We start from the raw sequence: 47,471 nt of genomic DNA, 5'->3' as shown, positions 1-47,471 counted from the left end.
AGCTCGTCTACAGACTTCACTTGTACGCCCGCTTTACGTTCTGCAGGAGCTTCAACTTTAACAGTTTTAAGCTTAGTTGCAGGTGAAACGCCATAATCAGCAGGTGACTTAGTATCAAGCGGTTTTTTACGCGCTTTCATGATGTTTGGAAGAGCAGCATAACGTGGCTCATTCAAACGCAAGTCAGTGGTGATAATTGCAGGAAGTGCAAGTTCAACAGTTTGTAAACCACCGTCGATTTCACGAGTCACTTGTACTTTGTCGCCTTCAACTTTAACTTCTGAAGCGAAAGTACCTTGGCCAGCACCTAAAAGCGCGCCAAGCATCTGACCAACTTGGTTAGAGTCATCATCAATTGCTTGTTTACCAAGAAGGATCAATTGAGGTTGTTCAGCGTCTACAACACCTTTTAGGATTTTTGCAACTTCAAGTGCACCTAACTGGCTGTCGTCAGCTTCAACAAGGATACCTCGGTCTGCACCAAGCGCCATAGAAGAACGGATTTGTTCTTGAGCTTCTTTAGGACCAATAGAAACAACAACGATTTCTGAAACAGTTCCTTTCTCTTTTAAACGAACCGCTTCTTCCACTGCGATTTCACAGAATGGGTTAATTGACATTTTAACGTTCGTTAAGTCAACACCACTGTTGTCCGGCTTAACGCGAACTTTAACGTTGGCATCAACCACACGTTTTACAGCAACAAGAGCCTTCATGTAATCCTCGGCTGTTTTAGCAAATGTAAATGTTGAGAAAAGTTATATTAACTCTTCACTTTAAATTTTTTAGGTGCCCTATCTTGCAATGTGTACGGCATTTCGGTCAAGTCACAATTATCGAAAGACCTGTAAAAAAGCGTAATTTCCTTGAACTTATCGTTCACATTTTTTAAAGAATGCTTCAGTTATCCAAAAAAACGCATTATTCAGTTATTTTTTAAGCATTGATTTTTATTATTTTTTTACTTGATTTAGCTCATCAAAAGATCTGATTTAATATCAATTTTCGATCAATCTTTCTGAAATAGAGCTTTCCCTCTACACATTCGGCAACATATCTAAACTTGTCATTTAAGATAGAAGCATAATGAATTTAGTGCTGATTTCACTTTTCTGAAGCTAATTGGCGTGTTTTCCCCCTGTTCTTATTCTTAATATCTGTCAATATTCAGCACAGATAAAAAAACCTCCGCTTTCGCGAAGGTTTTAGTTAAGGCATTTAGCCCAATTTACATTTGCTGTTTTAATTGGCAATTAACCATGTCGCAGCAAGAGCCAACAAACCACCTGATGTACCATCAATCCACTTTTGTTTGCGTTCATCAATTTCAGTTTTTTGTGTAATACGTGCAAAGACCACACTCAAACTACAATACACCACAAAAATCAGCCCAATAAAAATGAAGGACAAAATCAAACCTTGGCTCACAGTATTCGCTGATTTATCGATAAATTGCGGCAAAATTGCAAAATAAATCAACATACCTTTCGGGTTCAGTAAAGCCGTAAAAAAGCCTTTTTTAATCGGGTTGGACGCTGACTTTTTCTCAATACTTAATTTTTTACTGCTAAATACTGAACGCAGTAAATGCGTTGCCAAATATAAAAGATAAGCAATCCCCAACCAGCGGATTGTTTCAAACAGTAGTGGAAATGACACGATAATCGCAGCAATACCCAATGCCACCAAAATCGAATGTACCAAGTAACCTGAACACACACCTACTGTAGCCATCATGCCTGCTTTTGCATCCTTACCCATCACTTGTGACAGGATAAAAAGCATATCGGGTCCTGGTGTGAAAATAAGGGGAATTACCGTTAAGGCAAACAAAGCAAATACAGACATTTCAATTTTCCCTTTCTATGTCCTGAAAGTGAAATTAGTATGTTTGAATCGCTTTAAAATAGGATATCAAATATTCTATAATAGATATTATTTTTAGAATTATATTCTATTTTATGAAGATATCTTCTAAGTCAATTCTAGTTAAACTAGATCGTATTGATAAAAATATCATTCGCGCACTTCAAAATAATGGCCGCATGCAAAATAATGACTTAGCCAAGGAAATCGGACTCTCGCCTTCTTCTTGTTTACGTCGGGTCAAATTACTCGAAGAAGCAGGTGTGATTCAGAATTACACCACCGTGGTCGATCCACAAAAGATTGGCTTTCAATTGATTTTATTCTCTCGTATTTGGTTGACTGGGCAAGATGCTGAAACCATCGATACTTTTATCGAAGCGATGAAAGAACTTCCTCAAGTCATGGAGTGCTACATTATTTTGGGTGAGTGCGATGCAATGCTCAAAGTAGTGGTGCCTGACCTAGAAAGTTACCGCAAATTTCAGTCTACTCACTTAACCAAGAAAAATGGCATCACCAGTGTAAAGACTGATTTACCAAGCCAAATCATCAAACAAAGCTTCCAGTTACCGCTAGAAGATTTATAAACAGAAATTGGTCTGCCAAGGAACAACTCAAGCATTAGAAACGACGAGGCTGAAACTACAAGCTTGGCAATGTAGTGACGGATTACCTTCACAGCCTCGAATGCAAATACCTAGCAATGCGGTATTTACTTATATTTTAAGCAAAGAAAAATAATAATTTGGGGCACATTTGCAGCAATTAAATGGGAAATATCTAGGAGGTCTTTGAGCTCAATTGCTCAACTAGGAAAACCATTGATTGGATTGACAGGCTCTCGCTATCAAAATTAAACGAATTGAATTACTAAGCAGCAAAACGGATTGGCATTTAGAAATTTTTGTTTAAGCAACTAAGCTATGCAAAGAAGATTAACACTCTAACGCTCTGCTCACAAGCATCTCAACATGTCATGGAGCGAGTGATATAAGGGCTAAACATCCAAAACCAATGAAGATAGCCCTTGAGTTGTTTATTTTACCAATGGTTTAGGCTGGCTGATTTTCCAAAAAGTCACGATGGATGTGGCTTAGGTCAATAAGTTCATACTTTGCCAAATCAAAAATACGCCAAATGGTGAGGGCATCTTCTTTACTGTCAAATTTAGCAGTTGCTTTATTGGTAAGCTGCCATTGTTTATCCGAAATCCAAATAAAGTATTGGCCCGTCGCCGCATTAAACGCCTGAACTTTACCATCGGCATTAATCCCTTGTAGCTGCGCACCTTCAGGCAATACAGCTTCTACTTCAGGCAAACTGATTTCAACAAAGTGTTTGATCTGGCGTAAGCCGTATCCTGCAAAAATTTCTTTTTGCTGACCATTTAACTGGTCATATTTTTCTTGAATATCTGAAATCATGGTATGGCCTATATATTTTTAACGGTACAGCAATTTAGTAAATGGCGAATTTCACTTCAGCACTTACGTCAATTCAATAATGGACAATTTTTATACCCGATAATTTGAATTTTTATAATGCGACAATAGTTCAAAATGTCGGTCAATTTTACCAATATTTTTTCACATCCTTATTTAATTTTCATGAAGTAGACCACTTTAGGATACAAAATGTGAAATCTAGCCTGTGAATTTAAGCAAAATTTAGACCACTGAGTACCAAAGTCGTTTTTGCAATTGTTACGAATTTTTATGCTGTGCCCTTGGATGGGCCTGATCATAAACTTGTGCCAATCGATCAAAATCCACATGGGTATAAATTTGTGTAGTGGTTAAATTACTATGCCCCAACATTTCTTGTACAGCACGCAAGTCACCGCTATTGGACAACATATGGCTAGCGAAGCAATGTCGTAATAAATGCGGATGTAAATCGACATTTACACCTGCACGTCGAGCTTGAAATTTAACTCGATTTTCTATTTGTCTTACCCCCAGTGGATTACCTTTTTGAGTGATAAAAACTTGGGCTTCTGGGACAAAATCACCATGCCATGCAGGATATAATTGCAACCAATGCATCACAGCCTCTTTGGCTTTAGAACCAAAAGGTACAATGCGCGTTTTATTCCCTTTACCCGTAATACGTAACAGTTGGCGATTAAAATCAATATCTCGAATGGTTAAGCCCTGCACTTCTGCCAAACGTAAACCACTTGAATAGAGCAACTCCAAAATCGCTTTATCACGTATCCAAAGTTGCCGTTGAGTTTCACTTTCCGGCTCGGGCTGTTCCATGATTTGTTTAATGGTTTCAATATCGACCAATCCTGGTAAAGGACGTGATTGGCGTTTGAGCTGAAAATCATCTGCAGGATTAAAATTGAGATAACCCCCTTGTTCTGCCCATTTCATAAATTGGCGTATTGAAGATAACATGCGCTGCAAACTACTTGGATTGAGCTGAAACTGTTCCACTTTATGAGCAACAAATTCACGCAGATCTGACTTTTCGACATCATGCAGTGGCAAGTTGCGTATTGTACAAAATTGGAGAAAATCACTGACATCACGCTCATACGCTTGCAATGTATGTTTAGACTGATTTTGAATTTCACGTTCCTTCAACCACATAGTCAGTAGTTGACTCTGATCCATCGTCATCTGTCTTCTCCCATTTCAACATGTGCTTAAGCGTTGCAGTACGTTCACTAAAGCGATTTTACATATCTGTTTTATGAAAAGAGTCTAGCAAAGAACCCCTTAGGCTTACCATCAACACGTTGGTAAAAAGCTTGCGTTTCATTAAGCAAATACCCTTCTACACCATCCACACTGTGTGGATTGACATGGATTAAATCCACTGGGCATTGCTCTTTTAAACTGTCCTGTGTGATACGACCAATTTTACTGTGTAAATCTTGAATTTGTTGTTCAGATAATCCTGCTTCTAAATCTAGTCCGATGAGTAAAGTTGGTGAATCATCTCGAGCCTTATTCAGCATTTGCGCCAAATAAGCAGCTTTTACCACGCGCTCTGTGCCGAAAAAAATACTTAATTGATCAATCATAAACTGCGGATATTCCGCCGGCTGACCAATTAAAACTTCCGTATCTTCCCTAACTTCATAGTTTTCTGAGGGCTGAATATACTGCCCGTTCAGCAAATGTTGAATTTCTTCTGGTACAAAGTCCTTCGTCGCATCAGGTGATTGTGGATTCAATACAAGCCTTGCCCCAATGGTCATTTCAAATAATGCCTTGGTTGGTAGCTGGATATACGACTCCTCTTCAGATATTGCCAACCGCATTTTTTCCAGGGACGTAAAAAATGGGATGACGCAATCATAAGTCTCATCTTCCCATGATTTCAATTAAACACTGTCACCTTCATCCAAAATCAAATCTTCGGCAATGCGTGAATCCGCTCCTGTTGTTCCCACACAATACACATTGGCTGCTAATAACTGAGCTAAAAATTCGGGTCGATACGCGGGTTCATGTAAGGCTTTATGAAAAAGTTGTTCTAAGATTTCTTCTTTTATTTCTTCGTTTATTTGTTCCATGTTGATTCCAATCCCATTGAATTATAATTTTTTATTCACTTTTTATTTTATGAAAAAAGCCCTGAATGAATCAGGGCTTGGAGTTTAACCTTGGAAGTAACTTAAATCTAAGCGTCCTTCGTAAACTGTTGCGGTTGGTCCGGTCATCCAGACTACACCACCTTCTTGCCACTCAATTTGCAGCTTACCACCTGCCAACTCTATTTCGACCGAATTGGCTAATAAACCACGACGCATACCTGATACTGCCGCTGCACAAGCACCTGTACCACAGGCCATCGTTTCACCGACACCACGTTCAAATACACGTAAGCGTGCATGTTTCTCATCCACGATTTGCATAAAGCCAGCATTTACTCGCTGTGGAAAACGCTCATGCGATTCGACTTGTGGACCAATTTTAGCGACGTCTGCAGTAATAACGTTAGGAACGATCGTCACTGCATGCGGATTACCCATACTCACCACATCAATGGTGAGTTGTTCATTATTCGCTAATGCAATGTCGTATAAGTTTTCAGGCTCTTCCGCAATAAATGGAATTTCATGCGGCAAAAAGCGTGGATAACCCATATTAACGCGCACCCAACCATTCGCACCTAATTCAGGCTCTACGATACCTGACTTGGTTTGTACTTTGATTTTGGTTTTGCTGGTCAACTTACGTTCATGCACAAAGCGCGCAAAACAACGTACACCATTACCACATTGTTCAACTTCCGAACCATCCGCATTAAAAATACGATATTTAAAATCAACATTGGGTAAATCAGGCGGTTCTACAATCAAAAGCTGATCAAAACCAATACCAAAATGACGGTCGGCCAAACGCTGAATCGTCACTGTATCTAAATAAGCCCGTTGGCTAATTAGATCGACCACCATAAAGTCATTGCCAAGGCCATGCATTTTGGTAAATTCTAATAACATCTCGAATTTCTCCTTAAGGCAATAAACGCTCACGTTCCCACAATGATTCGATGGTTTCACGCTCACGAATCAAATGAGACTGATCACCATCAACCATTACTTCAGCAGCACGTCCGCGGCTGTTGTAGTTTGAACTCATGACAAAACCATAAGCACCCGCCCCCAATACTGCAAGCACGTCATTTTCTTGAATCGCCAACTGACGTTGCTTTCCTAGGAAATCGCCGGTTTCGCAAATCGCGCCAACCACATCCCAGTCTTTCTTTTCTGTATCTGTACGAGGCGTTACTTCCTGAATATCCATCCATGCTTCATATAAAGCGGGACGGATTAAGTCATTCATTGCAGCATCAATAATCGCAAAATTACGATGATTGGTCGGTTTGAGCAAATCAACTTTAGTTAACAACACCCCTGCATTTGCAGAAATACTACGCCCCGGCTCCATATATACCTTAAGGCCTAATTTTTCTAATGCCGGACGCATTGCCTGAGCATATTCTTCAACGGTTGGCGGAACTTCGTCTTTGTACGTTACGCCTAAACCACCACCAATATCGATGTGTTTTAGATGAATACCCATCTCTTTCAGTTGATTGATCATCACAATGACACGATCAAGTGCATCAACAAAAGGCTGAGTTTCAGTCAACTGTGAGCCGATATGACAATCAATCCCGATAATCTCAAGATTTGGCAATGATGCCGCATAAGCATAAGTTTCAAAAACACTGTCTGAAGGAATGCCGAATTTATTTTCTTTTAAACCCGTAGAGATATAAGGATGGGTTTTAGCATCCACATCTGGATTTACACGCAATGAAATCGGTGCTTTCTTACCCATTGCCGCAGCAACTTTTTGGATTCGATCTAGCTCTGCATGAGATTCAACGTTAAAACATGCAATACCCACGTCCAATGCTTTTTGGATATCGGCTTCAGTTTTACCCAAACCTGAGAATACAATTTTAGAAGCTTCACCACCGGCTTTTAACACACGTGCGAGTTCACCACCCGTCACGATATCAAAACCAGCGCCCTGCTTGGCAAGTACGTTTAACACCGCAAGATTAGAGTTTGACTTTACCGCAAAACAAATTTGATGGTCGATAAAGCTAAATGCACGGTCCATATCTGAATAATGCTTTTCAAAAGTAGCTTTTGAATAAACATAAAGCGGTGTGCCATATTGCTGTGCAAGCTGTTGTAAAGAACATTGCTCTGCATGCAATACCCCATTCGTACGGGTGAAACTCATGAAAGTATCCTTTCTATAAAAGCATTAAGGTGTAGGGTTAGAATTTGAAGATTCCGATTCAGTTGCAACAGGAGCCGCTTGTTTTTCCTGCTTTTGCTGTGCAGGCGTATCTGGATAAATCAGATATTTTGCGCGCTTATCTGCATTTGCATCTGAAGGTAAATGCAATGCACCAGACTGACCACAAGCGGTCAGCAGCACAGCACTTGCTAATACAATAATTTTATAATTCATAAAACGATACATAAACGTACCTAATGAAAAGATTTTTCCGAGTATAACGTGATCAACCCGCGGATAAAAGAAAAGCCCTGTAATTCCAAGTGAGCTTTTTGCCATTCTGCACTAAATTTAAGCAAAATTTGATGGTGCTGTTTTCAAACCACATTTGTGTATTTTTCTATACCGATCAGGCTATTGATTTCACTGAAATAGCTTATCAATTTGAATGCTGTTTTATACTTCTATTAGCACTAATGAATACTGTGTATTAGTGTAAATTAATTCCATATTCAAATAAAAAAGCTGCCCCCTCAGGAGCAGCTTTTTATGTTTTTACATCATTTCAAAAATGTAAATTAATGGTGCTTTTTCTTATAAAAACCGAAATAACCAATAATCAAAATGATGAACCAAATTGGGCTAACCATGAGCGCTTTCATGGTATCTGCTTCTAATGACAAAACATAAATCATGCCGATGAAGAAGATAATCACAAGCCAGCAAGTATATAAGCCACCTGGTAATTTAAAGGTTGATTTCGCATGCAACTCAGGACGAGTTTTATAGTAAACGATATAACTCCAGATAATCATGAGCCATACGCAGATAAATAAAATCGTCGACAGTGTAGTTGCTAAAGTGAAGGCTTCAACCGTGTTCGGTACGAAATACTGTAATGCCGCACCCAACAGTAAACAAACTGCCGAGAAATACAACGCATTTGCAGGAACTGCACGTGAGTTTAGACGACCAAAAGCTTTTGGACCTTGCTCTTCACGAGATAAACCAAACAACATACGTGAAGTCGAGAACACACCACTATTCATCGATGACATAACTGATGACAACACCACCAAGTTCATAATAATCGCAGCAGCAGCAATACCGGCTTGGCTAAACAAGTTCACGAATGGTGAAATGCTTGGGTCAATGGCATTCCATGGCGTAACAGACATCACAATCACAAGTGCAAGCACATAGAAAATAATGATACGAATCGGAATCGAGTTCACAGCTTTAGGCAAGTTGTGTTCTGGATCTTTGGTTTCTGCTGCCGTAGTACCAACGAGTTCTACGCCGACAAAGGCAAAAATAGCAATCTGGAAACCTGCCAAGAAGCCGGTAACACCTGTTGGGAATAAACCACCATGTGACCATAAATGTGTGAATGATGCGATTTCACCTGTCGATGAGGTAAAACCGGTAAAGATCATCCAAAGACCAACACCAATAAGCACCACGATTGCAATAATCTTAATCAGTGCAAACCAGAACTCTAATTCACCAAAAAGTTTAACCGTAACAAGGTTTAAACCCATTATAAATACAATGGCGGCAACACTGATCATCACTCCTTCTTCGGGCGAGAACGGGTTACCTCCATTAAAGAATTGCAGGTAATAAATGATGGCCGATAAATCAGCAATCCCTATAGTGATCCAGCACAGCCAATAGGTCCAACCCACAAAATAGCCTGCCCACGGGCCGATTAAGTCGGTTGCAAAATCGATAAAAGATTTATATTCAAGATTTGATAGTAATAACTCGCCTAATGCACGCATGACGAGGAAAACCATAAAACCAATAATCATATAGATAATAAGGATGGACGGACCAGCTAAACTGATGGTCTTTCCTGACCCCATAAATAAACCTGTACCAATCGCACCACCAATCGCAATCAATTGCAGGTGTCGGTTGGACAAGCTTCGTTTCAAATCGCCGCTATCAGCGTGCGATCCATGAATTTCATTTGACATTATTTAATTCAACTTCGCGTTCCAATTGCGACAAATTAACGTAAAAATTTCAGAAAATACAAAATTATTTTTCATCATCTATATTTTCGGATTAAGTGACAAAGTTAATTTATTTTTCTTATATATAAAAATCTTAGCGCCAGTTCACATTTTAAAGCGACCAATAAAACAACAATTTACTTGTAATAACTTAAATTTTATGCAAAAAATATTTTACCAACGATAAAAAAATTATGCCAAATATCATGGAAGTTTCTAACAATGGCATATCAATTGCTACAGATATCAAAAATGTAGCATTCACTCACTCAGGGCCGATAAGAAGAAGATACTATGCAAGAAATTCAAAATATCATGGAAACACTCAGTGGATGGGTCTGGGGCCCGTACATGTTGGTCCTCATTGTCGGAACAGGTGTATTCCTCACCTTCCGACTACTTTTCTGGCAATTTCGCATGTTGCCTTTCGCATTCAAACAAGTCTTTGGCAAGCATCCTAAAGCAGATCAACATGATGGCGATATTTCTCATTTCGCCTCACTTATGACCGCACTTTCTGCCACCATTGGTACAGGTAATATTGCCGGTGTAGCCACCGCTTGTGTGCTCGGTGGTCCGGGCGCAGTGTTTTGGATGTGGATAACCGCGCTCTTTGGTATGGCAACCAAATATGCTGAAGGTGTACTCGCTGTAAAGTTTCGTCATAAAAATGAAAATGGCGAAATGAACGGTGGTCCGATGTATTACATCGAACGTGGACTTGGGCCTAAGTGGAAATGGTTGGCAGTGGTATTTGCCCTATTTGGTACTTTGGCATCCTTTGGTATTGGTAGCTCAGTACAGTCCAATACTGTCGCGCTTGCTGTGCAAAACAGCTTAGGGATCAGCACACTCACCACTGCAATCGTCATCACCATATTCTCTGCCCTCGTTATTTTAGGCGGCATCAAATCCATTTCTAAAGCCTCTTCATTTATTGTTCCAATTATGGCGGTAGGTTATGTATTGGGTGGCTTAATCATTATTTTCACCAACCTTGAATTGGTGATCCCTGCACTAAAAATGATCTTTAGCTATGCATTTACGGGCGAAGCTGCTGCGGGTGGTGCGATTGGTGCTGCGATTCGTTATGGTGTGGCACGTGGTGTATTCTCTAATGAAGCAGGTATGGGCTCAGCACCTATTGCCGCTGCGGCTGCAAAAACTGACCATCCAGCACGTCAAGGTCTTGTCTCTATGACAGGTACGTTCTTAGACACCATCATTGTTTGCTCAATTACAGGTATCGTACTTGTGATGGGTTTCATCATGGCAGGACAAAGCTTTGGTGATCAAACGGGTGCCGTACTGACGATTAGTGTTTTTGACAAACTACTTCCCGGCTTCGGTGGTTGGGTCGTGACTTTCGGTATTATTTTCTTCGCTTATTCAACCATTCTGGGTTGGAGCTATTATGGTGAAAAATGCTGTACATACCTCTTAGGTGAAAAGTCAGTACTGATTTATCGCTTAATTTACATCGCATCAGTCTTTGTTGGCTGTGTCGTAACACTTGATCTCGTTTGGTTATTTGCCGATACCTTTAACGGTTTGATGGCTGCACCAAACTGTATTGCACTGTTATTGCTCTCAGGCATCATTGTAAAAGAATCGAAAGATTTTATTGAACGTCGTAAATCAGGTGAATTGTACTAATCCCCTGCTAAACAAAAAGCCACGTGAATTCACGTGGCTTTTTTATTCGGACTGAAAATCAATATTTACTTATTGAATCGTGCCAATTTGACCATCATCAAATTTGTCGTTTTTCGTCTTGCTTTCATTGGCCGCTTCATCTTTTGGATCTAATTCAGCATCTTCAATAAAGCCTTCACCAAATTGGTCACCAAACTCATTTTCAGCATATTCAGAATCTACAGCACTGGCTTCCATCAGATCAGCTTCGATTTCTAGGGCAATTTCCAAAGATAAAGAAAAGAACAATACCCCCTGAATTTTCATGTTCCCTTGTTCATCTTCAAGGTATTCACTGAGGGTTTTATATGCAGGGCTGCTTTCATCGAAAGGCACGTCGAGGTATAAATCACCTGTATAGCTATCGATTAAAGACTCACCTTCTAGCCCCATACAAGGGAAATAGTCGATATTTTGCAGATCAAACCAGTGCATAACATCATTACGCACCGTATTTTTTTCAGGATGTTGATGATCATATTCTTCAAAATGCACAAATAACACATCACGATTTTTTTCACGTGCGATGGCATCGATATGTCGTAATAGTTCAGTCATGTGGTGACTCATTTCAAAAAATATAATGCGCTATTATAAAGTGCTTACTATGTAAAAGTGCAGCTATTGAAAATAAAACGACATCAATTGACCTTCATCAGTCATTTCATGCGATAAAAACTTGGTTTTTCGATGTATTCACCGCTATGCTGTGACTCAATTTAAGTTTGTGCACAGTAAATATTATGGCGAAAGCAAAAAGTGTCTATCGATGTGAACAATGTGGTGCTGATCATCCCAAATGGGCCGGTCAATGTACCGAATGTGGTGAATGGAATTCATTAGTCGAAGTCAGTATTGCACCCGCTGTTACACACCGTGCGCAGCCTAAAATGGGCGGTGGCTATGCAGGTCAAGCAGCTGCTGTGACTACCTTAAATCAAGTTTCCGTTTCGCATGAAACTCGAATGGCAACAGGTATTGGTGAATTTGACCGTGTGCTCGGTGGTGGACTGGTCACAGGTTCAGTTGTGCTGATTGGTGGTGACCCCGGCATTGGTAAATCCACTATTTTGCTACAAACCGCAACCTATATGGCGGCGAGTAAAAGTTCTGCCTTATACGTCACTGGTGAGGAATCTTTGTCTCAAGTGGCTCTACGTGCCCAGCGCTTAGATTTGCCGACCGATCAACTCAAAGTCATGGCCGAAACCTGTGTCGAGCGTATTTGTGAAGTTTTGGCACATGAACGCCCTGCCGTTGCCATTTTAGATTCGATTCAAACCCTATACACCGAGACACTCCAGTCTGCGCCGGGCGGTGTTTCCCAAATTCGCGAATCGGCTGCACTCCTGACTCGCTTTGCCAAAAATAGTGGCACTGCGCTGTTTATTGTCGGTCACGTAACGAAAGAAGGTTCTTTGGCAGGCCCTCGCGTGCTTGAGCACATGGTCGATTGTGTTTTGTATTTTGAAGGTCAGTCTGACTCGCGCTTCCGTATGATTCGTGCGGTGAAAAACCGTTTTGGTGCGGTCAACGAGCTTGGTGTATTTGGCATGACTGATAAAGGACTGCGCGAGGTATCAAACCCTTCCGCCATTTTCCTGAGTCGTTATGATGAAGCCATTCCGGGCTCTATCGTCATGATTAGCCGTGAAGGTACACGTCCACTTTTGGTTGAAGTTCAGGCTTTGGTAGATGATGCGCACGGACAACCTCGACGCGTGGCCTTAGGTTTAGAACAAAACCGTTTAAACATGCTTTTAGCCGTTATGCACCGTCATGGTGGCGTACAAACTGCAGGACAAGATGTTTATGTCAATGTCGTCGGTGGTTTAAAAATCACTGAAACCGGTTCTGACCTTGCGGTACTTTTAGCCTGCGCCTCTAGCTTAAGAGCTAAAGCCCTGCCACAGCATTTGGCAGTATTTGGTGAAGTCGGCCTTTCAGGCGAAATCCGCCCTGTACCCAATGGACAAGAACGACTCAAAGAAGCCATTAAGCATGGTTTTAAAACCATTATTTTACCGCGTGGGAATGCACCGCAAAAACCGATTTCAGGTGTAGAAATTATTTCTGTCGCACGTTTACATGAGGCGTTGAGTCAGGCAATTACACTTACCGATGAGTCTTAGTCACGTTGAATCGTTTATTTTGAATGAATTTTCAATTTTTTACCGATGTTCTATTGAAATTCAGTACAAATGGCGGCATAACTAGATGGCTATTTTAAATTTATATAGATATAGGAAAATTTGATGGAAGTTCGACAGCGTGGTTTGATGACTGCTCTTTTAACAGCAGCCCTTTTGGTAACGCCGATTGCAGAAGCGAAACGTGCCGGTGGTGGTAAAAGCCATGGTATGAGCCGTCAAGCTGCTCCAACTCAGTCTTATCAGCAACCTCGTCAATCTGCTCCTGTTCAACAGCCTGCAACTGCTGGCGCTCCAGCAAAATCTGGCTCGAATGTGGGCGGAATGGTTGCTGCAGGTGTGGCTGGTGCTGCAATTGGTGCAGTCGCTGCAAATGCGATGGCCGATGACAATAACGGTCAAGCAGCTTCTGAAGCGCAAGCTCAACAGCAGGAAGAGAAAGGTGGTATACCAGGCTGGATCTGGATTTTACTTGCCGCAGCTGTTGCCTTCTTCATTTTCCGTAAGATGGGCGCAAAAAAAAAACTAGCCGCTAACAACCCATATGCGCCAAACAGCGGTGCAAACAATGCACCGTTTGGCCAGCAAAATGCCGCACCTCGTGCAGGTAATGACAATACGAATATTTTTGGTAATTCTGTAGGCGGTAATTCAGCAGCTTCAAATGCTCCATTTGGTGCAGCTGCTGCAACGAATGCGCCTTTTGGTGCTGCCTATACCAACAGCGGCAATCAATTGCCTGATGGTACAGAACCAGCAACATTTTTACGTGTTGCACGTCAGCGTTTTAACCACATTCAATCGATGAATACGGCAAGCAACATTTCTGAAATTCAGCGTTACTTAACGCCTGATCTTTACCAGTCTATGTATAACGACATTATGGCGAATAAAGATGAAGACGTTGCTGAGTTTTCTAACTTAAATGCTATGGTGGTCGATTCTGCTAACGAAAATGGTCAATACGTTGTAAGTGTGCGTTTTACAGGTACGGTAAGTGAAGACTTAAATAGCCTGCCACAGCCATTTGCTGAAGTATGGCATTTTGTTAAACCTGCGGGTTCTGATCAAGACTGGTTGGTTGCAGGCATTCAACAAGAGCAATAATGTAGACAATTAAGCATTCTTGCATTCTAAAATAGCGACTTCGGTCGCTATTTTTTCGCCTTTAATTCCCCTCTTTTTAAATCAATTTCCACTCAGCATGCTGAAAAATCAATAATTTTGTGAATACATTATTCTAATTATTAATAATAATTGTTATCATTTAGATTAACTTTAATACAATTTCCAAGCGCTTAAGTATTTTATGAATAGCTCACCACCTGAGGCACTTGTGACACCCCTCACATCTGCGCTGCCTAAAACGCGTAAAGATACTCCTTCTCTATTGACCTATCGCTTGATGATTTTCTATCGCTTTGCCCTCGCTTTAGTGGGCGGATATGTTGTCGCGATGCTATCTGCCATCGTAATCGCAGATGTATTTAGCGAAGACCGTGGAAGTGCAGCCATGAGTGCAACTTTAATTGCATTTATCCTGTGGAGCTGTGCATTTATTTGGGTCTTTATGGTGAATAAAACCCTCAAAGCAACTTTAGGCATTGTGATCCCTGCGGTGTGTTTGTATGCCATTTACATGATGATGGGAAGCTAAAATGCGTGTTGATGCAAAAGTAGAGGGACCTCGCCAGTCCATGTCTTGGCTGCATACATGGGCTAGCCTAATCTTAGGTTGGTTGCTGTATGCTATTTTCCTGACCGGAACCCTGAGCTTCTTTAAAAATGAAATCAATGTTTGGATGACACCTGAGCTGCATCAATCTGTTCCAGCCAGTTCACAAGTCCAACAAACTGAAGTCGCACTGAATTATTTACAGCAAAATCATCCAAATGCAGGTGCTTGGAATATTTTGCTGCCGAATACGCGTCAAAATGCCACATTAATTACCGTTCGTGAACAAGGTGAAGACCCTCGCGCACGCCGTGGTGGTAAACAAATCTACATTGATAGTGCTACAGGTGAAGTGCTTGAGCCGCGCGATACGCGTGGTGGTAATTTTCTCTATCGTTTCCATTTCGAACTATATGGCATGCCACGTATGTGGACACGATGGTTTGTCGGGATAGCCACACTGTTAATGTTAGTTGCCATCATTAGTGGTGTGATTACTCATAAAAAAATCTTTAAAGATTTCTTTACCTTCCGTTCAGGTAAAGGACAACGTTCTTGGCTCGATGCACATAATGCAACCGCAGTATTTGCGCTTCCCTTCCACATCATGATCACCTTTAGTGGCCTGTTGCTGCTGTTATTTACGATCATGCCTTGGGGGATTGAACGTATTTATGAAAACCGGGGACAATTTTTACAAGAACAAAATCGTGCCTTGGTTCAAGAAAATAAACCTGAAGGACGTGAATCTGCTCAAGGACGCGAAGAACGTGGCGAACGCCCACAGCAAGCCCGTGCCAATTCTGCACAAAACCAAGGCGAAAATCGTGCTGAGGGCCGTGGTGAAGGTCGAGGAGATCGTCGCTCTAAACGTCAAGAACAACCTATCGTTGCTGCGCCGTTGACCAACTTAGCGCCGATCGTGACTGCGGTTCAGACTGAATGGAAAACTAATCCGATTAGTACCGTTAGCATCATTGCACCGAATACAGACCAAGCTAAAATTGAACTACGTGCCTTACATGGTGAAAGTGTCGCGTATCGAAATGTCTATGCAAGCAAACAATTTGATGGCGTAACAGGCAAAGACTTAACTGACGAAAGTGCCAAGTTAAAGCACCCTTCTGTACCGATGGGTATTTACAATGTAGTCACTACGCTACATGAAGCACGCGGTGTAGATTTAGCACTACGTTGGCTGCTGTTTATTTCAGGGATTGTAGGCACCCTGATGGTCGCTACAGGTCTCATTCTGTGGTGTGTAAAACGTGCGCCACAACAGCAAAAACAAGGCTTTAAAGCATTTGGCTACCGCACGGTTGAAGTGACCAATATTGCAGCGATTATTGGTTTACCCATTGCCTGCGCAGCATTTTTCTATGCCAACCGTTTTATTCCCGCACAGCTTGAAAACCGTTCGGAATTAGAAATTCGTAGTTTCTTTATTGTTTGGCTACTGACGCTCGTTTATGCGATTTTCCGTACGCACCATCAAGCGTGGCTAGAACTTTTAGCTTTTGCCACAGCAATTTTTGCCTTACTGCCGATTGTAAACTTCATGACTGGTGGTCAACCGCTTTGGAATACCATGGCAAATGGCCAATGGATGATTGCATCCCTTGATCTTGCAATGTGGCTTTTGGCTATCTTGTTTGCCTACTCATTTTACAAAGTGAAAAAGCATCAAGGACTGCCTGTTAAAAAAGCGCGTGCCACAAAGGAGGCTGAAGCATGATGTTCTTTCTCCTGATTTGGGCACTGAGTAGCTTAGGTTTTTTTGCCTTGGCATGCAGCATGTCTAAACATCAAAAGCAGTTCTACAGCAAAGAGTTAAGTGTGGGCCAAACACGCTTAGCCACGTTAGTCGGCTGGGCGCTATTGATTATCGCCTTGATAATTTGCCTCTCTCTTGGAACGCCGAGCAATAACATCAGTTATTGGTTTGGCGCGCTGACTATTGCGGCTTTATTTGTCGGGCTATGTATTAGTTATATCGCTGAATATTTTTGGAAAATTATTGGTGCATTAGTTGTCATCTTTGTATTGTCAGCAGTGTTTCTTAAAATTTAATTCTTTAGACGACATTCTCTAAACATTGAAAGCCAATCTTCGGATTGGCTTTTTTCATGCCAACCGATTAGGCTATGCCTATTCTGCTCTTTTGGATTACACATGTCTGAACTTTCAATCTCTCCTGCTTTATATAACCGCGCTATGGCAGGCAATAAAGATGCTCAATTTGAACTGGCTGAAATTTATATGCAAAGTGAAAATGATGAGCATGTTGAACTTGCTGAAGAATGGGCACTCAAAGCAGCTCAGTTAGGTCATGTAGAAGCAATGTATTGGCTGGGTGAAGGCTATGCAGTCTATGCCAAAGACATGCTCGAAGAAGATCCTGAAGAATCTAAAACCTATTTTGAGCATGCGCACCGCTGGTTAGAACAAGCGTCAAAACATGACCATCCTGCTGCAATTTTAGAATTGGCCAATTTTTACCGTCGCGGCGATGTGGTGGAAAAAGATGTCGCTAAATCCATTGAACTGGTTGAACAATCTGCAAAATTAGGTGAAGTTCAGGCCATGCGTGACTTAGCCTTTATTTATGCCAATGGCTTAGGCATCGACGCTGATGAAGAAAAAGCAGATTTTTGGAATGAAAAAGCCGATGTGGCTGAGCAGTAATCCAATTTTTTTCTAAAAAATAAAGCCCATCTCATGATGGGCTTTTTGCTTTTAACAAAATGGCTCAGCTCGCCACATAGTCATTTACATCTACAGTAATCACTTGTCGGCAAATGCCTTCTGCTCCACGCTGCTGTTCAAATACATCTGATGGCATGGCATCAAAGCTGTCAAAGAAACTGATTTCAGTTTCGTCAATGTCATACACCAAGGAATGATTCCCCACGCCCTCTAGGGTGTCGTAATACACAATCACAAACTGATTTTGTTCAAAAGCCTGCTGAATTTGTGCATAGCCAATTGCGGGTAATACAGGCAGTTCCAATTGGTCTGCTTCCGTATAGCTGCGTTTTTCACTGTCTTGCAGCTCAGGATCATGCTCTGTGTAAAACTTTACTTGAAAACCAAATTTTTTCAGTCCAACGGCTAAACCAATGGTTGTTGTGCCATGGTCAGCTTCATAAGCGCAAACTTCGATGAGCTGCTGAATATCTGCATCTATACCTAAGTGCTGCAGCAACATCCACACCGCATAAATGCCACCATTGGCTTCTAAATTTGCCAACTCATCAGGTATTTCCATCGACATATATCAAAACTCAAAATTGCTTATGGACGATGATAAACAAATCAAAGTGGTTTTGCCTGCAAGTTTTAATCCAGACCTGATTTCACATGTACAAAAATAATGTCCAAATCTTGTTTAGGTACAAAATTCTTTTCAACCATTTGAAACTGCGTAGCGCTGATTTTCTTCACTTTTCCTGCCCAGCAAAAAGAAACCAGCTCTCCTGCATCACGCTCGATAGTCAGTTTAAAATCTTGAATAGGTTTTGCCCAATTGGCACCTGTTTTTAAGATATAACCCAAAGCTTGAAATGGTGCATGCTGTGATTTGGCCTTTCTGAGTCCTGCCTTAAAGTTTTTATCCATACAAAATTGTTGATTATACTCATCTGGATATAACGCCACAGAGCCACCCACCAGCGGTGCATATTGATGCTGTACACGTGTGAGCGCATTGGCTTTAAACGTTTGCTTCCAGCTATAAATCACCTGAGATGACCATGAAATGGTTTCATTCGGATCTTTGGGCAATACTTTTTGCAGCGCTGCATTTTTACAGTTTCTGAGTTTTTCCTCGAAAGTTTCATATTCATCATCTTGCCTGCTCCACGGATTCAGCATGTCTTTTTCCGTAAACCCGCATTGCTTAAAACTCTCCGTCATATCAATCGGGGCTGTTTTTTCATCTTTTTGAATAAAAGTGCGCACATGCATTTCTGGCTGAATCGTTTTTCCATTCACCTGAACTTTAAAATTTTTGAGCAGCTTTTCTGTATTGGCAAAATCAGATTCAAAGAAGTTTTCAACTTTTGGCAGCGGAAATAAGACCGTTTCAGTCACATCTTTATTGCTTAAATTTTTGAACTGGTAATCGACCTTGATGATTTTTTTACTAATAAACAGGTCTTCACTGAACATTTGAATATCTTTATTTTTCAGGTATTGCACACCGCCTGTTGCCACATAGCCTGTTGAATCGTTGGCATATGTTAGTGCTGAAAAACACAAGCATATGAATGCAGTTAATTTTTTCATTATTAGCTTCCAATTTTTTATATTTAAAATTGCACTAGAATATCATCGACCATTTTTCAGGAATATACTCAGAAATTAGCCCTATCCCGATAATTATAAGGGCAATGATGCCAATCAAAATAATAAAACTCACTGTTTTTATGACTACTCTAAGGGTTAAATTTAAGCCTCTCGTATAATTTTCAATAAAGCCTGAAAATTTAAATAAGGATAAAACCCCAATCAAAATTAAAGGCAGAAAAAAAATATCTTGTGGTGAAAAGTCGCCTCGCCTTGCTGAGACAGCTTGTGAAGATACGAGTAAAACTAGGAAAATATTAAATTTTAATATATTCATGATATGTACGTTATTATCTTTTTATTATCAGATTATTCATCTACATATTAACCAATTTTTGATTGGAACTCACTCTATTTCCAAGTACAATACTGCCCTAGTCGAGGGATGCTGCGACTTTCTTATAGGCACTAAATATAAGATCGCTAGGCTCGACGATTCGGTTGGACACTCGCTCCAATCAACAACGGCATCCGCGAACTGAATGATCAATTGTTTTTATTAAGGAGATCGTGATGAACGCGGTTAATGCTTCATTTACAGATTACAAAGTTGCCGACATTTCACTAGCTGACTACGGCCGTAAAGAAATCAAACTCGCAGAAGCAGAAATGCCAGCCCTAATGGGTCTTCGCAAACGCTATGCAGCGGCTAAACCGCTTGCTGGTGCGAAAATCCTTGGCTGTATCCACATGACCATTCAAACTGCAGTTTTAATTGAAACTCTAGTTGAATTGGGCGCAGAAGTTCGTTGGACTTCTTGCAACATCTTCTCTACTCAAGACCACGCTGCTGCTGCAATCGCTGCTGCAGGTATTCCTGTATTTGCTTGGAAAGGCGAAACTGAAGAAGAATACATGTGGTGTCTTGAACAGCAAATCAATGTGAACGGTACACCTTGGGATGCCAACATGATTCTGGATGATGGCGGTGACTTAACTGCGCTTGTTCACGAAAAATATCCTGAAGTGATTGCTAAAATCCACGGTATTACAGAAGAAACCACTACAGGTGTTCAACGTCTTTACGAAATGCACCGCGACGGTACTTTAAAAGTTCCAGCAATTAACGTAAATGACTCTGTAACCAAGTCTAAAAATGACAATAAATACGGCTGCCGTCACTCACTAAACGATGCCATCAAACGTGGTACAGATATGCTTTTATCTGGTCGTCGTGCGCTTGTAATCGGTTATGGTGACGTAGGTAAAGGTTCTGCTCAATCACTTCGTCAAGAAGGCATGATTGTACGTGTCACTGAAGTTGACCCTATCTGTGCAATGCAAGCATGCATGGACGGTTTCGAAGTTGTTGCTCCGTATAAAAATGGCATTCAAACGGGTAAGAAAGAAGACATCAACCTTGATCTTCTTCAAAATACTGACTTGATCGTAACAACAACTGGTAACTACCACGTATGTGACGCTGCAATGCTTGATTCATTAAAAGCTGGCGCTGTAGTTTGTAACATCGGTCACTTCGATACTGAAATCGATACAAACTACCTACGCGGTTACAAGTGGGTTGAAGTTAAGCCACAAGTTCACCAAGTGTATCGTTCAGAAAATGAAAATGATTACCTTATTCTTCTTTCAGAAGGCCGCTTAGTGAACCTTGGTAATGCAACAGGTCACCCTTCACGTATTATGGATGGTTCTTTTGCTAACCAAGTGTTGGGTCAAATGCACTTGTTCGCTGAAAAATTTGCTGATCTTCCGGAAGATCAAAAACAAGCGGCGATCCGCGTAGAACTTATTCCTAAGAAATTAGACGAAGAAGTTGCTGCTGCAATGGTTGCAGGTTTCGGTGGCGTATTAACGACTTTGACTCAAGAGCAAGCGGATTACCTCGGTGTTCAAGTTGAAGGCCCGTTCAAAGCTGAGGCTTATAAATACTAAGTTTTATAAATACCTCTCCCTAACCCTCTCCTAAAAGGAGAGGGAACTATTCATTGTGAAAGCAAATTTGATGTTAACTCCAAATCACTATTACTTTCATAATGGAAGTCCCTTCTCCCTCTGGGAGAAGGTTAGGATGAGGGGATTTTTTTAAATAAAAGTATTTGTAAAAAAGGATTTGAACATGTCAAAACAGATTCCTATTTCCTTTGAGTTCTTCCCGACCAAAACTGATGCGGGCGCGGAAAAACTTAAAGTTGTACACCAAGAACTTCAATTATTAAATCCTGAATTTTTCTCAGTAACATACGGTGCAGGCGGTTCTACCCGTGAACGCACTTTGTCTACATTGAATGATTTCAACGGTAAAGGCACACCGGTTGCCCCTCACCTGTCTTGTATTGGTGACAGCAAAGAACGTATTGCTGAATTGCTGGATTTGTATAAATCGCAAGGCATTGACCGTATTGTTGCGCTGCGCGGCGACTTGCCGTCTGGTCAAGTGGGCTTAGGCGAATTGCCTTATGCAACGGACTTGGTACGTTTCATTCGTGAGCACACTGGTGATCATTTCAAAATTGAAGTTGCAGCATACCCAGAAATGCACCCGCAAGCAGACAGCTTTGATCTCGACATCAAACGTTTCTGCGACAAAGCCAATGCAGGCGCAAACGCAGCTTTGACACAGTTCTTCTTTAACCCAGATGCATACTTCTACTTTGTAGAGCGCATTCAAAAAGAAGGCGTGAACATTCCTGTCGCTCCAGGCATCATGCCTATTACCAATGCAAGTAATTTAATTCGCTTTGCTGATGGTACAGGTGCAGAAATTCCACGTTGGATTCGCAAACAGCTTGCGACTTATGGCGACGATACAGCGTCAATCAAAGCCTTTGGTCATGAAGTGATTGTAAAACTTTGCGAACGCCTGATTGCTGGTGGTGCGCCAAGCCTGCACTTCTACACCATGAACACCACTGACCCTACACGTCAACTTGTGAAAGACCTCGGTCTTGCATAAGACATTTCGACCTTTTTGAGAGTAAAACTTTAATGCCACGTTTTTATATTGAAGCTGATTTAACTGTTGATACGACTGTTGAATTAACGGAAACAGTGTTTCATCACTGGGTAAAAGTTTTACGTGCTCAAGTGGGCGAAACAGCCACTTTGTTCAATGGGCAAGGTGGCGAATACCATGTTGAATTGGTTGAAATCGCTAAAAAGTCGGCTGCCGTCCAAGTTTTGCAATTCAATCCAAGCAATCGCACACCACATTTTACGGCACTATTGGGTCAAGTGATGAGCAAAGGCGACCGCATGGATTATGCGATTCAAAAAGCGGTGGAACTCGGTGTTTCTGAAATTCAACTACTCACTTCAGAACGTTGTGAGATGCGTTTGAAGTACGATCGTGATCAAAAGAAACTTGACCATTGGCAAGGCATCGCTATTGCTGCTTGCGAACAGTGTGGACTCAACATTGTTCCTAAAGTACTTCCGCCTCTTTCCCTTGAAAAATGGTTGGAAAGTGACCTACCGACAACAAAATTGGTACTCGCACCCAATAAAGATGAAGTTGATGTATTAGCTGATGCTGACCCGCACGTTGCCTTACTGATTGGCCCTGAAGGTGGCTTGAGCGAAGTAGAGATCAGCGCAGCAAATGAGAAAGGTTTCGTGAACTGGTGTATCGGTGAACGTGTCCTTCGCACAGAAACTGCACCTGTAGTTGCACTTTCAATTTTAAATTATAAATTTATTTAATTTTTACTCGATAGTTCATCTGAAAGCATCAATGATGGCATCCTTGATATTGCTTTTTATTTGTAACGCAATTACCCTAGAGTCAATAAAAACAAATGATTTGTTACCAAGAATAAACAAATACTCTCAGGAACAATACAAATACAACGATCTAGATTTAGTTAAGGCAGGGTTTTTATATTCATGACGTATAAACAAGATGAATATATCAAGCAGTACAATCATACTGCTCAAATTGCGAACACGATTCGCCATAGCCGCTATTTTTTAGTCAGTATCCTGATTATTTGCTTATATATTTTTTCGATATATCAAATTTTTTATAAATCGCCATCTTTGTATTTTAATATTTGGTTTATTTTTACAGAAGTTTTTGTCAGTTTATGCTGGCTGATTAGCACAGTTTATTTTAAACCCGAACAATACTCACTGATGATTGCGCATCGTTGGCTACAATTTCAATGTTTTTCTGTCGGCACACTGATTGCGAGCGGTATTTTTTTAATTTTTTATTATTTGCCTGCGACCAATCAAAGCTTTGAACCAATTCAAGCCCTGACACTCTCTGCCCTACTCTTGATCGTGACGCAAACCTTTGGTTTGACCTATTTGACGCAAAAACTTAATTATTTTTGTTTAGCCTTTATCCCGTCTATCGTGCCCTATCTGATTGCACAGTTCTTTTTCTTAGATGGCTCAAATCACTTATTTAGCTTGAGTATTAATTTTGGGCTCATTGTGATTCTAATGTGCGCCATGACGTCATATCGAATTCATCGTCGTGTATCGACTTTACATGCTAAAAATAACCTACTGGTCGATAGTGCCAAGCAACAAGTCAAATGGACTGATGAACTGTGTCAGCAGCTCCAAGATGAAGTCAACAAATCACGAGACATCGAATTACAGCTACAACTGGGTAACCAAATCCTTGAACAGAAAGTTAAAGAGCGGACCTTCGACATTGAGCAAATGAACAAGGATTTAGAAAACCAACAAGCCAATTTAGTCCTTGCGCATGAAATTGCAGGTTTACGTCCTTGGGATTGGAATATCAAAGACCGTAAAATCGTTGTCACCAACTATAAGCAAGAAAAAACCCTTAGACATTCGAAAGAGCATCAGCAACAGTTACAACATGTGATCCATCCTGATGATATCCCTCATTTTAAATCAGCGATGATTCAACATCTACGTGGATTTAAAGACCGTTATGAGGCCACCTATCGGATTCAAAACAGTCAAGGAAAATGGAGTTGGGTACATGATATTGGACGGGTCATTCAACGCGATCCAAATAATCGTAAGCCATTGCGCATGGTCGGTATTCGACGTGATATCCATCAAGAACGGACATCTCAGGAACGTTTAAAACTTGCAGCCAGTGTACTCGAACAAGCTGCTGAAGGGATTTTCATTTTAAATGAAGAGCTGTGCTATATCGAAGTCAATCCGTTTTACGAACAATTAACCGGCTTTAACTACGACCAAATTATTGGTAAACATCTTTTTGATATCACTGCAAATTACAAATCAATTCAACGTAGTATGCACTACTCGATCATTAAACAAGTGCTGAAAATTGGTGAGTATGATGGTGAATTGCACGAAAAATTTCTTTCAGGTAAAGAACTGACGCTGTGGATGCATATTAATGCGATTACTGATGATCAAAACCGCGTCACCCATTACATTGGAATTGTCTCAGATTTAACCGAACGTAAATTGCAAGAACAACGATTATCTTATTTAGAAAACTATGACACCTTAACGGATTTACCGAACCGTTTTTATTACAACTATCAACTGCATCAATATTTAGTTTCACAGCAAGATTCGATTAAACAGTTGGCTGTCATTCGTTTAAACATCGACCGTTTCCGTCCATTAAATGAATATCTCAGCAACAATGGTGGTGACGAGCTGTTACGCCAAGTCGCACAGCGTTTACGTCTAACCAATGCCGAAGCTCTGTTTGTCGCACACTTAAATGGCGATGATTTTGCGATTGTGTATGAAATTTCACACATCCGCCCTTCTGTGCAAGAGCATTGTGAACGCATCAATAAAGCCTTTAGCATTCCATTTAATATTTTTGGCCAAGATCATGTCATCACTTTATCGATGGGCGTCGCGTTCTATCCTGAGCATGGCCGTCAGCTAGATTATCTAAATAACTGTGCAGAACAAGCGCTGAGCGAAGCCAAAAATTTGGGAGGCAATACTACACGTTATTATTCTAATGAAAATACTGCATTATTAGAACAAGGTATCTTCTTGGAACGCGACTTGCGTAAAGCCATTCAAAATAATGAGCTGGTGGTGTATTACCAACCGAAGATTAATTTCCGTGATAAAAATATTTACGGTTTTGAAGCCTTGGTGCGTTGGAATCATCCTGAAAAAGGCTTAATACCACCAGGCTTATTTATTCCTTTAGCAGAACAAACCAGTTTAATTTCAGATATCGGGCGTTTTGTCCTGCAAAAAACCGCGCAGCAAATTTGTTTTTGGAATAATTTGGGTTATCAAAATATTTGTGTATCCGTCAATATTGTTGCACAGCAACTGCGGCGTGGACAATTATTAAATGATCTCGATGAAGCGATTGATGCCAATCAAATTGATGGTGCTAGTCTGGAGCTGGAAATTACCGAATCTTCTTTGGTCGAAAATCTAGATTCAGTACGTGAACTGTTGAATGAAATCAAAAAACGTAAAATCAATATTTCACTTGATGACTTTGGTACGGGCTATTCTTCTCTATCCTATCTAGCTGATTTTCCAATTGATATCTTAAAAATAGACCGCAGTTTTATCTCTAAAATTGGTGAAAATAAACAATTGGCCATCGTTAGTGCCATGATTGCCATGGGTAAAGCGATGGGCATGACGGTAGTCGCTGAAGGGATTGAAACTGAACAGCAGTTACAGTATCTACAAGACTTAGAATGTGACATTGCTCAAGGCTATTTTTTCTCTAAGCCACTGCCACAAGAAGAGGCAACCGTGTTCCTTGAAAATAATATCTCTTCGCCTGCTTATACTTACTTAATATAAGTCACTATGCCTGAGCTATAAGATTGTCTGAAAAAGACGCGACTTCGACTGTCCCAACTGTGCAACTAATGTTATATTCAAGCGGATAAAGCAAGCATTGCAGCTTTATATTGGATAAACAAAACACAATCGAGATACAGATGGACGATCAATCTTTAAAACAGCAGGCTTTGTATTATCACGAATTTCCAACTCCGGGGAAAATCAGCGTTACACCAAGCAAACAATTGGTCAACCAACACGATTTAGCCCTCGCATACTCGCCAGGTGTCGCTGCACCTTGTTTAGAAATTGAACGCGACCCATCTACTGCTGCACTTTACACAGCGCGCGGTAATCTTGTTGCTGTAGTCAGTAACGGTACAGCCGTACTGGGCTTAGGTAACATTGGTCCTTTAGCGTCAAAACCTGTTATGGAAGGTAAAGGCGTTCTATTCAAAAAATTCGCTGGTGTTGATGTTTTTGACATTGAAATTGCTGAAAACGATCCAGACAAAATCGTAGATATCGTTGCAGCATTAGAACCAACTTTCGGTGGTATCAACCTTGAAGACATCAAGGCCCCAGAGTGTTTCTACATCGAGCAAAAACTTCGTGAACGCATGAATATTCCTGTGTTCCATGATGACCAACACGGTACATCGATCATTGTGGGTTCTGCATTACTGAATGCACTTCAACTCAATGGCAAAAAAATTGAAGAAATCAAAATTGTCGCTTCTGGCGCAGGTGCTGCTGCCCTTTCATGTTTGAACTTACTTTGCGCACTTGGCGTGAAAAAAGAAAACATCGTTGTGGCAGATTCACGCGGTTTATTGACGACTAAACGTGAAGGCTTGGATGAGTCGAAAAAGGCATACGTTCAGGACATCGAAGGCTCTCAGCTTGCTGATGTAATGGAAGGTGCGGACATGTTCCTTGGTCTTTCTGCAGCAGGTATTTTGACCAAAGAAATGGTTAAAGTCATGGCGAAAGATCCGATTATCTTTGCCCTTGCTAACCCAGACCCTGAAATTCTTCCTGAACATGCACATGAAGCACGTCCAGACGTGATTATGGCAACTGGTCGTTCAGACTATCCAAACCAAGTGAACAATGCGCTTTGCTTCCCTTATATCTTCCGTGGCGCACTAGATGTTGGTGCAACCACAATTAATGAAGAGATGAAGATTGCTTGTGTACATGCGATTGCTCGCATGGCACATGTCGAAGCTGATGCTGCATCGTATGGTGAAAAATCTGCTTCATTTGGTCGTGATTACCTCATTCCCCGCCCATTAGATCAACGTTTGATTCTTGAGATTGCACCTGCAATTGCACAAGCAGCGATGGATTCAGGTGTTGCAACTCGTCCAATTCAAGACTTCTCTGCGTATCGTCAACGTTTGTCTGAGTTTGTTTATAACTCTGCATTCATGATGAAACCAATTTTTGCGCAAGCAAAAACTGATCCAAAACGCATTGCCTATGCTGAAGGTGAAGATTTACGTGTACTTCGCGCAGTACAAATTGCTGTTGATGAAGGTTTGGCAAAACCAATTCTTGTCGGTCGTCCAGCAGTCATTGAAGCAAACATCAAGAAATTAGGTCTACGTCTTGAAGACGGCGTGAACATCACTATCGTTGATCAAGAGAAAAACCCTGATTACGATAAGTTTGCAGATGATTACTACAGCATCATGCAGCGTAAAGGCGTAACACCTGAATACGCACAGCGTGAAGCACGTCGTCGCTCTACCCTGATCGCTGCAATGCTGGTTCGTCATGGTGTGGCTGACGGTATGCTGTGTGGTACTTATTCTAGCTATGACATTCACTTAGACTTCGTCAGCAATGTGATTGGGCTAAAAGTAGGCCGTAATAACTTCTTCACGCTGAATGCATTGATGCTTGAAGACCGTAACTTGTTTATTGCCGATACTTACATTAACCGTAATCCAACAGCTGAACAGCTTGCTGAAATGACTATTTTAGCGGCTGAAGAAGTACGCCGTTTTGGTATTACGCCGCGTGTAGCATTGCTTTCTCACTCAAGTTTCGGTTCTGACCAAAATGATCCTAGCGCACAAAAAATGCGTAAGGTTTATGATATTTTGTCAGAAATTGCACCTGAACTTGAAGTTGAAGGTGAAATGCATGGTGATGCTGCATTGGATGAAAATATTCGTCATTTCGCATACCCGAACTCACGTTTTAAAGGTTCTGCGAACTTGCTGATTATGCCGAATCTGGATGCAGCGAACATTTCGTTCAACTTGTTGAAATCAACTTCAGGTAGTAACGTGACAATTGGCCCAATTCTTTTGGGTGCTGCAAAACCTGTTCATATTTTAACGCCAACAGCGACAACTCGCCGTTTAGTGAATATGACTGCATTGACTGTTGCAGAGATTCAAGAAAACGAAAAACTAGCACTCTAATTTAGTTGACCTGAACACACTTTGTGACTTGAGAAAACCTCTGTTCTGTAGCATGATTGCTCTAAGAATAGAGGTTTTTTCATGCAAGTTTATTTAGTAGGCGGTGCAGTTCGAGATCACTTGCTCGGGCACCCCTATCACGAAAAAGATTATGTCGTTGTCGGTGCAACGCCGGAACAATTACTTGCTCAAGGTTATCAACCTGTGGGTAAAGATTTCCCTGTTTTTCTTCATCCAGAGACCAAAGACGAATATGCCTTAGCCCGTACAGAACGTAAGTCTGGACATGGGTATCATGGCTTTGAATTTTATACCGACGTCAATGTCACACTCGAGCAAGATCTCATTCGACGCGACCTCACGATCAATGCGATAGCGATGGATGATGCAGGTAATGTCTATGACCCCTATGGCGGTCAACGTGATCTAGAACAGCGTGTCCTTCGCCACGTGTCTGATGCCTTCGTCGAAGATCCATTAAGGGTTTTGCGTATTGCACGTTTTGCGGCACGTTATAAAGCTTTAGGTTTTAAAGTGGCTGATGAAACATTGGAACTGATGCAAGAGCTTGCCAAATCTGGCGAGCTTGAAGCCCTTACACCTGAACGTGTATGGAAGGAAACGTCTCGTGCATTAATGGAAGACCACGCAGATGAATATTTTGAGGTATTAAGAGCCTGTGGCGCTTTAAAAGTCTTGTTCCCTGAAATTGATGCGTTATACGGTATTCCACAGCGTCCTGAATATCATCCTGAAATAGACTGTGGCATTCATACCATGATGTCGCTACAACAAGCCTGTCGTGCAAATTATTCTTTGGATGTTCGTTTTGCTGTACTGGTACACGACTTAGGCAAAGCACTCACTCCAGTGGATGAATTACCGCGCCATATCATGCATGAAGAACGTGGTGTAAAACCTGTTACCGAAATCTGTGACCGTATGCGAGTTCCCACCAATACCAAACAATTGGCCATCTCAGTGTGTAAAGAGCATTTAAAATGCCATCAAGCTCTGAGTTTAAAACCGGGAACATTATGGCGTCTGTTACAACGTATGGATGTATTACGCCGTCCTGAACGCGTAGAGGCCTTTGTACAAGCCTGTGAATGTGATTCACGTGGTCGCTTAGGTTTAGAGGATCGTGCCTATCCGCAAGCTCAATACGTTTTAGATGCCATGCAGGTGGTTCGTAATATCAAGGCTTCTGACTTACCTTCAGATGTGAAAGGCCCTGATATTGGTGAAATGTTGATTCAGAAACGAATTGAAGCTATCGGACAATTCAAGCATGAACTCGGCCATAACACGCCTACAGCTTAAAATAAATCCTCTCAGAAATGAGAGGATTGACTTTCATCATTGCTGTTAAGCCTGCCGAAGTATTTTGAAATAAATGAAAAATTGAAATAATCTAGTGTCATCTCTGAAAATTAAATACTGATACTCAACCCAATTTAAGACTGGTAGAAAGAATAAAAATAATGAAGAAACAACTTTCCAATATAATGATTGCTATTGTCTTTTGCGGACTCCTAGTAGGGATGGGCTTTACCCAAACCCTTTTAAAAAGTTTGCCACAGCTCATCATGATATTTTTTGGAATGTTAGCCTTAGGCTCCTTAATAATTAAGCGTTCATTTATAAGCTCTATTCCTTTTTATATAGTTTTGGGAGTTATGTTTTATATTAATATTTTTCTATTGGCGAGCGCTGCTATGGATTTTATTCATCCACATCAAGACTGGACTACACAGAATGACGGGAGTATTGATAGAAGCCCAAATTTAAACTGGCTGTGGGCGATAATTGTCTCCTTTTTTCTTTCCCCACTCAGCATTGTTTTCTATCATAAAAAAATTCAAAGAAATAAAGGTCTTGAAATAGCCTTTATTACTCTTTTTATTATTGTGACATTGATAATTTATATAAAATTTGAGCTACTCTGCTGTAATTAAATTGCATCTTTTATAAATATTTAGACATATTATCGCTAAATCACAATCTATACGTTGATAGGTCTTTTTAAATTTGAAAGCTATGCTGCTGTCTAAAATGTATAAGCATTTATAGACAGCAGCTATTCAGTTCACTTATGACACAGCTGCTGGAAAACTAATGACTTTTTCAAGCTTTAGCTGATTCATAGCCACCATTAGCAATCGATCAATACCTAAGGCTATACCTGCACACTCGCTCATATGCGGTAATGCAGCAAGCAAATATTCATCAATCGGCATCACATGCAACCCAAGTTTAGCGCGCTCTGCATTATCTGCCTCAAAACGACTTCGTAAAACATCCGCATCAATCAGTTCATCATAAGCATTCGCTAACTCTAAACCTTCGATATAGAGCTCAAATCGTGCTGCAACCAATTCACCATCTTCGTCCACACGGGTTTTCGCCAAAGAAGCCATTTCAGGTGGAAAATCTGTAAGGAACACTGGCGTATCAAAACCGAGGCTCGGCTCAACATAATGCGAAAACAATAAATCGATATAGCCTAAACGGTCTTCACCCAGATCTAAGCTTAGCCCCACACGACGACAGCAATCTTTCAGATCTTGTAAAGAAGCTTGTAACGGATTTAAATCCAAACGATCCATAAAGGCATGCTTATAGCTCAAAATAGTCGGACGAACTTCACCAAAGCGTTGTTTCAAAGTTTCATTCAATAAGTCCGTCACTTCGAACATCAAGTCTTTTAAGCTAAAACCCGGACGGTACCATTCCAACATTGTGAATTCACTGTTGTGTTTACGTCCATGTTCATCATCACGAAAAACTTTACAGATTTGGTAAATTGGCCCACTACCACTTGCCAACAGACGCTTCATGGCAAATTCAGGTGAAGTTTGCAAATAATGCGTTTGCTTTTGTCCATTCACATGGCGCTGAGCCTGTACCGATGCTAAATGTACATCAGTGACACCGGCTTGAGAAAGTACAGGTGTTTCCACTTCAAGAACATCACGTGCTGCAAAAAACTGGCGAATTTGAGCATACATCGTGGCACGTGCACGAAGTGCAGTGAGTTCACAACTCGGTTGAAAGTTCATTTGACTCATGCTGCAGGGCCTCCATGCGCAGCCCATTCACGGCGTAAAGGATAGGTTTTACGTAAATAATCAAAGGCTTTTTGATCCACCTTGCCGTCTTTTAGGCAAGCACGTAAGTTTGCATCATCACGAGCGATATCATAAATATCTTTTAAATAACGCTGTAATACCGTCTTAAAGTCAGCACCATTAAAATACTGCTCACAGACGGGTAACTGACTTTCAAAAGCTTTATTTATCGGTTGATTGAAAGTTTGACAGAATGCTTCATAGATCATCTGTGTGCCACGTGCTTTACCTTCCAAGCTATAGCCTGCAATATGGGGTGTCACCACGTAAATTAAATCCAACAATGCTGCTGAAATCTCTGGCTCATGTTCAAAAACATCTAAGACCACTTTACGCTGAGTTTGTTGAATATCGGCAATTAAGGCAGCTTCTTCGACCACTGGCCCACGCGCGGAATTAATCAAAATCGCTGAAGGCTTCATAGCAGCAAGCGCAGTAGCATTGATTAAATGATAGGTTGGATGTTCACCCTCTTTGGTCAATGGCACATGGGTACTAATCGCATCTGCATTTTTTAACAATTCTGCAAATTCAACTTGTTTCACCTGATCAAATTGCACAAATGGATCATAGCCAATGACATTCCAACCGAATAATTCTGCCATGACGGCTAAACGTGAACCGACATTACCTAAGCCAACGATGCCCAAGGTAAATTGTTCATTTGCATTCAACAATTCAGGTTTAACATAAAGCAATGCAGTAATCACATATTCAGCAACCGCTTGTGCATTACAACCTGCGGCATTTGACCAAGCAATGCCCTGCTTTTCTAGAGCGGTAATATCTAAATGATCTGTTCCAATCGTAGCACTACCGACAAATTTGAGTGCGGTCTGTTGAATTAATTCTGCATTTACCTGAGTCACTGATCGTACCAATAATGCATCGGCTTCTTTGACATCCTCATGGGTCAATGTTCGACCTGCCGCTTGCTTTATTTCACCAAATTCGGTAAAAAAATACTCAGTAAATGCCAGATTTTCATCTGCAACGATTTTCATAGTTCATCTCATAATTCCACTACGAACATGATAACGCGTTGCTCATGCCATGACTATTCTTCTGCACATAAAGCATAGCGCCATTTTTTTATAAGCTAAATGATAGAAAATTATATTAACGACAATAATCTGACTGCTGATCTTCAATTAAAGACAAGGCCGCCTGCCAAGCCGCTTGAATAATGGGCTCGGCCATCGGATTTTCAAACTGCTGCAACGTATGTTCACAAACCTTCGGACTCGGATAATGCAATGTAGCACTCGACAACGCTTTTACTTGAATTTGACAAGCCCGTTCTAAAAAGTAAATTTCATGAAATGCCCGTGCCACACTATCTCCAGTCGCAAGCAAGCCGTGATTGCGTAAAATCATGCAGCGATAATGCCCCATATCTTGTACCAGTCTTTCACGCTCTTCAGTTGAAAAGGCAATACCCTCATATTCATGATAAGCAATGTTCTGATAGAACTTTAACGCATGTTGCGATATTGGCAATAAACCATGTTCTTGTGCAGAAACTGCCACGCCATCTGCAGTATGCGTATGAATCACACAATTAATATTTGCACGCGCATGATGTAAGGCAGAATGAATCACAAAGCCCGCAACATTCACCATCTTCCCTGTATCATAAGTTTCAATAATTTTTCCTTCATGATCAATTTTGACCAAATCAGAAGCCGTCATTTTGTCAAAGGTCACACCATAACGATTAATCAGAAAATGCTCAGGTTCATGACTTAAACGCAGACTGATATGAGTATCAATTAAGTCGGTCATTTTATAATAAGCCACTAAGCGATACAGTGCCGCCAATTGACAACGCGCTTGCCATTCCAGTTCATGAATAAGCTCTGGTTTCTGCATGGATGAATTCCTTTTCTAAATCGATTAATTATGTTTTCTGTTTATTGTGAATAATTAATAGCATGTCATATTCATGCTGTATATCAACTTCGCCTGTAGAAAAAAACTATTCAAAAATTTAGGCAATAAAAAAACCCCAATGTAAAACATTGGGGTTTTTGAATATGGCGGAAGCGGTGAGATTCGAACTCACGGAGGACTCGCGCCCTCGTCGGTTTTCAAGACCGGTGCATTAAACCGCTCTGCCACGCTTCCATGGCCGCTATCATATAAATAAAAATTCAGATTGGCAAATTATTTTGCCTTATTTTGACTACTTGACGAATCGTTCATACAAAATTTAGTCGATTGTAAAATTTTGGTTTAGGTCAGAAAAATAGAAGCTGAATCAATATGTATTGAATTAAGATCAAAACTAATTGCATTGCCTAGATTTACACACATAAAAAAACCCTGATGCTAAAAAACATCAGGGTTTTTTGAATATGGCGGAAGCGGTGAGATTCGAACTCACGGAGGACTCGCGCCCTCGTCGGTTTTCAAGACCGGTGCATTAAACCGCTCTGCCACGCTTCCATGGCCGCCATCATATAAATAAAATTCAGCAATGGCAAATTATTTTGTAAAAAACACGTCCAATTGAACAAAATAAAAGCAGTTTATTGTTTTTCAGTGCTTTCGCCCATTTCATAACGAATTGAATTGATATACCAACATTTTTTCCCCAGCGGGGTCAGCACTTCGACCTCATCATCCACTTGCTTCGACAAGAGTGCCCGAGCCATAGGTGAATCAATTGAGATATGTTGCGGATGATGATCATAAATTTCATCTACCCCCACGATTCTTAGCGTTTTGTGTTCGCCGTCTTCATTTTCAATATCAACCCATGCCCCAAAATAGACTTTCCCTTTTTGTTCGGGTGAGTAATCGATAATACGAAGCTCTTCCAAACGTTTTCCCAAGTAGCGTACACGTCGATCAATTTTGCGTAACAATTGCTTATTATATTGATAATCCGCGTTTTCCGAACGATCTCCAAGACTAGCCGCCCAGTTCACTTTTTTGGTAATTTCAGGTCGCTCTTCATGCCATAAATGTTGAAGTTCAGCGACCAATAAATCGTGTCCACCACGGGTAATTAAGTTAGATTTCATGATGATTTTTAGGCCTTGAGCAAGTGCTGATTTTTACAAAACATGCCTATTTTATCCTCCATTTCTACACAGGCAAAGTATATAAAATTTATTCCCAAACAAAATCAATTATTTATGTTACATATTTTAATATTTTTTCGTACAAAATTTGACAAGTATTTTTTTGCTCATTATTATGCGCACATCTTTTAGGCTTGTTTAATTTTTATCCAGTGTAGGTTTTCTACATATTTCCCGAAACCCCCTAGTCATTTTTGAATGACGTCATGACTGCCCAACCCTTATTGAATTTATCAAACTTGAAAAAGTCTGAGGCCTGTTTGCCTTTGCTTTTTAGGGCATAAATTACTTGTAGCGGAGACAACATGCACAGTAGTTCAACTTCTGGGTCGAGGCTTTGCCTTAACTCTTTTAACTCTCTCCCATTTAAAGCGCTTGCACTTAGTACTATCTTAATTCCTTTTCACAGTATTAATGCCAGCAAAACAGCACATCAATATGATGCTGTCGTCAACAGTAATAAACTCACTGTTGTTGCAGTTGCCAATCCTGCCATTGTTTTTCAGGATGGTAAACATCGACATGGTTTTGGTTACGACCTTGCACGTAACTATGCAGAAAGTTTAAATGTTCAATTAGATTTTAAAACAGTGAATGACAATGCCACTGCTTTAAAAATGGTTGCCAAAGGTCAAGCCAATTTTGCTATGACCACTGCCGAAATGAGTACCATTGAAGCCAAGCATTTGACGTCATTTTCAGCCAGTTGTGGTGATACCGTTTCTTTAAAAAAGAATGGTTTAAACAGCAACTTAAACTGGGTATTTAAAAATGCAGATGATCCACTAAGCCAAACCGCGAGTGGTTTTATTTGCCGTGCCAAACAAAATGGCGCAATTGGACAGTTGGCATCATTCTACAACCGTAATGTGGTCAAACAAGATTCTTGGAATGTGATTCAACGTGATTTAAGTAAACGTATGCCGATCTATAAGGCAAGTTTTAAAAACACGGCCAAGCAATACGACCTCGACTGGCATTTATTGGCAGCGATTGGTTATCAAGAGTCTTACCTCAAACCTGACTCGGTATCCCCAACGGGTGTTCGTGGCATTATGATGCTGACCAACAGTACAGCAAAAGCCATGGGTGTGAGCAACCGTACAGATGCGACTCAAAGCATTCAAGGTGGTGCAAAGTACTATGACCAAATGCTAAACCGTTATAGTAACATTCCGTACCCTGATCGTAATTGGTATGCCTTAGTGGCTTATAACATGGGTCCTGGTGCTGTAAGTCAGATTCAAAAGCGCATCCAATCTCAGGGTAAAAACCCAAATAAGTGGGTGAATTTATATGCTTATCTAGACCGTAACAAGGCCAGCAATGGTCGTTATCGTCAAGCTGTGCAATATGTCACGCGTATTCGTGCTTATTTGGAACATATTAAAACCACACCTCAACTGGTGAATATCTAATATGCGTCCACCTAACATTTACATGTGAGCGCACAAAAAAAAGCTTACCTTTAGGTAAGCTTTTTTCGTTTTAAACTTAAGCAGTTTGCTCAAGTACTTTTTTGAATAAATCTTTTTGCTCAGCACTTGGTTTTGCTGTTTGCAATGCCATCAATTGTGACATATCACCTTGTACTTTTATTTTGCCCGTCATAAACGCTTGCATCGCTGCAGCCATATCAAATTCAAGGAATACTTTACGTAAAGTTTCAGCATCCATGTTCAACGTTGTTTTCGCGTTTGAAGATAAACCTTTTTTAATTGCACCACCGTCTAATGACAATTCAGTATTGCCTGCAGCGTCAGCAACCACAAGGTTAATTGCAAGATTAGCCAATGCAGGTGGTAAGTTTAAATCACCAGCTTGAGCTGTCAGAGTTTCTACAGTTGAAAACCAATCATCAGTTAAAAAAGCAGGCATGATCTTTCCTCAATTTATTTTGTTCGTGTGTGTTGCCGTTCCGGACAACATCAGTGCAAGCATATTTTGCTTGAGGTTTGTTATAGCATGATCATTTGTGAAAAGGCTAAAGTTTTTTGTACGCGCCGTTCAATATTTAACTGTTTAACAACAAAATGTGAAAAATCATAAGCATAAAAAAGGCATTCTGTAGAATGCCTTTTGCATGATAAGGTTTTCGGGTTAATCTGCCATAAACCCTAAGTTCACCATATTAATGCGTTTGCTTTCTGAATCACCTTCTTCAGTTGAACAACTTTCGCTATTTTTAAAGTCAAATTCGCGTTGTTCATCTAGGGCTTCAAAGTCGAATAACTCACGGTCAGCCAGTTGTGAAGGTGATACATTTTGCAACGCACCAAAAATACTGTGTAAACGTTTTGGAAATTCTTTATCCCAAGTACGCAGCATGTCATTTAACATCGCACGTTGTAAGTTTTCCTGAGAACCACACAAATTACATGGGATAATTGGGAACTTACGCATTTCTGCATATTTGATAATGTCTTTTTCTTCCACATAAGCCAGTGGACGAATCAAAATGTTCTTTTTGTCAGAAGACAATAATTTCGGTGGCATGGCTTTTAAGCTGCCGCCATGGAACAAGTTCAAAAAGAACGTCGCCAAAATATCATCACGGTGATGACCTAAAGCCACTTTCGTCGCCCCAATTTCTTGAGCAAAGCCGTATAACGAACCACGACGTAGACGCGAGCACACTGCGCAGTACGTTTTACCTTCTGGTGTTAAACGTTTGGTAATGCTGTAAGTATCTTTTTCTAAGATGTAATACGGAATTTTGTTTTCTTCTAAATAACGTGGCAATACGTCTTCAGGGAAACCCGGCTGTTTTTGGTCAAGGTTGACCGCAACCACATCAAAATTAATCGGCGCAATACGCTTAAACTGCAACAAAATGTCGAGCAAGGTATAACTGTCTTTACCGCCTGAAATACAGACCATCACTTTGTCACCCTCTTCGATCATTTTAAAATCACGAATAGCATGACCGACCTGACGGCGTAGCTTTTTCAATAAACGATAATACGCAGAGCTAGTTGGTAGTTCTGGTTTGAAATTAAATCCTTGTTCGGACTCAACTGGCGAGAACATAGACGAGTTAAACCTAAAAAAAAATACCGCGCAATTTTATCCGATTCGCAGACTTCTCGCATCAAAAGAATGTAATTTCCGAAAAAAGTAGAAATACTGTCATGATCACGTAAACTTCAGTGCAATATTCTATACGGTACAGTTCATTTTTTAGCCCAAATGCTTATCTTTTGGACTTTTCCACAGTTGTCCACAAAAGCTGTGGATAACTTTGTGGATTCTAAATGACTTGACAAGGTGAGCCGCCCTTATTTTAAGGCTTTTATTTAAATTGATCATTTTTTGATCAATTTAAATAAATTTAATTATCAATGACTTAAGTGTGTCAAGTTAAGATCAATAAAAAAAAATAAATATTTTTTTTGATTATTGAATCATCAAAATGACTTGATTTTTACAAAGTAAAGAAGAAATCAGTCTATGAAGCCTTTTCATCTAATTTTTTTTTGATAAACTCTCTTTAACTGTTTGGGGACAGAATTTTTCTTCACAATAAAATGAAAAACATTACTTGGACTTTGGGGCTGTTATTAGGTGGAAGTGTGGCTATCAGTTTAGCAGCACCAAACATTTTTGCCGGCCAAACGATTTATCAATTGCGTGAAAGTAATGGCACAACGTTACTGACCAATAAACAAGGCCGCTATAGCAATCTAAAAGTTGAGAAAAAAACCTACTATCCGGACAGTAATATCCATAGTTATAGTAACTGGGGCTCAAATGAAGCGTCTGTGTTACCCAGCTATAGTAGGAATAAAAATGCCTTTGACAATATTATTAAACAAGCAGCGGCCCAACATGGTGTTTCCGAAGGTCTAATCAAAGCGGTGATGCATACCGAATCAGGCTTTAACACTAATGCTCGTTCTCCTGTTGGCGCTCAAGGTTTAATGCAGCTCATGCCTGCCACAGCACGTCGCTTCAATGTAACAAATGCTTATGATCCACATCAGAACATTATGGCTGGTGCGCGCTATTTATCTTGGCTACTGAAACGTTTTAATGGTAACACCTCACTTGCCTTAGCTGGTTATAACGCAGGTGAAGGCAATGTCGCAAAATATGGTGGTATCCCACCTTTTCGCGAAACACAAGATTATGTCCGCCGTGTCACTAGCCGCTACAACAACCTATATGCTGGTAGTTTAAGTGTATCAGGTTCGAGCAATTCCAATATCGCTTCAAATAGTGGTCGGATTATTGCCAGTTCGGATAATTATCATGCTGCTGCCCCTACGGTTGCTAAATCATCGGCACGTCAAATTATTCAAACAGACAATGGTAGTTTTACCGACGCACCTTCAGGTTCATTTGCCACAGCAAATGCGTCTGCTTCAGCGCGTATTTATTTCAATGAATAAATTCACTGATTTTGTAAAATTGCATCTGTTTTACTAATTTTTCCTTGAAATTTTAAGACTTTCACCTCATATTGAGTTTAATGATTTTTATTTGTAAATCAGATCATTTTTCTATAATAAGAGGATTTACCCAATGATGCGGATTGGTTTGTTCTTGCTAACCAACCTCGCGGTACTGGTTGTAGCTGGCATAATCTTGTCACTCTTCGGTGTCGGTAGTTACCACGGTGCGGGCGGCTTAAATTTAGGCAACTTGCTCGTAATCTGTTTTGTGTTCGGTATGGTGGGTTCAATGATCTCACTATTCATGTCAAAATGGATGGCGAAGAAAACCACGGGTACAGAGCTGATTGACCCTAATGCACCACGTAACCAAGCTGAAGCATGGTTACTTAACGAAGTTGCGCAACTGGCACAACGTTCTGGTATCAAAATGCCAGAAGTGGGTATTTTCCCATCGTACCAGTCAAATGCCTTTGCAACAGGCTGGAATAAAAATGATGCTTTAGTAGCAGTTTCTACCGGTCTACTTGAGCGTATGAACAAAGACGAGCTCCGTGCCGTACTCGCTCACGAAATTGGTCACGTAGCCAATGGTGATATGGTAACCCTTGCATTGGTGCAAGGTGTAGTCAACGCTTTTGTGATGTTCTTTGCGCGTGTAGCAGGTGACTTCATTGACCGTAATGTTTTTGGTCGTGAAGATGGTGAAGCACCGGGTATTGCATATTTTGTCATTACGATTGTATTAGATATTGTTTTTGGTATCGCAGCGTCTGCCATTGTGATGTGGTTCTCTCGCTACCGTGAATACCGTGCCGATGAAGCTGGTGCGCGTTTAGCAGGTAAACAAGCGATGATTTCTGCCCTGTTACGTTTACAAGCAGAATCTGAAATGCCAGATCAAATGCCAAAAGAAATGAAAGCCTTCGCAATTTCTGCGGGTCAAGAACAAGGTTTCAGTTTAGCTGCTTTGTTCCAAACACACCCAACGATTGAACAACGTGTTGCGGCATTACAACAATTAGATTGCCCATAATCGAGCATCTAATGTATGTCGTAAAAAAGCCTCCCTATGGAGGCTTTTTTAAGTCTAATTTTTCCGAACATTTACTGTCTTATCAATAATCTTTCAGCTGAACGATCTTTCAATTGAATAGCCTCTCAGTGATCGCGTTCAAACAACAAGGCATTTCTATCTACAATATTCCATTGGCCTTTAACCATTGCCAAAGCAATGAACCACCCATATAAATTGCAAAGATAAAGACTAATAAGAAAATCATCCCGAGTATATCTGGGATATGGATCCATATCCATGCAACCACAGGGTTGCGCCAAAAAGCAGATTGCTGTTGTTTCTGTTCTAATTTTTCATGTAAAAACGGATGTACCACATGTTGATCTGTACTGATTTGATATTCTTCACGAATGTGCGTATGTACAACATCTAAAGCTTTACGGCTCGGTCGAATAAACACATCAAAGATCGTCCCTGCAACAGGAATAAACCCCACGACAGCATCTATAACTGCGAGTTTCATCACACCATTTAATTTGGCTTGTGGTACGCCAATCTGTTTGGCTTTATAGACGGCATAACAGGTCAAGACAAATCCTGCGATATCACCAGCTACAGGAATGGTACTCAACGCTGCGTCCGCACCTACCCCTTGTCGGGTAAATGGAATCCGAACCACGGAGTCCATCATATTGGCAAATTTTGCGAGGTCACGTTCAAGACGAATGACTTCTTGCTTTGACATTTTTTGTTTTAATGGTTCAGTCATGTTTTATCCAATAAAAACCGTGTAAATCACTGAGATTAACACATATTAGAAGTCTTCAATCTCTAGCAAAATGCTAATCTCTATAAATTGAGCAATTGTGAAGCAATCATCAAATACACCACCACGCCTGTCGCATCACAAATCGAGGTTACCAAGGGTGCAGAAGCACTTGCAGGATCGAACTTTAACTTATTGAGTATGAAAGGCAAACTCATGCCAATTAAACAACCGAGCAATACGATACCCATCATACTCAGTGCCAAGACCAAGGCCACGGTTGCATCACCACGGTAGTAGCCTAAAATAGATACAGCAATGGCCATGGTTCCGCCCAGACACAGGGCAACCAAACTTTCACGTCCCAGCAAGTAAAACCAGTCCCTAAAATGTACATCGCCCGTTGCCAATGCACGCACCATCAGCGTTGCAGATTGAGAGCCGGCATTTCCACCACTGCCGACCAATAAGGGCAAAAAGAAAACCAATACAATATTTGCGGCAATAACGTCTTCAAAATGTGCAATGCCAATCCCAGATAACAAACTGCCAAAAACAAGAAATACCAGCCAATACACCCGTTTTTGATAGAGTTGCAATATCGGGGCAGATTTAAGACTCAATTTAGATGATGCATCGACAGCACCAGATTTTAAAAAATCTTCTGTTGCCTCTTCACTGGCCACATCCATTGCATCATCATATGTCACAATACCCACCATCACACCGGCATGATCTATAATGGGTAATGCCAGTAAGTCATAACGAGCAATGGTTTTGGCTACTTCATTCTGATCGCTGTCAAAATATGCAAAAATAATATCGGTCGCCATTAAATCACTAATATTGCTTTGTTCTTCGGCAAGTATTAATTGTTTGAGCGATAAAACACCCAGCAGCTTTCTTGCTTCATCAAGTACATAGGCCAAATAAATGGTTTCCGAATCGGGTGCCTCATAACGCAACATTTTAATGGCATCTTTTACCGACATATTCGGTTTTAGGGTGGCATATTCGGAGCTCATGATGGCCCCTGCCGTACCTTCTACATAAGAAGAGAGCTGCCGAATATCTTCACGCTCGGCCTGTGCCAATGCAGGCAATAAAGTATTTTGCTGCTCGTGATCTAAACATTTAAATAAATCGACACGCTTGTCTGAAGGCATTTCGCCCATAATTTCAGCCAAGTCTGTTCGCGTTAAACCGCGTGCAAATTTTACTTGTTCTTCGGGTTTGAGATATGAAAATACATAGGCGCGTGCAGGAAGATGCAGTAGCAGCTTTTGACTATTCTCTAAAGGTAATTGTGCCAAAATATCAGCCAAATCTGCGGCTTTAAACGTTTTAACAGAGTCTAATGCCAATGCAATATCTTGCTTGCTTAATGCATCATTTAAAAGATATAAAAAGTTGTTGTAGCTCATGCTCGCCCCCTATTACCCAACCTATGTAATAGGGCCGCAACGGCTCTTATTTTATTTGCCGAATGAACCCACATAATAATGTTGGTAAATATATATGTTTGAAATTTGGTGTATCTGACAACTGTGCCTGTCCATTTAGGGATTTAATCCTCATCAAACCGCTTATACGCGCAGCAATACTACGAAAAACTGTTACATTTCTCAACCTTTACAACGAAACCTAAACAATTTAATCACTTATGTTTCTTTTAACAGACTTGGGCTTAAATAGAGTCCGTATCAATACATACATAAACGGAATAAAGATCAGCACCAAAACCGTACCGAATATTACCCCACCGAGTACGCTCACCCCAATCTCTTGGCGACTGGCTGCACCTGCACCAAAAGCAAGAACTAAAGGAACCACTCCCGCACCAAAAGCCAAAGAGGTCATCAAAATAGGACGTAAACGAAGTGCTGCGCCTTCCATTGCAGCTTCGATTACATGTTTGCCTTTTTCTTGTGCCATCGCTGCAAACTCTACAATCAAGATCGCATTTTTACAGGACAAACCAATTGTTGTCAGTAGAGCAATTTGGAAATAGATATCATTTGGAAAACCGGCCATGTAGCTAAACAAAATATTACCACCTATCCCAAGTGGAATCGCACTCATGACTGCAGTTGGAATACTCCAACTTTCATATAGGGCAGCAAGACAAAGGAAAATAAATCCTATCGAGACCAAATATAGCCAAATCGCTTGATGACTTGATTTTTGCTCTTCAAAGGATAACCCACTCCATGCCACGTCCACACCCGGCACTTGGTCAACTAAAGCTTTAACATCCTGCATGGCTTGTCCACTTGAGACATTTTTGGCTGTATCCGCTTCCATTTGTAATGCGGTATAGCCCATGAAACGATTAACAACTTCTGGACCACCACTCCAACCAATGGTTGAAAAATTACTAAATGGAATCATTTCATTTTGGTCATTACGTACATGCCAATAAGCTAAATCTTCTGGTTTAGAACGGAATTCGGCATCTGCCTGCATCATGACGCGTTTAATGCGCCCACGGTCGATAAAATCGTTGATATAGCTACCGCTCCATGCGCTACTCATAGTGCTATTAATCGCATTTTGAGTTAACCCCAAGGCCATTGCTTGTTTTTGATCAATATCTACTTTTAGTTCAGCTTTATCGGGGTTTGAGCGTTTGTCTAAATTTTCGAAACTGCTGAATTGTGAAGATTTTTCTTGCAAGCTTTTAAATTGCGCATCGAGATAAGCACGGCCTTCACCATTCATATCTCGCAGCCAAAATTCTAGACCATCGGTTTGCCCAAGGCCACTAACAGAGGACGGCATGCTGACATTGATTTGTGCATTGTTAAATTTTTTAAAATGTTTCATAGCACGTTCACGAATCGCTTGCGCTGAATTGTGTTGTCCTGAACGTTCATCCCAATGCTTCAGTGCAATAAAGCCTTGCCCTAAGTTTTGACCCGTACCAGAAAAATTTCGTCCATAACGAATCATCACCAAATCAACATTTTGCTTTTCTTCAGTTAAAAAGTACTGCCGAATTTGTTCACCGACCTCACGACTTTTCGACATCGGTGCACCTTCTTGTAATTTAAGTTGCACACTCAAAATACCTTGGTCTTCACTAGGAATAAAACTGGTCGGCAAAGCACGATAAAACAAAGCAAATACCGTAATGAGCCCCGCAAACAAAACCACCGTCCATAAGCGATAACGAACTGTGGCTTGTGCAAGTGTCAAATATTTGGTTTTTAAAATCTCTAATTTGGCGTTAAACCAAATCGCCCAGCGCTGTGGTTTCGGATTTGGTTTTAAAATTAAGGCACATAATGCAGGAGTTAAAATCAGCGCAACCATCAGTGACAAGCCCATGGCAGCCACAAGTGTGATGGAAAATTGTCTATAGATCACGCCCGTTGAGCCACCAAAGAACGCCATGGGAATAAATACAGCGGTTAATACCAAAGTAATCCCGATTAATGCCCCACTAATTTCATGCATCGACTCTATAGCCGCTTGTTTTGCTGTTAACTGATGTTCATGCATTAAACGTTCGACGTTTTCCACCACAACAATCGCATCATCGACCAACAGACCGATGGCCAATACCAATGCAAACAATGTGAGTGTGTTAATGGTCATGCCCAAAGCATATAAAATCGCTAAAGTCCCTAGAATCACCACAGGCACGGTAATCGCAGGTATCAGCGTTGCTCGCCAATTTTGTAAGAAGATAAACATCACCAAAACCACCAATAAAACGGCTTCGAATAATGTTTTCACCACTTCTTTAATCGATTCTTGTACAAATGGCGTGTTATCCCGTGGATAAACAATTTTATAACCGGCTGGTAATTGCTTCGCTAACTGTTCAATTTCTTGCTTAATTAAGGCTGAGGTTTCAAGTGCATTTGCCCCAGAAGCCAATGAGATCCCCATCCCTGAAGATGGATACCCGTTAATGGTATTAACCCCTGAATAATTTTCCGCACCCAATTCAACACGTGCAACGTCTTTTAAATAGACAAAACTGCCGTTTCGTGCAGATTTGACAATAATATTTTCAAATTCTTCAACTGACTTTAAACGTGAACCTGAAGTGACTTTTGCATTGAGATATTGATCCGATACACTCGGCAATTCACCTACGGCTCCGGCTGCAACCTGCGTATTTTGTGATTCAACAGCCGCACGGATATCACTCGGCATAAGGCTATATTGCTTTAACTTCAGTGGATTGAGCCATATGCGCATGGCAAATTGTGAACCAAAAACATCGACTTCACCGATACCCTCAATTCGAGCAATGTCCTGCTCTAGATGAGTCATCATATAATCACCAAGTTCGATATTCGAACTCTTGCCAGTCTCATCATAGAGGCCGATAACCATATGGGTATCACCCAAAGATTTATAGACATTTACCCCTTGGCGCTGCACATCTTCAGGCAGCCGATTGATTACTCCATTTATGGCATTTTGTACTTGTACTTGAGCGGTATCTGGGTCAGTGCCATTTTCAAAACTGATGCTGATCCGGCTTCGACCTGAAGAGTCGCTGCTTGAACTAAAATATAAAAGATGATCAATTCCTTTAATTTGTTGCTCAAGAACTTGTGTGACACTTTCCTCGACTGTTTCTGCTGACGCACCGCTATAACTTGCACTGACCGTAATTCGTGGTGGTGCAATATCTGGATAGCGCTCTACCGGTAAATTGAGGACAGCAAAAAGCCCGAGCGCCATGACGATGATCGCCAAGACACCTGCAAAAATCGGTCGATAAATAAAAAACTTAGACAGCATCAGTCCATGTCACTTTTCAATTAATGAAATAAAATGTGTTGATTGATATTTTCAAAAAATCTTATTGATAATCAATCACAATGTGCTTGATTACAAGCCTAGACTACATAAAAACCTTGCTTGAAGCGAAATATGTAGAAAATATGGAGAGCCTCCACTTCAGCTATTTTAGTAAATTTATGTGACAAAACCGCCTCTGTCATGAAGCCTTAGCCACTGCCCTGCAATATATGCCTGCAACATCATTCATTTATATAAAAAGATGCCGAGGCAGCCATGCAAAAACAATTAACAAAGCAGTTAAATCTAGCCATAACAAGCAAAGTGAAATCCTCATGGGGCGTGTCTTCACTGCTCCTTTTTAGCGTTTTCGGTTTATCTGCATGTAATTCTGATGACGATAAAACCCATGTCACAAAGCCCCCTATTTTGCCTGATACAGGTTTTGTGATTGTTGGGCATCGTGGTGCCAGTGCTTTGCGACCCGAGCATACCCTTGCCGCATATCAAAAAGCGATTGACGATGGTGCAGATTTTATCGAACCCGATTTAGTGCCAACCAAGGATGGCTATCTGGTTGCGCGCCATGAAAGTGAAATTTCAGGGACAACCAATATTAGTACGCTATCACAATTTGCGGATCGAAAAACCACCAAAAAAATCGATGGTATCGACTATACAGGATGGTTTACGGAAGACTTTAATTTGAATGAACTGACTCAAAATGTAAAAGCACGTGAGCGTATTGCTCAATATCGCCCTAATAACACTCAATATAATGATCAATACAGCATCCCAACGCTCGAACAAATCATTGAACTTGCCGACGCTCACTATAAAAAAACTGGGAAAATTGTTGGTTTATATATTGAAACCAAGCACCCAACATTTTTCCAACAGCAAAATCTAGCCATGGAAGATCGTTTACTCTCCACGCTTGCTAAATACAGTTATACACGTGATATCGCGCCTGTATATTTACAGTCCTTTGAAACCACCAATCTTAAATACTTACGTGATCAACTCACGCAAAAGAAAACCCTCAAACATGGCAAAATTATTCAATTATTAGATAGCCCAACTGCAATACCGGGTGACTTACAGCAACAAAGCTCACCTCAAAATTATGCAAGTTTAGCCACTGCAGAAGGCCTAAAATCAGTGGCAAAATATGCAGATGGTGTAGGTCCAAGTAAAACCTATATTTTTTCAAACACTGAATTTAAACAAACCACTTTTGTCAAAGATGCCCATGCTGCTGGTTTGAAAGTCCATCCTTATACACTCAGACCTGAAAATGGTTTTTTACCTGACTATTTAAAATGTAGCTCTGTGGCGACAGAACGCTGTGATACAGGTGCGGCCAAAGAATTTGAAAACTTCTATAAAGCTGGTGTAGACGGTGTATTTGCCGATGATCCAGGACTGGCACGTAAAAACTTAACGCAACTGCAAAAGCCCTAATTTTCCTAAAATGAAAAAAGACGCCGAGGCGTCTTTTTTATTGTTCAATGGAAATTTTAAAGTGGGTTTGCCAAATATTCTGCGGCTGACTGCGTTGCCACTGGCTGAGGTGCTGGAGCTGTCGGAGCTGTCGGAGCTGTCGGAGCTGTCGGAGCTGTCGGAGCTGTCGGAGCTGTCGGAGCTGTCGGAGCTGTCGGAGCTGTCGGAGCTGTCGGAGCTGTCGGAGCT

General features: G+C 40.8%; 42 protein-coding genes, 2 tRNA genes and 1 pseudogene. 19 read left to right on the top strand and 26 right to left on the bottom strand.

What is annotated here, in order from left to right:
* Together M5F03_RS01375 and M5F03_RS01370 are read right to left on the bottom strand one after the other, a co-directional pair.
* Positions 1-716, bottom strand: a 716-nt coding sequence (locus M5F03_RS01375; protein WP_249706090.1) for an electron transfer flavoprotein subunit beta/FixA family protein, incomplete at its 3' end; no start/stop codon positions are given.
* Between the two features lie 526 nt (positions 717-1,242).
* Positions 1,243-1,848, bottom strand: a complete 606-nt coding sequence (locus tag M5F03_RS01370; RefSeq protein WP_078190404.1) for a LysE family translocator — start codon at positions 1,846-1,848, stop codon at positions 1,243-1,245.
* Between the two features lie 113 nt (positions 1,849-1,961).
* Between M5F03_RS01370 and M5F03_RS01365 the strand changes: the two genes are divergently transcribed.
* On the top strand, positions 1,962-2,456 hold the full coding sequence (locus M5F03_RS01365) for an Lrp/AsnC family transcriptional regulator (RefSeq protein WP_111883921.1): 495 nt from the start codon (positions 1,962-1,964) through the stop codon (positions 2,454-2,456).
* 465 nt (positions 2,457-2,921) lie between these two features.
* Here the strand turns inward: M5F03_RS01365 and M5F03_RS01360 are convergent, their stop codons facing one another.
* The 8 genes from M5F03_RS01360 to M5F03_RS01325 form a co-directional block, all read right to left on the bottom strand.
* Complete coding sequence (locus M5F03_RS01360) at positions 2,922-3,293, bottom strand: hypothetical protein (RefSeq protein ID WP_111883920.1); 372 nt, start codon at positions 3,291-3,293, stop codon at positions 2,922-2,924.
* 279 nt (positions 3,294-3,572) lie between these two features.
* The gene (locus M5F03_RS01355) at positions 3,573-4,496 is read right to left on the bottom strand and encodes a tyrosine recombinase XerC (protein WP_249706088.1); all 924 of its coding nucleotides are present in this window, start codon (positions 4,494-4,496) and stop codon (positions 3,573-3,575) included.
* Positions 4,497-4,567: 71 nt separating this feature from the next.
* Positions 4,568-5,206, bottom strand: a complete 639-nt coding sequence (locus M5F03_RS01350; RefSeq protein ID WP_283773837.1) for an enhanced serine sensitivity protein SseB C-terminal domain-containing protein — start codon at positions 5,204-5,206, stop codon at positions 4,568-4,570.
* Positions 5,207-5,398 carry a hypothetical protein gene (locus tag M5F03_RS01345; protein WP_249706084.1) on the bottom strand — a complete coding sequence of 64 codons (192 nt, stop codon included), beginning with the start codon at positions 5,396-5,398 and terminating at the stop codon, positions 5,207-5,209. It abuts the gene before it with no gap.
* An 84-nt stretch (positions 5,399-5,482) separates the two neighbouring features.
* Positions 5,483-6,328: a diaminopimelate epimerase gene (dapF, locus tag M5F03_RS01340; RefSeq protein WP_249706081.1), complete on the bottom strand. Its 846-nt coding sequence runs from the start codon at positions 6,326-6,328 to the stop codon at positions 5,483-5,485.
* Between the two features lie 13 nt (positions 6,329-6,341).
* The gene (lysA, locus tag M5F03_RS01335; RefSeq protein WP_180126393.1) at positions 6,342-7,586 is read right to left on the bottom strand and encodes a diaminopimelate decarboxylase; all 1,245 of its coding nucleotides are present in this window, start codon (positions 7,584-7,586) and stop codon (positions 6,342-6,344) included.
* Between the two features lie 24 nt (positions 7,587-7,610).
* Positions 7,611-7,820 (bottom strand): LPS translocon maturation chaperone LptM, encoded by a 210-nt coding sequence (lptM, locus tag M5F03_RS01330; protein ID WP_372491094.1) that lies wholly within the window; start codon positions 7,818-7,820, stop codon positions 7,611-7,613.
* Positions 7,821-8,164: 344 nt separating this feature from the next.
* Positions 8,165-9,568: an amino acid permease gene (locus M5F03_RS01325; protein WP_078192075.1), complete on the bottom strand. Its 1,404-nt coding sequence runs from the start codon at positions 9,566-9,568 to the stop codon at positions 8,165-8,167.
* 333 nt (positions 9,569-9,901) lie between these two features.
* Here M5F03_RS01325 and M5F03_RS01320 point away from each other — a divergent pair, with 333 nt between their 5' ends.
* Positions 9,902-11,263: an alanine/glycine:cation symporter family protein gene (locus M5F03_RS01320; RefSeq protein ID WP_249706079.1), complete on the top strand. Its 1,362-nt coding sequence runs from the start codon at positions 9,902-9,904 to the stop codon at positions 11,261-11,263.
* 240 nt (positions 11,264-11,503) lie between these two features.
* Here the strand turns inward: M5F03_RS01320 and M5F03_RS01315 are convergent.
* Positions 11,504-11,872 (bottom strand): annotated as a pseudogene (locus M5F03_RS01315) (hypothetical protein); the annotation flags it as partial.
* Between the two features lie 173 nt (positions 11,873-12,045).
* Between M5F03_RS01315 and radA the strand changes: the two are divergent.
* The 6 genes from radA to M5F03_RS01285 all read left to right on the top strand — a co-directional run bounded on the left by radA (position 12,046) and on the right by M5F03_RS01285 (position 17,812).
* Positions 12,046-13,434 carry a DNA repair protein RadA gene (gene radA / locus M5F03_RS01310; protein WP_180026689.1) on the top strand — a complete coding sequence of 463 codons (1,389 nt, stop codon included), beginning with the start codon at positions 12,046-12,048 and terminating at the stop codon, positions 13,432-13,434.
* A 123-nt stretch (positions 13,435-13,557) separates the two neighbouring features.
* Positions 13,558-14,559 carry a Tim44 domain-containing protein gene (locus M5F03_RS01305; protein ID WP_249706077.1) on the top strand — a complete coding sequence of 334 codons (1,002 nt, stop codon included), beginning with the start codon at positions 13,558-13,560 and terminating at the stop codon, positions 14,557-14,559.
* A gap of 202 nt (positions 14,560-14,761) precedes the next feature.
* A complete protein-coding gene (locus M5F03_RS01300) occupies positions 14,762-15,109 on the top strand; it encodes a hypothetical protein (protein WP_078192079.1) in 348 nt (115 codons plus the stop codon).
* Position 15,110: 1 nt separating this feature from the next.
* Entirely contained in the window at positions 15,111-16,862 is a 1,752-nt protein-coding gene (locus tag M5F03_RS01295) for a PepSY-associated TM helix domain-containing protein (RefSeq protein WP_249706075.1), read from the top strand.
* A complete protein-coding gene (locus tag M5F03_RS01290; protein ID WP_249706073.1) occupies positions 16,859-17,197 on the top strand; it encodes a DUF3325 domain-containing protein in 339 nt (112 codons plus the stop codon). The genes M5F03_RS01295 and M5F03_RS01290 overlap by 4 nt, the downstream gene beginning before the upstream one ends.
* 102 nt (positions 17,198-17,299) lie before the next feature.
* Positions 17,300-17,812, top strand: coding sequence for a tetratricopeptide repeat protein (locus tag M5F03_RS01285; RefSeq protein ID WP_078192082.1), 513 nt, complete (start codon positions 17,300-17,302; stop codon positions 17,810-17,812).
* A gap of 64 nt (positions 17,813-17,876) precedes the next feature.
* Here the strand turns inward: M5F03_RS01285 and M5F03_RS01280 are convergent, their stop codons facing one another.
* From M5F03_RS01280 to M5F03_RS01270, 3 genes are all read right to left on the bottom strand, one after another.
* Positions 17,877-18,401 (bottom strand): cysteine peptidase family C39 domain-containing protein, encoded by a 525-nt coding sequence (locus M5F03_RS01280; RefSeq protein WP_249706071.1) that lies wholly within the window; start codon positions 18,399-18,401, stop codon positions 17,877-17,879.
* A gap of 65 nt (positions 18,402-18,466) precedes the next feature.
* Positions 18,467-19,414 (bottom strand): DUF4424 family protein, encoded by a 948-nt coding sequence (locus M5F03_RS01275; protein WP_249706059.1) that lies wholly within the window; start codon positions 19,412-19,414, stop codon positions 18,467-18,469.
* A 34-nt stretch (positions 19,415-19,448) separates the two neighbouring features.
* Positions 19,449-19,751, bottom strand: coding sequence for a hypothetical protein (locus M5F03_RS01270; protein ID WP_249706057.1), 303 nt, complete (start codon positions 19,749-19,751; stop codon positions 19,449-19,451).
* A 236-nt stretch (positions 19,752-19,987) separates the two neighbouring features.
* Here M5F03_RS01270 and ahcY point away from each other — a divergent pair, with 236 nt between their 5' ends.
* From ahcY to M5F03_RS01235, 7 genes are all read left to right on the top strand, one after another.
* The gene (gene ahcY / locus M5F03_RS01265; protein ID WP_078192086.1) at positions 19,988-21,370 is read left to right on the top strand and encodes an adenosylhomocysteinase; all 1,383 of its coding nucleotides are present in this window, start codon (positions 19,988-19,990) and stop codon (positions 21,368-21,370) included.
* A gap of 184 nt (positions 21,371-21,554) precedes the next feature.
* A complete protein-coding gene (gene metF / locus M5F03_RS01260; RefSeq protein ID WP_168378282.1) occupies positions 21,555-22,391 on the top strand; it encodes a methylenetetrahydrofolate reductase [NAD(P)H] in 837 nt (278 codons plus the stop codon).
* A gap of 32 nt (positions 22,392-22,423) precedes the next feature.
* Positions 22,424-23,137 carry a 16S rRNA (uracil(1498)-N(3))-methyltransferase gene (locus tag M5F03_RS01255; protein ID WP_249706055.1) on the top strand — a complete coding sequence of 238 codons (714 nt, stop codon included), beginning with the start codon at positions 22,424-22,426 and terminating at the stop codon, positions 23,135-23,137.
* A gap of 183 nt (positions 23,138-23,320) precedes the next feature.
* The gene (locus M5F03_RS01250) at positions 23,321-26,197 is read left to right on the top strand and encodes a bifunctional diguanylate cyclase/phosphodiesterase (protein ID WP_249706053.1); all 2,877 of its coding nucleotides are present in this window, start codon (positions 23,321-23,323) and stop codon (positions 26,195-26,197) included.
* A 140-nt stretch (positions 26,198-26,337) separates the two neighbouring features.
* Complete coding sequence (locus M5F03_RS01245; RefSeq protein ID WP_249706051.1) at positions 26,338-28,617, top strand: NADP-dependent malic enzyme; 2,280 nt, start codon at positions 26,338-26,340, stop codon at positions 28,615-28,617.
* A gap of 81 nt (positions 28,618-28,698) precedes the next feature.
* Positions 28,699-29,940 carry a multifunctional CCA addition/repair protein gene (locus M5F03_RS01240; RefSeq protein ID WP_180101742.1) on the top strand — a complete coding sequence of 414 codons (1,242 nt, stop codon included), beginning with the start codon at positions 28,699-28,701 and terminating at the stop codon, positions 29,938-29,940.
* Positions 29,941-30,101: 161 nt separating this feature from the next.
* Entirely contained in the window at positions 30,102-30,575 is a 474-nt protein-coding gene (locus M5F03_RS01235; RefSeq protein WP_249706050.1) for a hypothetical protein, read from the top strand.
* A gap of 135 nt (positions 30,576-30,710) precedes the next feature.
* Here M5F03_RS01235 and epmA read toward each other — a convergent pair whose 3' ends face one another.
* From epmA to greB, 6 genes are all read right to left on the bottom strand, one after another.
* Positions 30,711-31,679, bottom strand: a complete 969-nt coding sequence (gene epmA, locus M5F03_RS01230) for an EF-P lysine aminoacylase EpmA (RefSeq protein WP_372491095.1) — start codon at positions 31,677-31,679, stop codon at positions 30,711-30,713.
* A 5-nt stretch (positions 31,680-31,684) separates the two neighbouring features.
* Positions 31,685-32,752, bottom strand: coding sequence for a 4-phosphoerythronate dehydrogenase (locus M5F03_RS01225; RefSeq protein ID WP_249706048.1), 1,068 nt, complete (start codon positions 32,750-32,752; stop codon positions 31,685-31,687).
* A gap of 115 nt (positions 32,753-32,867) precedes the next feature.
* A complete protein-coding gene (locus M5F03_RS01220; protein WP_249706046.1) occupies positions 32,868-33,620 on the bottom strand; it encodes a class II aldolase/adducin family protein in 753 nt (250 codons plus the stop codon).
* Positions 33,621-33,785: 165 nt separating this feature from the next.
* Positions 33,786-33,875 (bottom strand) — tRNA-Ser (locus M5F03_RS01215).
* Between the two features lie 231 nt (positions 33,876-34,106).
* Positions 34,107-34,196 (bottom strand) — tRNA-Ser (locus M5F03_RS01210).
* Between the two features lie 83 nt (positions 34,197-34,279).
* Positions 34,280-34,777: a transcription elongation factor GreB gene (gene greB, locus M5F03_RS01205; RefSeq protein ID WP_180076767.1), complete on the bottom strand. Its 498-nt coding sequence runs from the start codon at positions 34,775-34,777 to the stop codon at positions 34,280-34,282.
* A gap of 365 nt (positions 34,778-35,142) precedes the next feature.
* Here greB and M5F03_RS01200 point away from each other — a divergent pair, with 365 nt between their 5' ends.
* Positions 35,143-36,255, top strand: a complete 1,113-nt coding sequence (locus M5F03_RS01200) for an MltF family protein (protein WP_078192143.1) — start codon at positions 35,143-35,145, stop codon at positions 36,253-36,255.
* 76 nt (positions 36,256-36,331) lie between these two features.
* On the opposite strand, the gene M5F03_RS01195 is transcribed toward M5F03_RS01200, so the two are convergent.
* Positions 36,332-36,715, bottom strand: coding sequence for an SCP2 sterol-binding domain-containing protein (locus tag M5F03_RS01195; protein ID WP_180008384.1), 384 nt, complete (start codon positions 36,713-36,715; stop codon positions 36,332-36,334).
* Between the two features lie 222 nt (positions 36,716-36,937).
* Positions 36,938-37,867, bottom strand: a complete 930-nt coding sequence (ttcA, locus tag M5F03_RS01190; RefSeq protein ID WP_180049072.1) for a tRNA 2-thiocytidine(32) synthetase TtcA — start codon at positions 37,865-37,867, stop codon at positions 36,938-36,940.
* A gap of 497 nt (positions 37,868-38,364) precedes the next feature.
* On the opposite strand from ttcA, the gene M5F03_RS01185 reads away from it, so the two are divergent.
* Positions 38,365-39,228, top strand: a complete 864-nt coding sequence (locus tag M5F03_RS01185; RefSeq protein WP_180023271.1) for a lytic transglycosylase domain-containing protein — start codon at positions 38,365-38,367, stop codon at positions 39,226-39,228.
* Positions 39,229-39,361: 133 nt separating this feature from the next.
* Positions 39,362-40,267, top strand: coding sequence for a protease HtpX (gene htpX / locus M5F03_RS01180; RefSeq protein ID WP_078192146.1), 906 nt, complete (start codon positions 39,362-39,364; stop codon positions 40,265-40,267).
* A 160-nt stretch (positions 40,268-40,427) separates the two neighbouring features.
* Here htpX and M5F03_RS01175 read toward each other — a convergent pair whose 3' ends face one another.
* The 3 genes from M5F03_RS01175 to M5F03_RS01165 all read right to left on the bottom strand — a co-directional run bounded on the left by M5F03_RS01175 (position 40,428) and on the right by M5F03_RS01165 (position 45,779).
* Positions 40,428-41,018: a DUF4112 domain-containing protein gene (locus M5F03_RS01175; RefSeq protein ID WP_249706044.1), complete on the bottom strand. Its 591-nt coding sequence runs from the start codon at positions 41,016-41,018 to the stop codon at positions 40,428-40,430.
* An 80-nt stretch (positions 41,019-41,098) separates the two neighbouring features.
* Positions 41,099-42,439: a magnesium transporter gene (mgtE, locus tag M5F03_RS01170; RefSeq protein WP_078192148.1), complete on the bottom strand. Its 1,341-nt coding sequence runs from the start codon at positions 42,437-42,439 to the stop codon at positions 41,099-41,101.
* A gap of 229 nt (positions 42,440-42,668) precedes the next feature.
* Positions 42,669-45,779 carry a multidrug efflux RND transporter permease subunit gene (locus tag M5F03_RS01165; protein ID WP_249706041.1) on the bottom strand — a complete coding sequence of 1,037 codons (3,111 nt, stop codon included), beginning with the start codon at positions 45,777-45,779 and terminating at the stop codon, positions 42,669-42,671.
* Between the two features lie 276 nt (positions 45,780-46,055).
* Here M5F03_RS01165 and M5F03_RS01160 point away from each other — a divergent pair, with 276 nt between their 5' ends.
* Positions 46,056-47,243 (top strand): glycerophosphodiester phosphodiesterase, encoded by a 1,188-nt coding sequence (locus M5F03_RS01160; RefSeq protein ID WP_249706038.1) that lies wholly within the window; start codon positions 46,056-46,058, stop codon positions 47,241-47,243.
* 56 nt (positions 47,244-47,299) lie between these two features.
* Here M5F03_RS01160 and M5F03_RS01155 read toward each other — a convergent pair.
* On the bottom strand, positions 47,300-47,471 hold a 172-nt coding region (locus M5F03_RS01155), incomplete at its 5' end, for a hypothetical protein (RefSeq protein WP_249706092.1).

The sequence above is a fragment of the Acinetobacter amyesii genome (assembly GCF_023499985.1).
In the GTDB taxonomy this organism is placed as follows: Bacteria; Pseudomonadota; Gammaproteobacteria; order Pseudomonadales; family Moraxellaceae; genus Acinetobacter; species Acinetobacter amyesii.
Note: the sequence above shows the minus strand (reverse complement) of the source record. Positions and strands in the feature narration are given on the sequence as shown.

Coding starts and splice junctions, on each gene's coding strand:
- M5F03_RS01195 (WP_180008384.1), bottom strand. CDS start 36,715: ATGCCTGCTTTTTTAACTGATGATTGGTTTTCAACTGTAGAAACTCTG.
- lptM (WP_372491094.1), bottom strand. CDS start 7,820: ATGAATTATAAAATTATTGTATTAGCAAGTGCTGTGCTGCTGACCGCT.
- M5F03_RS01275 (WP_249706059.1), bottom strand. CDS start 19,414: ATGAAAAAATTAACTGCATTCATATGCTTGTGTTTTTCAGCACTAACA.
- M5F03_RS01280 (WP_249706071.1), bottom strand. CDS start 18,401: ATGTCGATGGAAATACCTGATGAGTTGGCAAATTTAGAAGCCAATGGT.
- M5F03_RS01370 (WP_078190404.1), bottom strand. CDS start 1,848: ATGTCTGTATTTGCTTTGTTTGCCTTAACGGTAATTCCCCTTATTTTC.
- M5F03_RS01160 (WP_249706038.1), top strand. CDS start 46,056: ATGCAAAAACAATTAACAAAGCAGTTAAATCTAGCCATAACAAGCAAA.
- M5F03_RS01270 (WP_249706057.1), bottom strand. CDS start 19,751: ATGAATATATTAAAATTTAATATTTTCCTAGTTTTACTCGTATCTTCA.
- M5F03_RS01325 (WP_078192075.1), bottom strand. CDS start 9,568: ATGTCAAATGAAATTCATGGATCGCACGCTGATAGCGGCGATTTGAAA.
- M5F03_RS01185 (WP_180023271.1), top strand. CDS start 38,365: ATGAAAAACATTACTTGGACTTTGGGGCTGTTATTAGGTGGAAGTGTG.
- M5F03_RS01295 (WP_249706075.1), top strand. CDS start 15,111: ATGCGTGTTGATGCAAAAGTAGAGGGACCTCGCCAGTCCATGTCTTGG.
- metF (WP_168378282.1), top strand. CDS start 21,555: ATGTCAAAACAGATTCCTATTTCCTTTGAGTTCTTCCCGACCAAAACT.
- M5F03_RS01245 (WP_249706051.1), top strand. CDS start 26,338: ATGGACGATCAATCTTTAAAACAGCAGGCTTTGTATTATCACGAATTT.
- M5F03_RS01285 (WP_078192082.1), top strand. CDS start 17,300: ATGTCTGAACTTTCAATCTCTCCTGCTTTATATAACCGCGCTATGGCA.
- M5F03_RS01235 (WP_249706050.1), top strand. CDS start 30,102: ATGAAGAAACAACTTTCCAATATAATGATTGCTATTGTCTTTTGCGGA.
- radA (WP_180026689.1), top strand. CDS start 12,046: ATGGCGAAAGCAAAAAGTGTCTATCGATGTGAACAATGTGGTGCTGAT.
- ttcA (WP_180049072.1), bottom strand. CDS start 37,867: ATGTTCTCGCCAGTTGAGTCCGAACAAGGATTTAATTTCAAACCAGAA.
- lysA (WP_180126393.1), bottom strand. CDS start 7,586: ATGAGTTTCACCCGTACGAATGGGGTATTGCATGCAGAGCAATGTTCT.
- mgtE (WP_078192148.1), bottom strand. CDS start 42,439: ATGAGCTACAACAACTTTTTATATCTTTTAAATGATGCATTAAGCAAG.
- htpX (WP_078192146.1), top strand. CDS start 39,362: ATGATGCGGATTGGTTTGTTCTTGCTAACCAACCTCGCGGTACTGGTT.
- M5F03_RS01360 (WP_111883920.1), bottom strand. CDS start 3,293: ATGATTTCAGATATTCAAGAAAAATATGACCAGTTAAATGGTCAGCAA.
- M5F03_RS01345 (WP_249706084.1), bottom strand. CDS start 5,398: ATGGAACAAATAAACGAAGAAATAAAAGAAGAAATCTTAGAACAACTT.
- M5F03_RS01355 (WP_249706088.1), bottom strand. CDS start 4,496: ATGACGATGGATCAGAGTCAACTACTGACTATGTGGTTGAAGGAACGT.
- M5F03_RS01165 (WP_249706041.1), bottom strand. CDS start 45,779: ATGCTGTCTAAGTTTTTTATTTATCGACCGATTTTTGCAGGTGTCTTG.
- M5F03_RS01200 (WP_078192143.1), top strand. CDS start 35,143: ATGCACAGTAGTTCAACTTCTGGGTCGAGGCTTTGCCTTAACTCTTTT.
- dapF (WP_249706081.1), bottom strand. CDS start 6,328: ATGTTATTAGAATTTACCAAAATGCATGGCCTTGGCAATGACTTTATG.
- M5F03_RS01365 (WP_111883921.1), top strand. CDS start 1,962: ATGAAGATATCTTCTAAGTCAATTCTAGTTAAACTAGATCGTATTGAT.
- ahcY (WP_078192086.1), top strand. CDS start 19,988: ATGAACGCGGTTAATGCTTCATTTACAGATTACAAAGTTGCCGACATT.
- M5F03_RS01240 (WP_180101742.1), top strand. CDS start 28,699: ATGCAAGTTTATTTAGTAGGCGGTGCAGTTCGAGATCACTTGCTCGGG.
- M5F03_RS01175 (WP_249706044.1), bottom strand. CDS start 41,018: ATGACTGAACCATTAAAACAAAAAATGTCAAAGCAAGAAGTCATTCGT.
- M5F03_RS01225 (WP_249706048.1), bottom strand. CDS start 32,752: ATGAAAATCGTTGCAGATGAAAATCTGGCATTTACTGAGTATTTTTTT.
- epmA (WP_372491095.1), bottom strand. CDS start 31,679: ATGAACTTTCAACCGAGTTGTGAACTCACTGCACTTCGTGCACGTGCC.
- M5F03_RS01255 (WP_249706055.1), top strand. CDS start 22,424: ATGCCACGTTTTTATATTGAAGCTGATTTAACTGTTGATACGACTGTT.
- M5F03_RS01220 (WP_249706046.1), bottom strand. CDS start 33,620: ATGCAGAAACCAGAGCTTATTCATGAACTGGAATGGCAAGCGCGTTGT.
- M5F03_RS01320 (WP_249706079.1), top strand. CDS start 9,902: ATGCAAGAAATTCAAAATATCATGGAAACACTCAGTGGATGGGTCTGG.
- greB (WP_180076767.1), bottom strand. CDS start 34,777: ATGAAATCTAACTTAATTACCCGTGGTGGACACGATTTATTGGTCGCT.
- M5F03_RS01250 (WP_249706053.1), top strand. CDS start 23,321: ATGACGTATAAACAAGATGAATATATCAAGCAGTACAATCATACTGCT.
- M5F03_RS01300 (WP_078192079.1), top strand. CDS start 14,762: ATGAATAGCTCACCACCTGAGGCACTTGTGACACCCCTCACATCTGCG.
- M5F03_RS01290 (WP_249706073.1), top strand. CDS start 16,859: ATGATGTTCTTTCTCCTGATTTGGGCACTGAGTAGCTTAGGTTTTTTT.
- M5F03_RS01305 (WP_249706077.1), top strand. CDS start 13,558: ATGGAAGTTCGACAGCGTGGTTTGATGACTGCTCTTTTAACAGCAGCC.